49 protein-coding genes and 3 pseudogenes (1 of these 52 only partly in view) are annotated in these 56847 nt (G+C 72.2%); 32 read left to right on the plus strand and 20 right to left on the minus strand.

Annotated elements, in window-relative coordinates; genetic code table 11:
- Positions 1-325: 325 nt before the first annotated feature.
- Positions 326-547 (plus strand): annotated as a pseudogene (locus ABZ818_RS22960) (glycoside hydrolase family 15 protein); the annotation flags it as partial.
- Between the two features lie 235 nt (positions 548-782).
- Here ABZ818_RS22960 and ABZ818_RS22965 read toward each other — a convergent pair.
- Entirely contained in the window at positions 783-1214 is a 432-nt protein-coding gene (locus ABZ818_RS22965) for a hypothetical protein (protein WP_361417548.1), read from the minus strand.
- A 295-nt stretch (positions 1215-1509) separates the two neighbouring features.
- On the opposite strand from ABZ818_RS22965, the pseudogene ABZ818_RS22970 reads away from it, so the two are divergent.
- The 5 genes and pseudogenes from ABZ818_RS22970 to ABZ818_RS22990 all read left to right on the plus strand — a co-directional run.
- Positions 1510-1711 (plus strand): annotated as a pseudogene (locus ABZ818_RS22970) (IS5/IS1182 family transposase); the annotation flags it as partial.
- Positions 1712-1788: 77 nt separating this feature from the next.
- Positions 1789-1959 carry a hypothetical protein gene (locus ABZ818_RS22975; protein WP_361417551.1) on the plus strand — a complete coding sequence of 57 codons (171 nt, stop codon included), beginning with the start codon at positions 1789-1791 and terminating at the stop codon, positions 1957-1959.
- Positions 1960-2732: 773 nt separating this feature from the next.
- A complete protein-coding gene (gene panD, locus ABZ818_RS22980) occupies positions 2733-3152 on the plus strand; it encodes an aspartate 1-decarboxylase (protein ID WP_361417554.1) in 420 nt (139 codons plus the stop codon).
- An 18-nt stretch (positions 3153-3170) separates the two neighbouring features.
- Positions 3171-3515 (plus strand): GNAT family N-acetyltransferase, encoded by a 345-nt coding sequence (locus tag ABZ818_RS22985; RefSeq protein WP_361417557.1) that lies wholly within the window; start codon positions 3171-3173, stop codon positions 3513-3515.
- Positions 3516-3522: 7 nt separating this feature from the next.
- Complete coding sequence (locus ABZ818_RS22990) at positions 3523-4191, plus strand: aspartate/glutamate racemase family protein (protein ID WP_361417560.1); 669 nt, start codon at positions 3523-3525, stop codon at positions 4189-4191.
- 742 nt (positions 4192-4933) lie between these two features.
- On the opposite strand, the gene gndA is transcribed toward ABZ818_RS22990, so the two are convergent.
- Together gndA and ABZ818_RS23000 are read right to left on the minus strand one after the other, a co-directional pair.
- Positions 4934-6373 (minus strand): NADP-dependent phosphogluconate dehydrogenase, encoded by a 1440-nt coding sequence (gndA, locus tag ABZ818_RS22995; protein ID WP_361417563.1) that lies wholly within the window; start codon positions 6371-6373, stop codon positions 4934-4936.
- Positions 6370-6567, minus strand: coding sequence for a hypothetical protein (locus ABZ818_RS23000; protein WP_361417566.1), 198 nt, complete (start codon positions 6565-6567; stop codon positions 6370-6372). Before ABZ818_RS23000 ends, gndA begins: the two co-directional genes overlap by 4 nt.
- 228 nt (positions 6568-6795) lie before the next feature.
- Between ABZ818_RS23000 and ABZ818_RS23005 the strand changes: the two genes are divergently transcribed.
- Positions 6796-7965 (plus strand): transglycosylase family protein, encoded by a 1170-nt coding sequence (locus ABZ818_RS23005; RefSeq protein ID WP_361417569.1) that lies wholly within the window; start codon positions 6796-6798, stop codon positions 7963-7965.
- Positions 7966-8049: 84 nt separating this feature from the next.
- On the opposite strand, the gene ABZ818_RS23010 is transcribed toward ABZ818_RS23005, so the two are convergent.
- Positions 8050-9186: a DMT family transporter gene (locus ABZ818_RS23010; RefSeq protein ID WP_361417572.1), complete on the minus strand. Its 1137-nt coding sequence runs from the start codon at positions 9184-9186 to the stop codon at positions 8050-8052.
- 241 nt (positions 9187-9427) lie between these two features.
- Between ABZ818_RS23010 and ABZ818_RS23015 the strand changes: the two genes are divergently transcribed.
- From ABZ818_RS23015 to ABZ818_RS23040, 6 genes are all read left to right on the plus strand, one after another.
- Positions 9428-10171: a (2Fe-2S)-binding protein gene (locus tag ABZ818_RS23015; RefSeq protein ID WP_361417575.1), complete on the plus strand. Its 744-nt coding sequence runs from the start codon at positions 9428-9430 to the stop codon at positions 10169-10171.
- A 40-nt stretch (positions 10172-10211) separates the two neighbouring features.
- Positions 10212-11363 carry a glycogen synthase gene (gene glgA, locus ABZ818_RS23020; protein WP_361417579.1) on the plus strand — a complete coding sequence of 384 codons (1152 nt, stop codon included), beginning with the start codon at positions 10212-10214 and terminating at the stop codon, positions 11361-11363.
- A 57-nt stretch (positions 11364-11420) separates the two neighbouring features.
- Positions 11421-12641 (plus strand): glucose-1-phosphate adenylyltransferase, encoded by a 1221-nt coding sequence (gene glgC / locus ABZ818_RS23025; protein ID WP_361417582.1) that lies wholly within the window; start codon positions 11421-11423, stop codon positions 12639-12641.
- A 138-nt stretch (positions 12642-12779) separates the two neighbouring features.
- Positions 12780-15110 (plus strand): GH92 family glycosyl hydrolase, encoded by a 2331-nt coding sequence (locus ABZ818_RS23030; protein WP_361417585.1) that lies wholly within the window; start codon positions 12780-12782, stop codon positions 15108-15110.
- A 168-nt stretch (positions 15111-15278) separates the two neighbouring features.
- Positions 15279-16637, plus strand: a complete 1359-nt coding sequence (locus ABZ818_RS23035; RefSeq protein ID WP_361417825.1) for a wax ester/triacylglycerol synthase family O-acyltransferase — start codon at positions 15279-15281, stop codon at positions 16635-16637.
- Positions 16638-16740: 103 nt separating this feature from the next.
- Entirely contained in the window at positions 16741-18216 is a 1476-nt protein-coding gene (locus tag ABZ818_RS23040; RefSeq protein WP_361417588.1) for an SDR family NAD(P)-dependent oxidoreductase, read from the plus strand.
- Between the two features lie 43 nt (positions 18217-18259).
- Here ABZ818_RS23040 and ABZ818_RS23045 read toward each other — a convergent pair whose 3' ends face one another.
- Positions 18260-18688 carry a hypothetical protein gene (locus tag ABZ818_RS23045; RefSeq protein ID WP_361417591.1) on the minus strand — a complete coding sequence of 143 codons (429 nt, stop codon included), beginning with the start codon at positions 18686-18688 and terminating at the stop codon, positions 18260-18262.
- A 443-nt stretch (positions 18689-19131) separates the two neighbouring features.
- On the opposite strand from ABZ818_RS23045, the gene ABZ818_RS23050 reads away from it, so the two are divergent.
- A complete protein-coding gene (locus tag ABZ818_RS23050) occupies positions 19132-19305 on the plus strand; it encodes a hypothetical protein (RefSeq protein WP_141355952.1) in 174 nt (57 codons plus the stop codon).
- Between the two features lie 54 nt (positions 19306-19359).
- Positions 19360-19842, plus strand: coding sequence for a GNAT family N-acetyltransferase (locus tag ABZ818_RS23055; RefSeq protein ID WP_361417594.1), 483 nt, complete (start codon positions 19360-19362; stop codon positions 19840-19842).
- Positions 19843-19913: 71 nt separating this feature from the next.
- Here ABZ818_RS23055 and ABZ818_RS23060 read toward each other — a convergent pair whose 3' ends face one another.
- On the minus strand, positions 19914-21266 hold the full coding sequence (locus tag ABZ818_RS23060; RefSeq protein WP_361417597.1) for an amidase: 1353 nt from the start codon (positions 21264-21266) through the stop codon (positions 19914-19916).
- Positions 21267-21453: 187 nt separating this feature from the next.
- Between ABZ818_RS23060 and ABZ818_RS23065 the strand changes: the two genes are divergently transcribed.
- From ABZ818_RS23065 to ABZ818_RS23095, 7 genes and pseudogenes are all read left to right on the plus strand, one after another.
- A complete protein-coding gene (locus ABZ818_RS23065; protein ID WP_361417600.1) occupies positions 21454-21705 on the plus strand; it encodes a hypothetical protein in 252 nt (83 codons plus the stop codon).
- 33 nt (positions 21706-21738) lie between these two features.
- A complete protein-coding gene (locus ABZ818_RS23070) occupies positions 21739-22968 on the plus strand; it encodes an SPFH domain-containing protein (protein WP_361417603.1) in 1230 nt (409 codons plus the stop codon).
- A 51-nt stretch (positions 22969-23019) separates the two neighbouring features.
- A complete protein-coding gene (locus ABZ818_RS23075) occupies positions 23020-26031 on the plus strand; it encodes a glycoside hydrolase family 38 C-terminal domain-containing protein (RefSeq protein ID WP_361417606.1) in 3012 nt (1003 codons plus the stop codon).
- 81 nt (positions 26032-26112) lie between these two features.
- On the plus strand, positions 26113-26580 hold the full coding sequence (locus ABZ818_RS23080; protein WP_361417609.1) for a DUF4231 domain-containing protein: 468 nt from the start codon (positions 26113-26115) through the stop codon (positions 26578-26580).
- Positions 26581-26641: 61 nt separating this feature from the next.
- Positions 26642-26881, plus strand: a pseudogene (locus ABZ818_RS23085) (hypothetical protein); the annotation flags it as partial.
- Positions 26882-26949: 68 nt separating this feature from the next.
- The gene (locus ABZ818_RS23090; protein WP_361417612.1) at positions 26950-27741 is read left to right on the plus strand and encodes an aldo/keto reductase; all 792 of its coding nucleotides are present in this window, start codon (positions 26950-26952) and stop codon (positions 27739-27741) included.
- Positions 27738-28577 carry an amidohydrolase family protein gene (locus tag ABZ818_RS23095; protein WP_361417615.1) on the plus strand — a complete coding sequence of 280 codons (840 nt, stop codon included), beginning with the start codon at positions 27738-27740 and terminating at the stop codon, positions 28575-28577. The genes ABZ818_RS23090 and ABZ818_RS23095 overlap by 4 nt, the downstream gene beginning before the upstream one ends.
- A gap of 15 nt (positions 28578-28592) precedes the next feature.
- Here the strand turns inward: ABZ818_RS23095 and ABZ818_RS23100 are convergent, their stop codons facing one another.
- Both ABZ818_RS23100 and ABZ818_RS23105 read right to left on the minus strand, forming a co-directional pair.
- Entirely contained in the window at positions 28593-29000 is a 408-nt protein-coding gene (locus tag ABZ818_RS23100; RefSeq protein ID WP_361417618.1) for a DUF3224 domain-containing protein, read from the minus strand.
- A 40-nt stretch (positions 29001-29040) separates the two neighbouring features.
- The gene (locus ABZ818_RS23105; RefSeq protein WP_361417622.1) at positions 29041-30471 is read right to left on the minus strand and encodes a lipase maturation factor family protein; all 1431 of its coding nucleotides are present in this window, start codon (positions 30469-30471) and stop codon (positions 29041-29043) included.
- 100 nt (positions 30472-30571) lie between these two features.
- Here ABZ818_RS23105 and ABZ818_RS23110 point away from each other — a divergent pair, with 100 nt between their 5' ends.
- Both ABZ818_RS23110 and ABZ818_RS23115 read left to right on the plus strand, forming a co-directional pair.
- The gene (locus tag ABZ818_RS23110; RefSeq protein WP_361417625.1) at positions 30572-32659 is read left to right on the plus strand and encodes a SpoIIE family protein phosphatase; all 2088 of its coding nucleotides are present in this window, start codon (positions 30572-30574) and stop codon (positions 32657-32659) included.
- Between the two features lie 80 nt (positions 32660-32739).
- Positions 32740-33603, plus strand: coding sequence for a DNA-formamidopyrimidine glycosylase family protein (locus ABZ818_RS23115; protein ID WP_361417627.1), 864 nt, complete (start codon positions 32740-32742; stop codon positions 33601-33603).
- 4 nt (positions 33604-33607) lie between these two features.
- Here the strand turns inward: ABZ818_RS23115 and ABZ818_RS23120 are convergent, their stop codons facing one another.
- From ABZ818_RS23120 to ABZ818_RS23130, 3 genes are all read right to left on the minus strand, one after another.
- Positions 33608-34258, minus strand: coding sequence for a zf-HC2 domain-containing protein (locus ABZ818_RS23120; RefSeq protein ID WP_361417630.1), 651 nt, complete (start codon positions 34256-34258; stop codon positions 33608-33610).
- 165 nt (positions 34259-34423) lie between these two features.
- Positions 34424-34939 (minus strand): hypothetical protein, encoded by a 516-nt coding sequence (locus tag ABZ818_RS23125; protein WP_361417633.1) that lies wholly within the window; start codon positions 34937-34939, stop codon positions 34424-34426.
- Between the two features lie 148 nt (positions 34940-35087).
- A complete protein-coding gene (locus ABZ818_RS23130) occupies positions 35088-35636 on the minus strand; it encodes a sigma-70 family RNA polymerase sigma factor (RefSeq protein ID WP_361417636.1) in 549 nt (182 codons plus the stop codon).
- A gap of 210 nt (positions 35637-35846) precedes the next feature.
- Between ABZ818_RS23130 and ABZ818_RS23135 the strand changes: the two genes are divergently transcribed.
- A complete protein-coding gene (locus tag ABZ818_RS23135) occupies positions 35847-37010 on the plus strand; it encodes a CapA family protein (protein WP_361417638.1) in 1164 nt (387 codons plus the stop codon).
- A gap of 6 nt (positions 37011-37016) precedes the next feature.
- On the opposite strand, the gene ABZ818_RS23140 is transcribed toward ABZ818_RS23135, so the two are convergent.
- Positions 37017-37514, minus strand: coding sequence for a MarR family transcriptional regulator (locus tag ABZ818_RS23140; RefSeq protein WP_361417641.1), 498 nt, complete (start codon positions 37512-37514; stop codon positions 37017-37019).
- Between the two features lie 58 nt (positions 37515-37572).
- Here ABZ818_RS23140 and ABZ818_RS23145 point away from each other — a divergent pair, with 58 nt between their 5' ends.
- On the plus strand, positions 37573-38397 hold the full coding sequence (locus ABZ818_RS23145; RefSeq protein ID WP_361417644.1) for an alpha/beta hydrolase: 825 nt from the start codon (positions 37573-37575) through the stop codon (positions 38395-38397).
- Positions 38398-38403: 6 nt separating this feature from the next.
- Here the strand turns inward: ABZ818_RS23145 and ABZ818_RS23150 are convergent, their stop codons facing one another.
- Positions 38404-39852 carry an amino acid permease gene (locus tag ABZ818_RS23150; protein ID WP_361417647.1) on the minus strand — a complete coding sequence of 483 codons (1449 nt, stop codon included), beginning with the start codon at positions 39850-39852 and terminating at the stop codon, positions 38404-38406.
- Positions 39853-39993: 141 nt separating this feature from the next.
- Complete coding sequence (locus tag ABZ818_RS23155; protein WP_361417649.1) at positions 39994-40473, minus strand: universal stress protein; 480 nt, start codon at positions 40471-40473, stop codon at positions 39994-39996.
- 115 nt (positions 40474-40588) lie between these two features.
- Between ABZ818_RS23155 and lysX the strand changes: the two genes are divergently transcribed.
- Entirely contained in the window at positions 40589-43882 is a 3294-nt protein-coding gene (lysX, locus tag ABZ818_RS23160) for a bifunctional lysylphosphatidylglycerol synthetase/lysine--tRNA ligase LysX (RefSeq protein ID WP_361417652.1), read from the plus strand.
- Between the two features lie 97 nt (positions 43883-43979).
- Complete coding sequence (locus ABZ818_RS23165) at positions 43980-44822, plus strand: polysaccharide deacetylase family protein (protein ID WP_361417655.1); 843 nt, start codon at positions 43980-43982, stop codon at positions 44820-44822.
- Positions 44823-44867: 45 nt separating this feature from the next.
- Here ABZ818_RS23165 and ABZ818_RS23170 read toward each other — a convergent pair whose 3' ends face one another.
- Entirely contained in the window at positions 44868-45542 is a 675-nt protein-coding gene (locus ABZ818_RS23170; protein ID WP_361417658.1) for a class F sortase, read from the minus strand.
- A gap of 1056 nt (positions 45543-46598) precedes the next feature.
- On the opposite strand from ABZ818_RS23170, the gene ABZ818_RS23175 reads away from it, so the two are divergent.
- Positions 46599-47156 (plus strand): hypothetical protein, encoded by a 558-nt coding sequence (locus ABZ818_RS23175; RefSeq protein ID WP_361417661.1) that lies wholly within the window; start codon positions 46599-46601, stop codon positions 47154-47156.
- A gap of 177 nt (positions 47157-47333) precedes the next feature.
- On the opposite strand, the gene ABZ818_RS23180 is transcribed toward ABZ818_RS23175, so the two are convergent.
- From ABZ818_RS23180 to ABZ818_RS23190, 3 genes are all read right to left on the minus strand, one after another.
- Positions 47334-47807, minus strand: a complete 474-nt coding sequence (locus tag ABZ818_RS23180; protein ID WP_361417664.1) for a hypothetical protein — start codon at positions 47805-47807, stop codon at positions 47334-47336.
- Between the two features lie 162 nt (positions 47808-47969).
- A complete protein-coding gene (locus ABZ818_RS23185) occupies positions 47970-48734 on the minus strand; it encodes a hypothetical protein (protein ID WP_361417667.1) in 765 nt (254 codons plus the stop codon).
- 16 nt (positions 48735-48750) lie between these two features.
- Complete coding sequence (locus tag ABZ818_RS23190; protein ID WP_361417670.1) at positions 48751-48888, minus strand: hypothetical protein; 138 nt, start codon at positions 48886-48888, stop codon at positions 48751-48753.
- Between the two features lie 737 nt (positions 48889-49625).
- Here ABZ818_RS23190 and ABZ818_RS23195 point away from each other — a divergent pair.
- The 3 genes from ABZ818_RS23195 (at position 49626) to ABZ818_RS23205 (ending at position 53751) form a co-directional block, all read left to right on the plus strand.
- Positions 49626-50576: an SCO0930 family lipoprotein gene (locus tag ABZ818_RS23195; protein WP_361417673.1), complete on the plus strand. Its 951-nt coding sequence runs from the start codon at positions 49626-49628 to the stop codon at positions 50574-50576.
- A gap of 230 nt (positions 50577-50806) precedes the next feature.
- Positions 50807-51619: an SAM-dependent methyltransferase gene (locus ABZ818_RS23200; RefSeq protein WP_361417676.1), complete on the plus strand. Its 813-nt coding sequence runs from the start codon at positions 50807-50809 to the stop codon at positions 51617-51619.
- Positions 51616-53751: an EAL domain-containing protein gene (locus tag ABZ818_RS23205; RefSeq protein WP_361417679.1), complete on the plus strand. Its 2136-nt coding sequence runs from the start codon at positions 51616-51618 to the stop codon at positions 53749-53751. Before ABZ818_RS23200 ends, ABZ818_RS23205 begins: the two co-directional genes overlap by 4 nt.
- Before the next feature lie 78 nt (positions 53752-53829).
- On the opposite strand, the gene ABZ818_RS23210 is transcribed toward ABZ818_RS23205, so the two are convergent.
- Positions 53830-55236 (minus strand): APC family permease, encoded by a 1407-nt coding sequence (locus ABZ818_RS23210; RefSeq protein WP_361417682.1) that lies wholly within the window; start codon positions 55234-55236, stop codon positions 53830-53832.
- Between the two features lie 94 nt (positions 55237-55330).
- Positions 55331-56847, minus strand: the 3' portion of a protein-coding gene (locus ABZ818_RS23215; protein WP_361417685.1) for an amidohydrolase. The gene runs 112 nt beyond the window's last position; only the last 1517 of its 1629 coding nucleotides appear in the window; the start codon falls outside the window, past its right edge; its stop codon occupies positions 55331-55333.

Consider the following 56847-nt stretch of genomic DNA (forward strand, 5'->3'; position numbering starts at 1 on the left):
TCGGCCAGCACGTAGGAGGCGTATGGCACGAGCAGCGTCAGCCCGATCTGCAGAGTCGGGTCCCCCAGCAGGTCCAGCACCTTGTTCGTGCCCCATCGACGGTCTGTGACTGTGGTGCTGCCTCGTGTGATCGACAGGCAGGTGACCGCCAGAGCTAGTTCGATGGTGGGGAAGGGGGGTGCTGACGTGGCCGGCTGGTTCTCCCGAGAACGTGACCCAGGTGACCCGGGTGCTGGACCTGAGCGCAGGGGCACTCGTTGCGTGCGTTGAGGCTGATGTTGAGGAAGGTGAGACCGGCGCTGCGGGCGGCCCGGCTCATGTGGGCCTCGGGATGGGCTTCACCGAGGAAGCCGCTGCATTCACGGACTGGATGGGCGACCGCGTCCGGGAACAACCCGGTGTGGGAGGACATCCCCTGAAGGTCATGTATCGGGTGGACGGCTCAGGGGATCTGGGGGAGGAGACGCTGGATCATTGGGAAGGCTACCGGGCATCAGCCCCGGTACGCATTGGCAACGGCGCCGCCGACCAACTGCAACTCGACATGTCAGATCGTCCAGGCCGGCGGCCGCATGCCCCATGTCCGCCTCCTCTGCCGGCTCCGGGAACACCAGGGCGCACGGCGGGCGACAGAACCGCATCCCGAGGACACCCTCGCGCAACACCGTCGGGCAGGCCCGCACCGCTTGAGGAACTGGAGGCCGAATGGCTGAAGCTGACGCTGCCCGTCTTCGGAGGTGCGGTGCTGAGACGTCCGTAGGGCACGAAAGGCGCCGCATTCCCTACGACTTCAAGCGATAATTCGGGGGAAAGAACTGCACTGCCCACCGGCGGAAGTGGAAAATTTCGCTGCCCGCATGCGATCGGAGGATGTCGACCGTCCTCCTGACTTCGTTCTTACCCCGGACCGGAATGAAGATCAGCCATTTGCCCTGACTCAAGGCCTCACAGTGGACCGCCAGCGTTTCGCTTTCGTAGCCCCCGTGCTGCAGCCGACGCATGAGGCGGCCGAGCAGCCCATGAGACGTTCCCCTGTTGTCCAGAATCCGCCGCCCCTCCGGACCCTTGAGCACGTTCACTTCCGCCAGATTGATCCCGGCTTGTTCCAAGTCATGACAGGTAGCCGTATACCGGTCCTCGTCATCCAGAACGGCGGCCACACGCTTCATGGGATAGAGGTAGAAGCGCTCTTCGTTCATCCGCGGCTGACCCACATGACCCACCTTCCTTTCGCCTCTTATCGAGCGTGACGAACCAAACCGCATTCTTCAGGATCGCGGGAGCACGGTGAGAACCCGGACAACGTGATCCCGAATTTCCTCCGTGAAGCTCCGGAGGAAATGTTCCGTATTGCTCGTCGATGACTTCACCATCGAGCGTAATACGTTCTCCCGCTTTTTCGTATCCCGCGCCCGGACGTGCAGGGAGTTCCGCAAGGAACGAAACCATGGCCGGGCGCGGAGCGCGTCCTGGCAGATCCGTCCAGGTGACCGCCTGAGTCCACGGCGGAAAGCCGCCCGCACCCACGGCATCATCGACGTCCTCACTGAGGCGGGCCTGGCCTGCTGGGTGGACAAGGGTTACCAAGGCGCGGGCAGCGTCATTCGGGTGCCCTTTCGCGGCGTGGTGGGATCGCCTTTCGGCAGGTCAACGCGCGGTCAACGCCGTGCACGCCCGCATCCGGGCCCTCGGCGAGCAGGCCATGGCCACCCGCCCGAGCAGACCTACGTCTGCATGTGGTCGCACGGCCGCGACGCACGCAAGCACTTGCACATCGCGGTCCAGCCGGTGACCGCCGAGGTGCGAGCCCGCTACGGCGGGCTGCGCTCTGAGCAGCTCCAGGCCCGGATGCTGGCGGACGGTGAGGAGCCGGACATCACGGATGTCGAGCAGTTCTGCGAGCGGGCTCGCGAGCTGTTCCGAGCGATCACCGACAGCAGCATCGAAGACCGCAGCTGATAACCGGTGCCGGGCCGACACCACGGCGCAGTCGGGCGAGCATGCCCGAGGAAGCGCTGCAGTCTTCTACACCGCGCACCCTCAACGTGAAGCGATACGAGCCCTGCGACGGCGGCTCTCAGACGTCGTCTGCCGAGCCCTTCTCAACCACGCCCGCATCCTCACCGACCGCTCATCTCTCCAACAAGCAGCCTGATTGACATAGGAGCAAGTGGACGCAACCGCTGAGTACCGGAATCGCCTCTGGGCATACGTCGCGGAAAACGTCACCTCTGACACCACGCGAGAACTGCTTATCGCGAACGTCGAGGACTTAGGTCCTTGGCGATCACCGCACTCGCCTCACCCAGGGCGAACCGCTCCGCCGCCTGGATCCGTAACCCTTCGCGGAACTGCTGGCGTTCGGCGGTCAGCCCGCCCCCTTGTGGAAACTGCATGCCCCGGTGATACCGCAGCAGACGACCCGCCGTCAGTCCCTACGACACCACGAGTGCAATTTCGGTAGCACCTTGCTCTGGTTCCCTCGACTTACCTGATGAGTCATCAGGTAAGTCAGCATCCAATCAGCATTAGACCGGGACAGTCTTCCGTACCTGCTCCTGGCCGACGGCTCCGCGGCAGCTTGATTCGCGCAGATCGCGCAGGTGAGAAGCCTGCTCGCCACGGCGCACGATGTTGTGGAAAGTCTTCGAGTCGAAGGCACGCCGATGTACAGTGAACGACGCCCCTGACCTGCAGAAAGCTGGCAGGGAGCCGTCCTACAGGAGTCCAAAGTGCTGCGAACTTTGATCAAGTCCAAGATCCACCGCGCCACCGTCACCCAGGCCGACCTGCACTACGTGGGATCCGTGACCATTGACGCGGACCTGCTCGACGCCGCCGATCTGCTGCCCGGTGAGCTCGTCCACATCGTCGACGTCACCAATGGCGCCCGGTTGGAGACGTACGTCATCGAGGGGGAGCGCGGGTCCGGGGTCGTCGGGATCAACGGGGCAGCCGCACATCTCGTGCACCCCGGAGACCTGGTGATCATCATCAGCTACGCCCAGGTCACCGACGCCGAGGCGCGGGCCCTTCAGCCGCGGGTTGTCCACGTCGACGCGGACAACCGTATGGTGGCGCTCGGCGCCGACGCCTCCGAGCCGGTGCCGGGTTCCGACCAGGAGCGCAGCCCGCAGGCCGTATCGAGCTGACCGACCAGGAGCGTGACCGTGAGCGACATCGAGATCCGCGACGACCGGACGGCGGGACGCCTCGAGGCAGTGGAGGGCGGTGCGGTCGTCGGCCGCATCGAGTACTTCGTCCTCGAACGGCCCAGGCGCGCGATGGTAGCCGTGCACACGATCGTGGAGCCGGCCCGCGAGGGCCGGGGCATCGCGGGCTCGCTGACGCGCGAGCTGTACGCCATCGCCGGGCGCGAGGGCGCCGCCGTGACCCCGCTCTGTTCGTACGTCGTCAAGTGGGCCGAACGCCACCGCGACGAGGCCCCGGCGGCCGACCCCGAGCTGCTGGGTGCCGCGCGGGAGTGGCTCGCGGCGCATCCGGAAAGGTTCTGAGCGGCCGATGCTCGCCCTGCTGCACACCTCGCCGGTGCACGTCCCGGTCTTCGACGCGCTGCGCGACGAGACCCACCCCGGCCTCCGGCTACGGCACTTCGTCGACGAGGAGCTGCTGCGCCGGGCCCGCCGAGAAGGTCCGGCGGCGGTGACGGACGCGGTGGGGGCGGTGCTTGGCAGGGCGGTCGCCGAGGGCGCCAGGGCGGTCCTGTGCACCTGCTCGACCCTCGGGGGCGTCGCGGAGGAGGCGGGGACGGCGCAGCTCGCCGTGCCGGTGCTGCGGGTGGACCGCCCCATGGCGGCCGCCGCGGTCGCCGCCGGGCCGCGGGTGGTCCTCCTCGCGGCGCTGGCGAGCACCCTCGCGCCGACCACCGTGCTCATCGAGGAGGAGGCCCGCCGCGCCGGGCGCACCGTCACCGTCCGCCCCGTGGTCGTCGACGCCGCATGGTCCCGCTTCGAGGCCGGCGACAACGAGGGATACGTGCGGGAGGTGGTCACCGTGGCCGACCGGGTCACCGACGTCGACGCGATCGTCCTCGCCCAGGCCTCGATGGCTCCCGCCCAGCACCTCACGACGACCGCGGTCCCCGTCCTCTCCAGCCCGCGACCGGGCTTCGAGGCAGCGGCACGCGCGGCACGACATGGCCCCGCCCGACCGCTCGACACCCTCGCGTAGCCGAACAGGCCGCCCGTCACCCATGGGTCCGCCCGGATGCTCGCCGTGCCCCCGTCGGGTGACTGGTGGCGCGGGGGTCGGGTAGGTGGGGGAGTAGTCCAGAGCCGATGTCGACCGACTGGCCGGAGGACGCCATGACCGACCCGTACCCGGACCCCACCTCGCCCTCACCCATGCCGGGTCCGGACCCCCAGCATCCGCAGCCGCAACCGCACCCCGTGCCCACACCGGAGCCGCCCCCGGTCCCGGAGCCCCCTCCGGCACCAGGGCCGCCGCCGGGCCCACCACCCGGTCCTGGCCCGACCCCGCCTCCCGCGCCTCCGCCCCCGCCGCCAGGCCCCGGCCCGATCCCGCCCACGCCCCCGGGCCCGATCCCCAGCCCGCCGCCCAGTCCTCTGCCTCCGGAGCCCCCGCCGTCCCCGATCCCGCCGGGCCCGGAGCCGGTCCCGAACCCGGAGCCGGGACCACCCCTGACCTGACGCCTGACCCGGCCTCGGGATCTGACCCGGCCTCGGGACCGGACCTGGCCCCCTGACCTGACGTCCGACCTGACCCGGGACCCGGTCCGCCCCCGGTACCGACCCGACCCCGGTACCGCCCAGGCGTACCCGCCCCTCGCCCCGCCCGCGAACGAAGGAAAACGAAGGAAGACGGTGGGCGGCTCCCCAGCCGCCCACCGTCTTCTGCCTGCTACGCAGCTACTCCCGTACTCCCGGCCGAGGCGGCCGGCGAAGCGGAACCTCTACGCCGTCACCTCCGACCGGTCCCCGCCCCACAGCGTGTGGAAGGAGCCGTCCTGGTCCACCCGCCGGTACGTGTGCGCCCCGAAGAAGTCCCGCTGCCCCTGGGTGAGCGCGGCGGGCAGCCGCTCGGCGCGCAGGGCGTCGTAGTACGCGAGGGCGGCCGAGAAGCCGGGGGCCGGCACGCCCTGCCGGGTCGCGGCGACCAGGACCTCGCGCCAGTCGTCCTGGGCCGCCGCGATCTCCTGGGCGAAGGTGTCGTCGGACAGCAGGCTCGGCAGGTCCGGGCGGGCGTCGTAAGCCGCGCGGATCCGGTCCAGGAAGGCCGCGCGGATGATGCAGCCGCCGCGCCAGATGGCGGAGACCGCGCCGAGGTCGATGTCCCAGCCGTACTCCGCGCTGCCGGCGGCGATCTCGTGGAAGCCCTGGGTGTAGGACACGATCTTCGAGGCGTACAGCGCCTGTTCCACCCGGTCGGCGAAGGCGCCCGCCTCCGACTCGCTCAGCGGGGACGCCTTCGGGCCCGCCAGTCCGCGCGAGGCCTCCCGCAGGTCGGCGTGGCCCGACAGGGAACGGGCGAAGACCGCCTCCGCGATGCCCGAGACCGGCACGCCCAGGTCGAGGGCGATCTGGACCGTCCAGCGGCCGGTGCCCTTCTGCTCGGCCTGGTCCACCACCACGTCCACGAACGGCTTGCCGGTCGCCGCGTCCACGTGGGACAGGACCTCCGCCGTGATCTCGATCAGGTACGAGTCGAGCCGGCCCGTGTTCCAGGTGCGGAAGATCTCCGCGATCTGCGCGGGGGAGTATCCGGCCACGTCGCGCAGCAACTGGTACGCCTCGCCGATCAGCTGCATGTCGGCGTACTCGATGCCGTTGTGCACCATCTTCACGAAGTGCCCGGCGCCGTCGGGGCCGACGTGCGTGACGCACGGCGCGCCGTCCTTCGCCTTCGCGGAGATCTTCTCCAGCATCGGACCGAGCGACTGGTACGACTCCTTCGAGCCGCCCGGCATGATGCTCGGCCCGTGCAGCGCGCCCTCCTCGCCGCCGGAGATCCCGGTGCCCACGAAGTGGATGCCCTGCTCGCGTAGCTCGCGCTCCCGGCGCCGGGTGTCCGCGAAGTGCGCGTTGCCGCCGTCGATGATCATGTCGCCGGGCTCCAGCAGCGGGGCGAACTCCTGGATCACCGCGTCGGTCGGTTCGCCGGCCTTCACCATGATGACCAGGCGGCGCGGCCGCTCCAGGGCCGCCACGAACTCCTTCGCGGTCTCGGCCGCGACGAAGTCCCCCTCGTGCCCGAACTCCTCGACCAGGGCGTGCGTCCGGGCCACCGTCCGGTTGTGCAGTGCGACCGCGTAGCCGTTGCGCGCGAAATTGCGGGCGAGGTTGCGGCCCATGACCGCGAGTCCCGTGACGCCGATCTGGGCTGTAGTGCTCATACCGCCTGCTCCTCGAAAATCCGGTGAATCATCAAGTGGGACGCTGGGGCCCCGCCGCCGGTGCCGTCGGCCGGTCCGCCGCCAGTGCCGCCGTCGGTGCCGCTGACGGCCGGTCCGCCGCCGGTTCCGCCGTCGGTCTCGTCGTCGGCCTTCCGTCCGTCGCGCCGTCCGTGCCCGCCAGTATCGCCGTTCATACTCTTTCGACCATCCTGACGTGCCGGTACGGCGCGCGCATATCCGGACCCGGCACCCTTCCATACGCGCCGTGGGGGCCCAGTGGCTCAGCGCACGGCCCGCGGGTCCGGCCAATCAGGCGCCGCAACCGGCCAGTTGGAGTGACGAACCGGCCGATAGCCGTCTTGTCACGGCCTGTTCGCGGCGGTTACTTTCGCCCCTCCTGACGCATGTCGAAGGGGCTTGAGATGGCCGTACGCGGCCGGCACCGCCGGTACCAGCCGAACAGGATCAACCGCGCCTCGCTCACCGTCACGGCGGGCGGCGCCGGGATGGCCATTCCGCTCATCGGCGCCGGAGCCGCGCACGCCGCCGACGCCTCCACCTGGAACAAGGTGGCGGCCTGCGAGTCGAGCGGCAGTTGGCACATCAACACAGGCAACGGCTACTACGGCGGGCTCCAGTTCACCCGCTCCACCTGGGAGGCGTACGGCGGGACGCGGTACGCGCACCGCGCGGACCTGGCCACCCGGGACCAGCAGATCGCCGTCGCGGAGAAGGTGCTCGACGGGCAGGGACCCGGTGCCTGGCCGGTGTGCTCGACCCGGGCCGGTCTCGCCCGCGGCGGCGGCGCCCCCGACGTCCATCCGGACACGGCCGGGCAGCGGACCGTGCGCAGTGCGAAGAGCTCCGTCCGCGAGGTCGACGTACGGCCGCAGACCGCGCCGCAGGCGCGGGCGGGCAGCGCCGAGATGTACAAGGTGGTCCGCGGCGACACCCTCTCCGGCATCGCCGAGGAGCGTCATGTCCCCGGCGGATGGCGGCAGTTGTACGCCGCCAACCGCTCGACCGTGGGCGCCGACCCGAACCTGATCCAGCCGGGTCAGCGGCTGGCCGTGCCCAAGTCGCGTACGACGGCCGAGCCGCACCGCAAGCCGTCCACCGCCACGCGCCCCGCCAGAGAGGCCAAGCCCGCCGTCGGCACGCCCAAGTCCCGGCCCCACGCCACTCCGCACACCCTCGTCGCCCCCGTCGGCGGCAGCGTCGGCACGCCCTACCACGCGACCGGCGCCCACTGGTCGAAGGGCTACCACACGGGCGTCGACTTCGAGGTCCCCACCGGCACCTCGGTGAAGGCGGCCGCGGCCGGCCGGGTGGTCAGCGCGGGCTGGGGCGGCGCCTACGGCTACCAGGTGGTCATCCGGCACGCCGACGGCCACTACACGCAGTACGGCCACCTGTCGGCGATATCCGTGCGGGCCGGGCAGTCGGTCGCCGCCGGGCGCGGCATCGGCCGCTCGGGGGCCACGGGCAACGTCACCGGACCGCATCTGCACTTCGAGGTGCGCACGGGGCCCGGCTTCGGCACCGACGTCGACCCGCTCGCCTATCTGCGGGCCCGCGGCGTCACGATCTGACCCGCCGCAACAGGACCGGGACCCGTATCCAGAGTCGGACCCGTGTCCGCACCCGGACCCGTACCCAGGTCAGGGCGCCGGAGGTCAGGATCCGACGCGGGACTCCTGCCGGTCGGCCACGGGCACCGGGACGCAGGGGCTCGCGTAGAACTGCCCGCCGTAGCACGGGGCACCGTAGAACAGACCGAGGATGAGCGGCGGTTCGCCCTGCGCGGGGTGCTCCTGGCGCGCCGACGGTGGGACCGGGACGACGACCGCGTCCACCCGCACGCCCCGCCCGGAGGCCCCGGACGCCTCGGCGGGCAGCGCCACCTCGACAGACAACACCGCCTCGGCGGGCGACGCCTCCCCGGCGGGCATCTGGCCGGTCCCGGTCACCACGACCGGAGCCGTACGCTCGATGCGCTCGGTCGTCAGCAGGATCAGCCCGCCCGCGGCCACCACACCGCAGCCGAGGGCGAGCACGGTGCCCGTCGTGCCGTAGCGGAAGGTCTCGCCGAACAGCGTGAGCCCGGCCGCGGCCGCCATCACCGGGTTCACCACCGTCAGCGTGGCCAGCGGCGCCGCCAGGCCACCGCCCCGGTACGACGCCTGCGACAGCAGGATCCCGGCCGTGGCCAGGACGCCTATCGCGGCCAGGGACGGCAGTTCCGACGCCGCGATCCCCTCGGTGAAGTCGACCGTGACGGACTTGGTGAACACCGAGGACATGCCGAAGGCGATGCCGGAGCCGGTGGCGAGCAGCACGCTGCGCACCGCCGGATGCCGGTGCGCCGCCCGGCCCGCGACCGTGAGCGCCCCGACCACACCGGCGGTCACCACGGCCAGGCCCCCGCGCTGCGCGGTGGTCAGCGACTGGGCCTCGGAGGTGCCCACCAGGGACAGCAGACCCGCGAGCCCCACCGTCGCCATGATCGCGCCGCGCCAGGCGGCGGCGCCGGCCCGCCGGCCGACGAACAGCGCCGCCATCGGCAGCGCGAACACGATGGTCAGGGCACCCAGCGGCTGCACCAGGCTGAGCGGGCCGCAGGCCAGGGCCACCACGTGCAGCAGCCCGCCGAGACCGTTCAGCATCAGCGCCGCCCACCAGGCGGGCCGGCGCAGCGGCGCGTACCGCTCGCCGGGGGAGGACACCGCGACCCGCTCCTGGACGATCGCACCGCCGGCGTAGGCCACGGCGGACACGAAGGACAGCAGCACGGACAGCGCGAGGGCGCTCATGAGCTGCACCTCCGCGTGGGGCTGGGGCGGCGACCCCGGCGCGACGAACGGTCGGCTTCCATGGTTGACCACCCTGCCGTGCCGATCGCCTCGCGTCGTCGTCCCTGAGCAGTCAATAGGTCCTACTGCCGATGGAGTACGCCCCGCCCTCCGTCCTCCCCTGGGTGGGCGACAGAGGACGCGGAGTCCCTGCCGGAACCCCTTGCGCACCGCCCGACGGGCCTTGGTACTACTGCTTCCCGTGAACCTCGCCCCCGGCCTCGCCGCACTGAACGACCTCGGCGGCTTCTTCGTCCTGCGCACGGGCGCCCCGCCGCACCGGCCGCTGCCCACCCTCGCCCAGGCCTACGCCGCGCCCGCCGCCGACCCCGACCGGCATCCCCTAGTGGTTCGGGTCCGCCGGGTCGCCGACGGCATCGGCGCCCCCGAAGCCCGGGTCGCCGCCTCGGTCGCGCACCAGGCGCTCGCCGCCCGGCTGTGGTCGGCCGCGCTCGGCTGCGCCGTGCTGTACGGGCGGCTCCCCGACCTGGACGCCCGCCTGATCCGCTGGGACCCCGCCGGCAGCGCCCCGGACGACCTGTGGCTCACCGAGGTGCGCGCCCGCCCGGCGGACCCGGAGACGCTCGCGGACGTCGTCCTGCACGGGCACCTCGAACCCCTCGCGGCCGCCCTGCGCGCCCGGTACCGCCTCGCACCCGGGCTGCTGCGGGGCAACGTGGCCTCCGCGCTGGCGGCCGCGGCACGCCTGCTGGAGAGCCGGGCGCGCGACAGCGGCCGTACCGCGGCCGGCGACCACGCCCGGGAGCTGGCCGCCGGGCTCCTCGCCCATCCCCTCCTCGCCGGTGCCGGCACGCTGACCGGCGCCGGCACCGGCTTCCGGCGGCGCAGTTGCTGCCTCTACTACCGCGTCCCGGGCGGCGGCCTCTGCGGGGATTGCTGCTTCACCCGGGTGCCGGGCTCTTCCCCACGGGCCGCATCTGAGTGACCATGAAGGCGACCGGCCGCTTCGGACCAGGGGGTTGCGGGTGCGCGTGGGACTACTGACCCGGGAGTACCCGCCGGACGTGTACGGCGGTGCGGGCGTCCACGTCGAGTTCCTCGCGCGGGAACTCGGACCGCTGGTGGACCTGGAGGTGCACTGCTGGGGCGAGGGCCGCGCCGACGGCGTCGTACGCCACCGTCCCTGGACCGCGCTGGACGGCGCCAACGACGCGCTGCGCACCTTCTCCGTCGACCTCGCCATGGCCGCCGTGCTCCAGGACCGCGAACTCGTCCACTCCCACACCTGGTACGCCAACCTCGCCGGTCACCTCGGCAAACTGCTGTACGGCGTGCCGCATGTGATGACCGCGCACTCCCTGGAGCCCCTGCGCCCCTGGAAGGCCGAACAGCTCGGTGGGGGCTACGCCCTGTCCGGCTGGGCCGAGCGCACCGCGATCGAGTCCGCCGACGCGGTCGTCGCGGTCTCCGGCGCCATGCGCGAGGACATCCTCGGCTGCTACCCGGCGCTCGACCCGGCCCGGGTGCACGTCATCCACAACGGCATCGACACCACCCTCTACCGGCCGGACCACGGCACGGACGCCCTCGACCGCGTCGGCCTCGACCCGGACCGCCCGTACGTGCTGTTCGTCGGCCGCATCACCCGGCAGAAGGGCGTGCCCCATCTGCTGCGGGCGGTACGGGACATCGACCCGGCCGCGCAGGTGGTGCTGTGCGCGGGGGCGCCCGACACACCGGAGATCGATCAGGAGTTCCGGGACCTCTACCAGGAGCTGAGCCGGACCCGCGACGGCGTGCACTGGATTCCGCGGATGATGCCGCGCCCGGACGTGATCCAGCTCCTCACCCACGCCGCCGTCTTCGTCTGCCCCTCGGTCTACGAGCCGCTGGGCATCGTCAACCTGGAGGCGATGGCGTGCGGCACGCCCGTCGTGGCCTCCCGGGTCGGCGGGATCCCCGAGGTGGTCGACGACGGCCGGACGGGGGTACTCGTGCCGGTGGACGACGGTTTCGAGACCGGGCTCGCCCGCGCACTCGACACGGTGCTCGCGGACCGGGACGGCGCCCGCCGCATGGGTGAGGCCGGACGACGGCGCGCGGTGGAGGAGTTCGGCTGGGACGCGGTCGCCCGGCGCACCGTGCGGCTCTACGAGGAGATCCTCGGACAGGCTTAGGGCTCTATCCCTCCTGCTCAGGTGCAGGAGGGAGGCAACCTGGTGAGGGGAGCGGCCATGCGTCGTGGTGGACCTTCGGTCCTCGGGATCGTCCTCGCGGGCGGAGAGGGCAAACGGCTGATGCCGCTGACCGCGGACCGCGCGAAACCAGCGGTCACGTTCGGCGGCACCTACCGGCTCGTCGACTTCGTCCTGTCCAACCTCGTCAACGGCGACATCCTGCGCATCTGCGTGCTGACCCAGTACAAGTCGCACTCGCTGGACCGGCACATCACCACCACGTGGCGGATGTCCAGCCTGCTCGGCAACTACATCACCCCGGTCCCCGCCCAACAGCGGCTCGGACCCCGCTGGTACCTGGGCAGCGCCGACGCGATCCTTCAGTCGCTCAACCTGATCCACGACGAACAGCCCGAATACGTAGCGGTGTTCGGTGCCGACCACGTCTACCGCATGGACCCGCGGCAGATGCTCAAGGAGCACATCGAGGGCGGCGCGGGCGTGACGGTCGCGGGCATCCGGGTGCCGCGCGCCGAGTCGTCGTCGTTCGGGGTGATCACCCCCGGTTCGGACGGGCAGACCGTGCAGCGCTTCCTGGAGAAGCCCGCCGACCCTCCGGGGCTGCCCGAGGACCCGCAGAGCGTCTTCGCCTCCATGGGCAACTACGTGTTCTCCACCAAGGTGCTGATCGAGGCACTTCAGCGGGACGCGGAGGACGACCGGTCGGTGCACGACATGGGCGGCTCGATCCTGCCCCAGCTCACCGCCTGCGGCGAGGCGCAGTTGTACGACTTCGGCGCCAACCACGTGCCCGGCGAGACCAGCCGCGACCAGGGCTACTGGCGGGACGTCGGCACGCTCGACGCGTACTACGAGGCCCATATGGACCTGATCGCCGAGCGCCCCGCGTTCAACCTCTACAACCGCGACTGGCCGATCTACACCCACTCGGGTCAGCTCTCGCCGGCCCGGTTCAACGCGGGCGGGATCGCGGGCGAGTCCATCATCAGCGCCGGCTGCCTGATCCGCGGGCAGGTCACCCGCTCCGTGCTGTCGCCGGGTGTCCGGGTCGACCCGGGCGCGGTCGTCCAGGGCTCGGTGCTGCACGACAACGTCCGGGTGGGCCGGGGCGCCATCGTGCGCGGCGCGGTCCTGGACAAGAACGTCGAAGTGCCGCCCGGCGCGACGATCGGCGTCAACCCCGAGCGGGACGCCGAGCTGTACACCGTCTCCCAGGGCGGTGTGATCGCCCTCGGCAAGGGGCAGCTGGTCCCGTAGCCCGACGCGACGCGTCCGGGGCCCCGCACGGGGCGCCGATCCGCGACGCGTCGCGCGCGACACCCGCCGGTTGCCGGGCTGACCGGCCTTCAGACCGGATCATGCAGGCAGTGACGTCTCCTTCGGAGGTCTTCCTGCATGAGATGGACCCGGCGCCCGCGCCTGTGCGCGGCGGGGGCGGTGGCAGCGTTCGCGCTGACCGCCGCTCCCGTCGCCGCACCGGCCGCCGAAGCGCGCGACGACCGGCTCACCGATCTGGTCGACCCGTTCATCGGCACCGCGAACGAGGGCAACACCTTCCCCGGCGCGGCCGTGCCCTTCGGCATGGTGCAGCTCTCGCCGGACACCGGCCACAGCACCGGTTACGACCACGGCCAGGACCGCGTCCGCGGCTTCTCCCTGGTCCACCTCTCCGGCGTCGGCTGCCGCATCGGCGGCGACCTGCCGGTGCTGCCGACCACCGGTGACGTCACTCGGACGGACTACGCGAAGTACGCGGCCGCCTTCAGCCACGACACCGAGCGGGCGAGCCCCGGCTACTACCGCGTCGGCCTGTCCTCCGGTACCGGCGGTATCGGCGCCGAACTGACCGCGAGCGCGCGCACCGGGGTGCAGCGCTACACCTTCCCGGCCACCGGCAAGGCCAACATCCTGCTCAACGCGGCCCAGGCGCTGCACAAGCCGGTCGCCGCGAAGGTGGAGGTCCTGGACGACCGCACCGTGCGGACGGCGATCACGGGCCGCGGCTTCTGCCGGGACACCCGGCCCTACACGGTCTACACCGTCACCCGCTTCGACCGCCCGTTCACGGCGTACGGCACCTGGGACGGCACCAGGGTCACGGCGGGGTCCAGAATCGGACACGGCGGCGCCTACGTCCGCTTCGACACCACCGAGGACCGCACGGTGGAGGCGACGACCGCGCTGTCCTACGTCGACGCGGCCGGCGCGGCGGGCAACCTGGCGGCGGAGGGCGGCCGTTCCTTTGACGCGGTGCGCGGCGCTGCCCGGCGGTCCTGGGAGAGGCGGCTGGCCGACGTACGCGTCCGGGGCGGCGACGCGGTCCTGCGCCGCACGTTCTACTCGGCGCTGTACCACTCGTTCCTGGCGCCGAACACCGGCAGCGACGCCGACGGCCGCTACACCGGCTGGGACGGGCGGATCCACCGCGCGCGGGGTTTCACCTACTACCAGAACTGGTCGCTGTGGGACACCTACCGCACCCAGGCCCCGTTGCTGGCCCTGCTCGCGCCGCGCGAGTCCCGGGACATGGCGATCTCGGTGATCAGAGTCGCCGAGGAGAGCGGCTGGCTGCCCAAGTGGGGCTACGGCACCGTCGAGACGAACGTCATGACCGGCGACCCGGTCACCCCGTTCCTGACCAACGCCTACCAGCAGGGCCTGCTGAAGGGCTATGAGGAGCGGGCCTACCGGGCGCTGAGGCGGAACGCCGACGGGGTGCCGCCCGCCGACTCCCCGGCCGTGGGCCGCGACGCCAACCGCGACTACCTCGCCCGCGGCTACGTCCCGTACCGCAAGGGCCACGAGCCCGCGAAGCCCGGCCACTCCGACTACGCGTTCGGCGCGTCGGCGACCCTGGAGTACGCCCTCTCGGACGCGATGCTCGCCCGGATGGCCCGCGCCCTCGGCCACCACGGGGACGCCGCGCGGTACGCCGCCCGCTCCCGCGCCTACCGCGAGCTGTTCGACCCCGCCACCGGCTTCTTCCGCGCCCGTGACGTCTCCGGCGCCTTCATCGGACCGGCGGACCCGGCCCGTGGCGTCGGCTTCCACGAGGGCACGTCCTGGCAGTACCAGTGGCTGGTGCCGCACGACCTGCCCGGCCTGGTGCGCCTGATCGGCGGCCGGCGCGCCGCCAACGCGCGGCTCGACGCGTTCTTCGCCTACCCCGACCTGCTGAAGGACCTGGAGAGCACCGTCCGCGAGACCTGGGTCAGCGGGCCGTACGCCTACTACGACGCCGACAAGTACAACCCGATGAACGAGCCGGACCTCGCCGCGCCGTACACCTACCTGTCGACGGGGCAGCCGTGGAAGACCACCGACGTGGTGCACGCCGCGCTGACCCTGTTCACCGACGAGCCGGCCGGGCTGAGCGGGAACGACGACCTGGGCACCATGTCCGCCTGGAAGGTGCTGGCCTCCATCGGCCTGTTCCCCGTCCAGCCCGGCTGTCCCACCTGGGGCCTGTCCACGCCCGTCTTCGAACGTGTCGACCTGCGCCTGGACCGCGGCTACTACCCGCGCGGCGGCCTCACCATCACGGCGCCGGGCACCTCGCGCAAGGACCGGTACATCCAGTCGGTCCGGGCCGGCGGAGCACCGTACGACCGGACGTATCTGACCACCCGCGCCCTGCGGTCGCTCGGCACCCTGAGCTACACCGTGGGACCCCGGCCCTCGGCGTGGGGCACGTCCGCGCAGGCCGCGCCACCCGCCCTGCGGTGACACCTGCGGCGGCCCCGAAGTGACCTCAAAGGCCCCATGTGTCCCACCCCTTTCTTCAGGGGTCCGACTTAATCTGTTGTTAACTGAGAGTAGCTTGATCGTACTTGACTGTAATCAGTCGAGGGCGGTTGACTGCGTACCCACCCACCGCCGATGCGAGGCAAGCCATTGACTCCCGACCTGCTCGCTCCCCTCGACCTGGCGTTCTGGAACATCGAGTCCGCCGACCACCCCATGCACCTCGGCGCCCTCGGCGTCTTCTCCGCCCACTCGCCGACCGCCGGCGCGCACGCGGCCGACCTGCTCGCCGCCCGCGCGGCCGCCGTGCCCGGCCTGCGCATGCGGATCCGGGACGTGTGGCGGCCGCTCGACCTGCGCCGGCCCCTTGCCCAGGCGCTGCGCCCGCTCGGCTTCGGCGGCGCCGCCCGTGAACCCGACCCCGGCTTCGACCCGCTCCACCACGTCCGGCTGCACGCCCCGGCCACGGACTTCCACGCCGAGGCCGGCCGGCTCATGCAGCGCCCGCTGGCACGCAACCGCCCGCCCTGGGAGGCGCACGTGCTGCCGGGCGAGGACGGCGTCTCCTTCGCCGTGCTGTTCAAGTTCCACCACGCCCTCGCCGACGGCCTGCGCGCCCTGACCCTCGCCGCGGCCGTTCTGGACCCCATGGACGTGCCCACCTCGCGGCCCCGTCCGGCCGCGCCCGCACGCGGTCCGCTGCCCGACGTCCGCAAGCTGCCCGAGGCGCTGCGCGGCGCCCTGTCCGACGTGGGCCGCGCCCTGGACATCGGTGCCTCGGTCGCCCGCTCGTCCCTCGCCACCCGGTCCACCCCGGCGCTCACCGCCGAGCCCACCGGAACCCGCCGCACCGCCGGCGCGGTCGTCGACATCGACGATGTGCACCTGGTCCGCAAGGCCGTCGGCGGCACCGTCAACGACGTGCTGATCGCGGTCGTCGCCGGCGCCCTGCGGCGCTGGCTCGACGAGCGCGGCGAGGGCACCGAGGGGATCGCGCCCCGCGCCCTGATCCCGGTCTCCAGGCGCCGCCCGCGCACCGCCCACCCGCAGGGCAACCGGCTCTCCGGCTACCTGATGGAACTCCCCGTCGGCGACCCGGACCCGCTGCGCCGGCTCGGCGCCGTCCGCACCGCCATGGACCGCAACAAGGACGCCGGGCCCAACCGGGGCGCGGGCGCCGTCGCGCTGCTCGCCGACCACGTGCCCGCCCTCGGCCACCGGCTCGGCGGACCGCTGGTCGCCCAGGCCGCCCGGCTGTGGTTCGACATCCTGGTCACCAGCGTGCCGCTGCCCGGCATCGGCCTGAAACTGGGCGGCCATCCGCTGGCCGAGGTCTACCCCTTCGCGCCGCTGGCCCGCGGCCAGTCCCTGGCCGTCGCGATCTCCACCTACCGCGGCCAGGTCCACTACGGGCTCGTCGCCGACGCGCGGGCCGTGCCCGACCTGAACCGGCTCGCCCGGGCCGTGACCGAGGAGGTGGAGACCCTGATCACGGTCTGTGGACCCTGATCACCGCGGTTTGGCCCGGGGGCCCGGCGCTGCCGTAAAATCCCCTGTTCGAAAGCGGACGCGAGTCGGAGCGCCGCACGGGTGATCAGGGAACGGCAGCGCGATGACGGTGACAGACGAAGGCTCGACGGCCACGGACGAAGTGGTGTACGGGCCCGGTATCGACCCCGAACGCCTCGCCGTGTGCCTCGGCGTGCTCAAGGAACTCGACGGGATCGAGGTGGACCACCCGGACGCCGTCGCTGTGCGCCGGGCCACCTCGCACATCTACCGCACGGTGAAGCAGCGCCGCCGCCAGGAGCGCCGGGCCGCCAAGACCGCGAACGACAAGGCGGTCACGGAGGCCACGGCCACCGGCTCCGCCCAGCGCATCGACGACGAGACCGAGGGCATCCTGCCCTCGTCCGCGACGCGGGAGGGGCAGATCGCGGGCATACTCCAGCGCCCGCGCTCCTGCTACGTCTGCAAGACCCGCTATGTCGAGGTCGACTACTTCTACCACCAACTCTGCCCGCGGTGCGCCGACGAGAACCGCAACCGCAGGGACGCCCGCGCCGACCTCACGGGCAAGCGCGCCCTGCTCACCGGCGGCCGCGCCAAGATCGGCATGTACATCGCGCTGCGGCTGCTGCGCGACGGCGCGCACACCACGATCACGACCCGCTTCCCCAACGACGCCATCCGCCGCTTCAAGGCCCAGCCCGACAGCGGCGAGTGGATCCACCGGCTGAAGATCGTCGGCATCGACCTGCGCGACCCGGCCCAGGTGGTGGCCCTGGCCGACTCGGTCGCCGCCGAGGGACCGCTGGACATCCTGATCAACAACGCCGCCCAGACCGTACGGCGCTCCCCGCAGGCCTACAGCGAGCTGGTCGCCGCCGAGTCGGCCCCGCTGCCGGCCGGTGAGCTGCCCGCGGCCGAGGTGATCGGCACGTTCGGCTCGGGGGCGGTCGCGGAGCTGCCGGTGGCGGGTGGCGGCGCGCTCACCGCCCAGGACGTCACCGACCTGGCACTGGTCTCCGGCTCGGCGTCCCTGGAGCGGATCGCGGCGGGCACGGCCATCGACGCCGGCGGTCTCGTGCCCGACCTGCACGACACCAACAGCTGGATCCAGGCGGTGGAGGACGTCACGCCGGTGGAGCTGCTGGAGGTCCAGCTGTGCAACTCGACGGCACCCTTCATCCTGATCAGCCGGCTGCGCCCGGCGATGGCGGCCGCCGCGGCCCGCCGCACCTACATCGTGAACGTCTCCGCCATGGAGGGTGTGTTCAACCGCGGCTACAAGGGCGCGGGCCACCCGCACACCAACATGGCCAAGGCCGCCCTGAACATGCTCACGCGCACCAGCGCCGAGGAGATGTTCCAGAAGGACCGCATCCTGATGACGGCCGTCGACACCGGCTGGATCACGGACGAGCGTCCGCACCCCGACAAGGTCCGCCTCGCGGAGGCCGGCTTCCACGCCCCGCTCGACCTGGTGGACGGCGCCGCCCGCGTCTACGACCCGATCGTCCGCGGCGAGGAGGGTGAGGACCTGTACGGCGTCTTCCTCAAGGACTACGCGCCGGGCAAGTGGTGAACCGCTGGGGCGGCTCTCCGGCCGGCCCCGTTCCGACGTCGTGTCAGTCCACGGTCCGCAGCCGGTAGTTGCCTGCCGCGAGCAGCTCCAGGACCGTGCGCCAGTCCTCCAGGACGCCGGCGTCGAAACCGGTGGCGCCGGCCTCCTCGGCCGCCTGGCGCAGCGACAGCGCGTCCTCGTCGGACTCGTCGGGCAGACGGCCGTCGGTGGACGCCGCGTGCCGCCGTACGAGGCGGGAGACGCGCTCGCCGAGCAGCGCGTGCACCGCGTCCGCAGCCGGGTCGGACGCACCGGTTCCGCCACCCGGCCGCAACAGTCGGCCGATGCCGTGGACCAGGCCCGCCACCTGGAGCTCCTTGTCGGCCGGATGATGCCGGCGCAGCAGGGCGGCGGTGCGCAGGGCGTGGGCGCGGGCATCGGGCGGGCAGGCGTACAGCAGGTCCATGAGTTCCTCGGCGCTGCGCAGCTCCATGCGTCGGTCCTCCCGCGAGAAAGCCGTCGTGGTGGGTCAGCAGATCATGGCGAGCTTGCGGCGCGGCCAACGGAACCTGAACGGTCCCACGGGTGTGCCGGGTAGCCCTCAGGGATGAATCCCACCCGGCACATGATGCGACAAATCGCCCTGTAAGTGGTCCAATCAACACGCGCGACGTCAGATAGTTACCTGCTCTTTGCAGCCCCATCGAGCAGGGGGCCGCTCATTTGGTTAATCTGGGGTGGACGGACAGCGACTAGGGGTTCCATCCACACCCATGGTCCGTCCCGGGGCAAGCCGGTGCACCACGGCCTGCTCGCACCTCAGTTGCCGACGCCACCGCGTCCGAGATGCATACCAACCAGACCCGAGCGGGCTTGGGCGGCGCGGTGCGTACCGGCCGCATGCCCCGAGGGTGACCGACACATAAGGAGTGCGCGGTGACACCGGAGAAGACGAATCGCGAGCAGCGCCCCAACGAACGCACGGAGCGCGCGGGCCGACGGCCCGCGGACCTGGGCAGCCTCGACGTGTGGGCCCGCTCGGCCCCGATCCGCCTGGCGGGCTACGAGGACGACCTGGCCGAGCCGCACATCCTGCCCAGCGTGGACTGACCGGCGGGAACCCGTCGCGATCGCCGACCGCATGGGCGTGCCAGACTCACGCCCATGCTGATCAGAGAAGCCGCGGCCGAGGACTGGCCGCGGATCTGGCCCTTCTGGCACCGGATCGTCGCCGCGGCCGAGACCTACGCCTGGGGCCCGGACACCTCCGAGGAGGATGCCCGGGCCCTGTGGATGAGCCCCGCCAAACGCGTGTACGTCGCCGAGGACGACACCGGGGCGGTCGTCGGCTCCGCCTACGTCACCCCCAACTACGGCGGTCCCGCGGCCGGCGTCGCCAACGCGGGCTTCATGGTCGACCCCGACCAGGCCGGACGCGGCATCGGCCGCGCCCTGGCCGAACACGTCCTCGAGGCCGCGACGGCCGCCGGTTACCGGGCGATGGTCTTCAACGCCGTAGTGGAGACCAACCCCGCCGTCGGGCTGTGGACCTCGCTCGGCTTCCGGATCCTCGGCACGGTGCCGGAGGCGTTCGAGCACCCCCGGCACGGCCTGGTGGGCCTGCACATCATGTACCGGGCCCTCTAGAACGGGCTTCTCTGGAGCGGCCCCTCTGGAACGGGCCCCTCTGGACCGGGCCCCGCGAGTCCGGGTCGGCCCTACGCGTCCGGCGGCAGGTCCGCCGTCCGGGTCCACGGGCGCAGCCGCTCGATCTCCTCCGCCAGGTTCAGCAGGTCCGCCTCCGAGCCCGGACGGCCCACCAGTTGAACGGCGCACGGGGCGCCCGAGGGCAGCGTGCCGAACGGCACCGCCATCGCGGGCCATCCGGTCAGGTTCCACGGCGGGGTCATCGGCGAGTAGGAAGTGTCGGCCAGTACATTGCTCAGCCAGCCCCGCTCGTGCCAGGGCCCGGCCTGCGGGGAGCGGCGGGCCAGCGCGGGGGTGAGCAGCACGTCGTACTCGGCGAAGAACGGCTCCATCCGCCGCCGCAGCGCCTCCCGTCGCGTATCCGCGCGCACCCCCTTCAGGAACCGCCGCCCCACGGCGGCATGCACCCGGGTGCGCCGGGACAGCCGCCGCGGGTCCAGACCCGCGGCGTCCACGGCCGTGCCCGCGGTCCAGTGCCGCAGAGCCGTCACGCCCAGCGACATCGGATACGGCGGCTCGGCCCGGCGCACCCGGTGACCGGCCCCCGCCAGCAACCGCGCCGCGTCCCGGGTGGCAACGGCGTAGGGCCTGCTCACGCCCACCCCGGCGAGCGGGCTGCGCACGGACACGGCGACCGTGCGCGGGGCCGCCTCCCGACCGCGTACGGCCTCCGTGCCGGCCAGCACGGAGAGCATCAGCCGCGCGTCCTCGACGGTCGTGGCGAGCGGCCCGTTCTCGGCCATGCCGAACCAGTCGCCTTCGCCGATGCCGGCGGGCACCACCCCGTGGCCCGGCTTGACGGTGACCAGGCCGCAGTTGGCGGCCGGGATGCGCAGCGAGCCCATGCCGTCGTTGCCGAGGGCGATCGGGACCATGCCGGCGGCGACCGCCGCCGCGCTGCCGCCCGAGGAGCCGCCCGCGTTCCGGGTGGTGTCCCACGGGTTGCGGGTGGTGCCGTGGACGCTCTCCGTGGTGCCGAAGACGCACAGCTCGGGCACGTTCGTCAACCCGACGACCACCGCGCCCGCCGCCCGCAGCCGGGCCACCGTGACATGGTCGTCGACGGCCGGCGTGTCCGAGGTCGCCGCCGAACCCACGCGGCTGGACTCGCCCCGCACCACCAGGTTGTCCTTGACGGCCACCGGCACACCCGCGAGCGGCAGTCCGGCCAGATCGCCGCGGGCGGCCACCTCGTCGGCCTCCTCGAGCGCGGGCTCGGCACGGACGGTGCGGAAGGCGCCGACGCGGCCGTCGAGCCGCTCGATGCGGGCGAGGTGCTCGGCCACCACCTCGCGGGGTGTGACCCGCCTCTCTCGTACGGCGGCGGCGATCTCGGCGGCACTGCGGCCGGCCCAGCTGGTCACGGGCGCTCCTCGGATGGGGGACGGGCGGTTTCGTACTCGCGGGTACGCAGGGAGAACTGTGCCCGGCGACGGGTGCCGCGTCGAGAGGCCGCCCGCCGCGGAAAGGCCGGTGCAGCGGCGTATGCGGCCCGTCCGAGTGGGTCTAAGGTCGAAGGCAGAGGACGCGTACGAGGGGAACCGGTCGGCGATGGCACAGGACGAGGCCGTGATCGGCTGCACGGGGGAGCTTCTCATCGGAACGCGCGGTTCCGCCGGTCCGGGCGAGATCCTGGTACGGGTCAGAGGCGGTTCCGAGACCTTTCTCGCCTGGTCGCAGGAACCGCTGCCGATCGGTGCGACGGTGCTCGTGGTCGAATCACGCGGATGCCGTGAGGTCGACGTCATCGCGTGGGGCGACCCCTTGGAGAGATTGCGGGACGATCCTGTGGATCGGGGCTGATCCGGGCTGATCCGGACTAAGGAGAACAAGACCATGTTCGGTTACCGCGTTCCCGCCCCCGACGAGGCGATGCTGATCTCCGGAGGCAGGCGGGGACTGGGGGGCGCGCCGTTCCGGGTGGTGACGGGCCACGGCAAGTTCGTGCTCCCCGTCTTCCGCAAGGTCCGCTTCCTCACCCTGTCGATGTGCGAGTCCGAGGTCGTCGAGACCTGCGTCACCAGGCAGGGCATCGCGCTGCACGTGCGCGCCGTCATCGCCTTCAAGGTCGGCAACGACACCGAGAGCATCATCAACGCGGGCCAGCGGTTCCTCTCCGACCAGGACCAGATGTCGGTCCTGACCGGCCGGATCTTCGCCGGCCATCTGCGGGCCATCATCGGCTCGATGACGGTCGAGGAGATCGTCACCGAACGGCAGAAGCTCGCCGCCGAGGTGCTGGACACCTCGAAGACCGAGATGGCGAAGATCGGCCTGATCGTGGACTCGCTGCAGATCCAGTCGATCGACGACGGGGACACCGGCTACATCGACGCGATGTCCGCGCCGCACAAGGCGGCCATCCGGCGGCAGGCCCAGATCGCCCAGGCCCAGGCCAACCAGGCCGCCGCCCAGGCGGAGCAGGAGGCGGCGCGCAAGCAGGCCGAGTACGCCCGGCAGACCGCGGTGGTGAAGGCGGAGTACTCGGCCGAGGTGGACCGGGCCCAGGCGCGGTCGGCCCAGGCCGGCCCGCTGGCGCAGGCACACGCCCGGCAGGAGGTGCTCGACGCCCAGACCGAACTGGCTCAGCGGCAGGCCAAGTTGCGTCAGCAGGAGCTGGTGGCCGAGATCGTGAAGCCCGCCGAGGCCGAGGCCGAACGCGTCAGGGTCCTCGCCGCCGCCGAGGCGCAGCGGATGAAGATCCAGGCCGAGGCCGCGGCGTCGTACGACCGTGTCGCCCTGGACCGGATGCTGATCGACCAACTGCCGCTGATCGTGAAGGAGGCCGCGGGAGGCCTCTCCGGGGCCAACGTCAACGTCCTGAACGGCGCCGACGGGCTCGGCGAGATCGCGGCCGGCCTGGTCGCCCAGGGCCTGACGATCCTGGACTCGGTCCGGCAGAACCTGAACGGCCACGGCGACCGGAACTCCGGCGGAGCCCGCCCCGAAGAGGGCGACGGCCGGCTCGCGCTGCGGGGCCCGAGCGCACCGCGGCCGGACACCGAGGGAGCCGAGCCGCGCGAGGGCACGGCCGACGGGGAACGGCCGGACCCCCGAACCCGCTGATGCCCGCCCCGGGCCCGGACCGCCGCCCGCCCACCCCACGGAGCGTCCCTCATGCATGACGACCGCGGCCTGGTCGAGGCCCGCCTCCGGCGGGTGCTCGGCGAGCGCATCCGTCCCGCCGTGTATCCCGAGTCCGTCCCGCTGGAGGTGGCGGTGTGGCACGCGCCCGGCGAGCCCGTACCGGTCGCCGAAGGCCTGGCCGCCGAGCCCGAGCCGATCGAGGTCGGCACCCGGTGGGGTGCGCCGTGGGGGACCAGCTGGTTCCGGGTGACCGGCACCGTGCCCGAGGCGTGGGCCGGGAGAACCGTCGAAGCCCTGCTCGACCTCGGCTTCGACGAGAACATGCCCGGCTTCCAGTGCGAGGGCCTGGTCCTCCGGCCGGACGGCACCCCGGTGAAAGGGCTCAACCCGCGCAACCAGTGGGTCCGCGTCGGCGCCCCCGCCCTGGGCGGCGAGGAGGTGCGCCTGCACATCGAGGCCGCCTCCAACCCCGTCATCCCCGGCTTCCTGCCCACTCCGCTCGGCGACCGCGAGACGGCGGGCGACGAGCCGCAGTACACGCTCACACGCATGGACCTCGCAGTGTTCGACGAGAACGTGTGGCAGCTCGTCATCGACCTGGAGGTGCTGGGCGAGCTGATGGCCGAGCTGCCGGCGGACTCGCAGCGCCGCTGGGAGATCCGGCGCGCGGTGGACGGGGCGCTGGACGCGGTCGACCTCCAGGACGTGAACGGCACGGCGGAGCGGGCCCGCGCCCGGCTCACCGAGGTGCTGGCCGCGCCCGCCGCCGCCTCCGCGCACCGGATCAGCGCGGTCGGGCACGCCCACATCGACTCGGCGTGGCTGTGGCCGCTGCGCGAGACGGTGCGCAAGGTGGCCCGCACCGCGTCCAACATGACCGCGCTGCTCGAGGACGAGCCGGAGTTCGTCTTCGCCATGTCCCAGGCCCAGCAGTGGGCGTGGCTCAAGGAGCGGCGGCCCGAGGTGTGGGCGCGGGTGAAGAAGGCCGTGGCGGACGGCCGGTTCGTGCCGGCCGGCGGCATGTGGGTGGAGTCCGACACCAACATGCCCGGCTCGGAGGCGATGGCCCGGCAGTTCGTGCACGGCAAGCGGTTCTTCCTCGACGAGTTCGGCGTCGAGAACGACGAGGCATGGCTGCCCGACACGTTCGGCTTCGCCGCCGGACTGCCGCAGATCATCAGGGCGGCGGGTTCCACCCGGCTGCTCACGCAGAAGATCTCCTGGTCACGCACGAACGCGTTCCCGCACCACACCTTCTGGTGGGAGGGCATCGACGGCACCCGGATCTTCACCCACTTCCCGCCCGTCGACACCTACAACTGCTCCATGACGGGCGGCGAGATCGCCCACGCGGCACGCACCTTCAAGGACAAGGGCGCCGCCCGGCACTCCCTCGCACCTACCGGCTGGGGCGACGGAGGCGGCGGCACCACCCGGGAGATGGTCGCCAAGGCGGCCCGGCTGCGCGATCTGGAGGGCTCGGCGCGGGTGGTGTGGGAGACACCGCGGGCCTTCTTCGACCGGGCCGAGGCCGAGTACCCGCAAGCCCCCGTCTGGGTCGGTGAGTTGTACCTGGAGCTGCACCGCGCCACCCTCACCAGCCAGGCCGGGACCAAGCAGGGCAACCGGCGCAGCGAACACCTGCTGCGGGAGGCCGAGCTGTGGGCGGCGACGGCGGCCGTACGCATCGGATTCGCCTACCCCTACGAGGAGTTGGACCGGATCTGGAAGACGGTGCTGCTGCACCAGTTCCACGACATCCTGCCCGGCTCCTCCATCGCCTGGGTGCACCGCGAGGCGCGGGACACGTACGAGCGGATCGCCCGGGAGCTGAACCGGATCGTCGAGTCCGCGCAGCGCGCGCTGGCGGGTGAGGGCGCCACACCGCTGGTCTTCAACGCGGCCCCGCACGCGCGGGCGGGTGTCCCGGCCGGCGGCGCCGCCACCCCGGCCACCGGGGGAAGCACGGAGCTGAGGCCCCGCGCGGGCGGCGGACACGTACTGGACAACGGTCTGCTGCGGATCGGGATCGACGACCGGGGCCTGGTCGTCTCGGTGTACGACATCGAGGCCGGCCGGGAGACGATCGCTCCGGGCCGGGCCGCGAACCTCCTCCAACTGCACCCGGACCTCCCGAACATGTGGGACGCCTGGGACGTGGACGAGTTCTACCGCAACACGGTCACCGACCTCACGGACGCCGAGTCCGTCACGGCCGGCGAGGACGGCGCCTCGGTTCGGGTCGTACGGGCCTTCGGGGACTCCCGGGTCACCCAGGTGCTGTCGCTTCCGGCGGGGGAGCGGCGGCTGGTGCTGGACACGGAGGTGGACTGGTACGAGACGGAGAAGTTCCTCAAGCTGGCCTTCCCGCTCGACGTGCACGCCGAACGGTACGCGTCGGAGACGCAGTTCGGGCACTTCTACCGGCCCACCCACACCAACACCTCCTGGGACGCGGCCAAGTTCGAGGCCTGCAACCACCGTTTCGTGCACGTGGCCGAGCCCGGCTGGGGCGTCGCCGTCGTCAACGACTCGACGTACGGCCACGATGTGACCCGCACGGTCCGCACCGACGGCGACCGGGGCACCACCACCACGGTCCGGATGTCCCTGCTGCGCGCCCCGCGCTTCCCCGACCCCGAGACCGACCAGGGCGCGCACCGCTTCCGGCACGCCCTGGTGCCGGGCGCGGACATCGGGGACGCGGTCCGCGAGGGCTGGCGGATCAACGTGCCCGAGCGGCGGCTGACCGGCGGCGGGGAGGTGGCTCCCCTGGTGACGGTGGACGAGGACGCGGTGGTCGTGACGGCGGTGAAACTGGCCGACGACGGCAGCGGCGACGTGGTGGTCCGGTTCCACGAGGCCCACGGTGGCCGGGCCAGGGCGACCTTGACGGCCGGGTTCGAGGTCGCGGACGTGACGGTGACGGATCTGCTGGAGCGGGCCCTGCCCGAGGCGGACGAACCGGAGCGGGACGGCGGCCGGATCGCCGTGCGGCTGCGCCCGTTCGAGCTGATGACGCTGCGGCTGCGGCGCGCGTGAGGCCCTGAACCGGGGGCGGCGCGGCGGGATCGGGCCGTGCCGCTCTTTTCCGGTGGGGTGCGGGGCCACGATGATGTGGCGATGACACGAAGAGCGGTGCCCGACCACTCCTGGGCCGCCCAGCCGGATCCCCTGCTGGCCCTGGCCGAACGGGAGTTGATGTTCTACACCCGGTCCTGCGACCGGGCCAGGCGGCTGCACCGCGGCACGGAGCTGGGCGCCCTCGCCACCACCTCGGTGACGGTCGTCGCCGCCGGTCTGCACGCACCGGCCTGGCTGACCGCGGTGATCGCGGGCGGTGCCGTGTTCTTCACCGGCATGCGGCAGTTGTACGATCCCGGCTCCCGCTGGGTGCTCACCGCGCGGGCACGCGAGACCCTGCGCCGGGCCGTCGACCGGTATCTGCTCCTGCCCGAACCGGAACGCGACGCCGCGGCCCGCCAGACCCTGCGGACGGTGATCGAGGAGGTCGGCGCCGACGAACTGCGCGAATGGTCCGAGTCCCGGACCCGCAGCCCGGAACCGCCACTGCCGGCCCCCGGCCCCTGAGCACGACCGGAATCCAGGCTCGTCCGCGCGAGTTCCCCCGCCACCGACCGAAAGGCCATCCGTGTCCGCGACGCCCGCCCGCATCACCGCGGCCGACACCTACGACATCCGCCTCCCCAGCTCGCGCGAACTCGACGGCTCCGACGCGATGAACCTTTCCCGGCCCGGGCACGAGAAGGACGTGATGCACATGGCGGTCGGCGCGGTCGCCAACGCGGTGTGGGACTTCGCCGTCAAACGCGCCGGCGCGCCCCTGCGGCGGCTGCTCGCCGGGGCCCACCCCGAGTGGCTGGTGACCCAGACGATCCGCCGGACCAGGGCGCTCGCCGAGTGGGACCCGTACTGGATCGGGTCGCGACAGGAGGCCCGATGAGGACGCTGGGCGGGAGCGGGGTCGAGGCCGGCGCCCTCGGTTTCGGTGCCGCCGCCATCGGCAACCTCCACACCGAAGTGGACGAGGAGCAGGCGCGAGCGGCCGTGCCCGCCAGCCACCGCCGGGTGTGGGACCTCAGCGCCGACGGGGTACGGCGAAGTCTGGAGGCCGGCCTCGAACGGCTCGGCCTGGACCGCGTCGACGTCGTCCACCTTCACGACCCCGACGACCACGCCGAGCAGGCCTTGCGCGAGGGCTACCCGGCGCTGAAGGAACTGCGTGCCCAGGGGGTGGTCGGGGCCATCGGGGCGGGCATGAACCAGTCGGAGATGCTGACCCGCTTCGTCCGCGACACGGACGTGGACGTGGTGCTGTGCGCCGGCCGATACACCCTGCTGGACCAGCGCGCCCGGACGGAGCTGCTGCCCGCGGCCGCCGAGCGGGGCGTGTCCGTCGTCATCGGTGGCGCCTTCAACTCCGGCCTGCTTGCGGACCCCAGGCCCGGAGCCACGTACAACTACGTCAGCGCACCACCGGAGTTGGTGGATCATGCCCAGTGCATGAAGGCGGTGGCCGACCGTCACGGCCTCACCCTGCGGGGCGCGGCCCTGAGATTCTGCGCCGACCACCCGGCCGTGGCCTCCGTCCTGGTCGGTACCCGCTCGGCCGATGAAGTCCGCGACTGTGCCGAGCAGTTCGCCGCACCCGTGCCCGCCCGCTTCTGGCAGGAGCTGCGAGACACCGGACTGCTGCCCCGGGAGGAACCGTCACGAGAGGCGATGCCATGACCGTCGACGCCCACCACCACGTCTGGGACCTGACGGTACGCGACCAGGACTGGATCACGGGAGAGGAACTGCGGCCGCTGCGTCGGGACTTCACCGTCGAAGACCTTCAGCCGCAGGCCCGTGCCGCCGGAGTCGACCGCACGGTCCTCGTCCAGACGGTCACCGTGCCCGAGGAGACCCCCGAGCTGCTGGCCCTGGCGGACGCGCACGACCTGATCGCGGGCGTGGTCGGCTGGGTGGACCTCACCCGGCCCGACATCGCGGCCGAACTGGCCCGGCTGCGGGACCTGCCCGGCGGCCGGCACCTCAAGGGCGTCCGCCACCAGGTCCAGGCCGAGCCCGACCCGCGGTGGCTGCTCCGTCCCGATGTCCGCCGGGGGCTGGCGGCGGTCTCCGACGCCGGCCTGGTCCACGACCTGGTCGTCGTCCCCCACCAGCTCCCGGCCTGCGTCGAGTCCGCCGCCGGCCATCCCGGTCTGACCTTCGTCCTCGACCACCTGGGCAAGCCGCCGATCGCCTCGGGCGAACGCGAGCCCTGGGCCACGGCCGTCCGGGCGCTCGCCGCCCTGCCCAACACCGTCTGCAAACTGTCCGGCCTGGTCACCGAAGCCGACCCCGCCACCTGGACCACCGCCGATCTGCGCCCCTACGCCGACGTGGTCCTGGACGCCTTCGGCCCGGACCGCCTGATGTACGGCTCGGACTGGCCGGTGTGCACCCTGGCCGCGGGATACGCCGAGGTCCTCGCCGCGGCCCGGGAGCTGACCTCGGAGCTCAGCGCCGCCGAACGCGCGGCCGTCTTCGAGGGGACGGCCACTCGCGTGTACGGACTGTGACCGGACGGGCGCGCCTCAGCCGAGTGCGTAGTCGAACCAGATCCGGTGCGTGCCGTCCGCGTCGATCCGCAGACCGCCGGTGCCGGTGATCCCGGCCAGCTCGCCGGTGCCGCTGGCCGGGACGACGGTGAAGAACTCGGCCGTGCGGTCGGTGCCGGTCGTCGTGGCCGAGTGGACGAAGTTGAAGGCGCCCCGCCGCTCGTGCAGCGTGCCCTCGAACGACTCCATCGCCACATACGTGCCGACGCCGGACTCCTGGTCGTACGCGGCGGTGAACAGGGTCGCCGCGCGGCCGGTGATCTCGCCCTCGAAGTACTTCTCCAGTGTCGCGACGCCGACCGGGAGGCCGGTGGAGACGTCCGGGTCCGGCTTGAGACCGGTGGGGTTGAACGACTTCACGGTGAAGGTGCCCGTAGCTCTCATGCCCGCGACCGTACCGGCCGGGTCCGACAACGGGGGCCGGTCACGGCTCCCGGGTGCCTGCCGCCAGCCGGGTCGGCGGCAGGAAGTCCCGCACATAGGCGCGGTCCCAGCAGGCGCCGGTCGCCCGCAGCTGCCGCCACGTCGTGTAGTGGTAGCGGAAGAGCCGGGCGCGGACGTAGCGCGGGGGCTCGTCGGGCGGGAAGGGGGAGCGGCGCAGCAGCCGGAGGGTGTCGCGGTCGTTCTCCAGGAGACGCTCCACCAGCGCGCCGAACCAGACGCCCGCGTAGGCCGGGGACAGCGCGGCGAACCACATCATCCAGTCCAGGCGCAGATGGTAGGGCGCGAACTGGCGCGGCCAGTGCCGGGGATCACCGGGCTTGCCCCGGAACTCGTACTCCCGCCAGTCCGCTTCCTCGTGGTCCTCGTCCCGCACCTCGTCCAGCGTGCCCTCCACCACCACCTCGTAGCGGACGCGGCTGACGCTGCCGAAGGCGCCGTAGGTGTTGACCAGGTGCAGCGGGTCGAAGGAGCGGTTCATGACCTGACGGCGGGAGACCATGTTCACCACCGGGCGGTAGCTGAGGAACACCACCAGCGCGGCCACGGCGAGAACCACGACCTCGTACCACAGCGGCGCGGCCGGCACGGACGGCGTGTTCCCCGGGAAGCGGACCGCGGACAGCGCCAGCACGATCGTGATCCAGTTCAGCCAGGAGAAGTTCCCGGACAGCACCAGCCACAACTGGGTGACGATCATCAGCGTGGCGCCGGCCGTGGCGATGGGCTGCGGAGTGAACAGCAGGAACGGCACGATCAGCTGCGTGACGTGGTTGGCGGCCACCTCCGCCTTGTGCACCGGCCCTGGCAGATGGTGGAAGAACCAGCTCAGCGGGCCCGGCATCGGCTGCGTCTCGTGGTGGTAGTGCAGACAGGTCAGCTTCCGCCAGCAGGCGTCGCCGCGCAGCTTGATCAGCCCGGCGCCGAACTCGACGCGGAAGAGGATCCAGCGCAGCAGGAACAGCACGACGACGGGCGAGGCCACCTCGTCGTTGCCGAGGAAGACCGCGAGGAACCCGGTCTCCAGCAGCAGTGACTCCCATCCGAAGCCGTACCAGGTCTGCCCGACGTTGACGATCGACAGATACAGCGCCCAGGGGACGAGCCACAGCAGCATGCCCGCCCACAGCGGCACCAGTGAGTCCGCGCCCGCGACCAGCGCCGCCGACACCGCGCACCCGGCCCAGGCGACCGCCGCGAAGAGCCGGTCGGAGTAGCGCAGGTGGAACAGGCTCGGCGCCCGGGTGAACGGCACCCGCTCGAGGAAACGGGGGATCGGCAGCATGCCCCGCTCGCCGAGCAGCGCGCGGAACTGGAGGGCCGCCGTCAGGAACGCGACGAGATACACCGCGGCCAGCGCCCGCTGGAAGACCAGCCGGCTCAGCCAGTACTCGGGTGCGGTGAACCAACCCACGGTCGAGCGCTCCTCTCCTCGCGTCCTCCGGGAAAGTCACGGGCCCCGGCTACCCCACCCCCGGCTCGAAGAATCAGTCAATCCCTGGCAAGGTGTCCCCATGGCTGATCAGGGAGCGCCTGCCCTGTCACTCCCGGAGGACTGGCCCGCCCACCCGGAACCCATTCTGGCGCTCAACGGCATGGGCACCTTCGACTGGGACCTGGACGCCGGGCTCGTGCACTTGGACGCCCAGGCCCACCGAATCTTCGACATCACCCCTGAGGAGAACGACGGCCGGCCGGACACCCTGGGCGAGCGGCTGCTGCGGTCCGAGCGCGAGCGCCTGGATTCGCTGGTGGCCCAGGCGATGAAGGAGGGCCGCGAGAACTACGGCACCTACGTCCGTCTCCGCCGCCGCGACGGCGGTCTGCGCTGGGCCCACATCCAGGGCTGCATCCGCCGCGACCAGACGAGCCGGCCGCGCAGGATCATCGGGATCATCCGGGACGCCTCCGAGGAGCTCAACGACATCGCCGCCCGCCGGGAGCGGGCCGCCCAGGCCGCGGCCCGGCGCAAGCAGACCAACGTCGTGGAGACCGCCACCGCCGCCCTCGCCCACGCGCGCACCGTGCAGGACGTCATCGACGTCGTCAAGGACTCCCACGGGCTGGCCCTCCTCGGCTCCAAGAGCCTGGTCCTCGGCCTGGTCGAGGCCGGCCGCATCCGCCTCGTCGCCGAAGGCCCCGAGGGCTCCTCCGTGCCCGGCACTCGCGTCACCCGGATCGACGAGCCGTACCCGATGAGCGAGGCCGTGCGCACCCTCAGCCCCCGCTTCATCGAGTCCCCGGAGGACTTCGCCGAGCGCTACCCCATCCTGTGGCCGCACATCACGGGACTGGACATCACCTCGGCCGCCTATCTGCCGCTGATAGCCCAGGCCCGCCCGATCGGCGGCATGGGCCTGCTCTACAGCGACCGGCGGGGCTTCACCTCGGAGGAGCGCAACGTCCTGATCGCCCTCGGCAGCAGCATCGCGCAGAGCCTCCAGCGGGCCATGCTCTACGAGCAGGAGAAGGACCTCGCCCAGGGCCTGCAACAGGCCATGCTGCCGCGCACCATCCCCAGCGTGCCCGGCGCCGACGTCGCCGTCCGCTACCGCTCCGGCTACGCGGGCGGCTCCCTGGGCCGGGACATCGGCGGCGACTGGTACGACCTGATCCCGTTGCCCGGCGGCCGGGTCGGCGCCGTCATCGGCGACGTCCAGGGCCACGACACGCACGCCGCCGCCGTCATGGGCCAGCTCCGCATCGTGCTGCGCGCCTACGCCGCCGAGGGCCACGCTCCGGCCACCGTGATGGCCCGCGCCTCGGTCTTCCTGCACGAACTCGACACGGACCGCTTCGCCACCTGTCTGTACGCGGAGGCCGACCTGTCCACCGGCGTGGTCCAGCTGGTGCGGGCCGGGCACATCGACCCGCTGGTCCGGCACAACGACGGAAGCTGCCACCGGGTCGCCGTCGACGGGGGGCTGCCGCTCGGCCTGTCCGCCGAGTTCGGCAGCCTGGAGTACCCGGTCGGCACCATGGAGCTCGATCCCGGGCAGTCCCTGGTGCTGTGCACCGACGGCCTGGTCGAACAGCCCGGCGCCGACCTCGACGACGGCATACGGGCCCTGGCGCGGTCCGTCGCCGCCGGACCCGGCGACGTACGGGACCTCGCCGACCGGCTGATCGCGATGGCCGAGGCGCGAGGCGGCGACGACGACGTGGCCCTGCTGGTGCTGCGCCGCCGGGTGCCGGCCGAGCGGCAGCCCGTCGGCCGGCTCCAGCAGTACGTGGCCCCCGGCGACCCCGAGGCCCTGACCCGGGCCCGGCACATGATCCGCACGGCGGTGCGGGACTGGGGCGCCGGGGAGGACTCGTACGAGATCGAACTCGTGGCCGACGAGCTGATCACCAACGCCCTGATGCACACCGAGGGCGCCGCGATCGTCACCCTTCGGGTCCTCAGCGGCCCGGCCCGGCGGCTGCGGATCGAGGTCGAGGACTCCTCCAGCGCCCTGCCGCGCCGCCGCGAACCGGGAGAGGACGGCGTCTCCGGCCGGGGACTGCTGCTCGTGGACCGGCTCACCGACGTGTGGGGCGTGGAGGCGCGCGGCGGCGGCAAGTGCGTGTGGTGCGAGTTCGCGGTCCCTGACCAGAGCTGAGAGCCGAGAACCGGGAGCCGAGAGCCCAGGCGTCCGGCGCACCGCATGGCGTCCCGGGCCTCCGGTGGCACTCTGGACCTATGCCGGAACTGCCCGAGGTCGAAGCGCTCAAGGACTTCCTGACCGACCATCTGGTCGGCCACGAGATCGTGCGCGTACTGCCCGTCGCGATCAGCGTGCTGAAGACGTACGACCCCCCGGTCACCGCCCTCGAAGGCCACGAGGTCACCGCGGTGCACCGGCACGGCAAGTTCCTGGACCTGAGCACGGACGGCGGCCCCCACCTCGTCACCCACCTGGCCCGCGGGGGCTGGCTCCAGTGGAAGGACCGGCTGCCCGACGGCGCGCCCCGCCCCGGCAAGGGCCCGCTCGCCCTGCGCGTCGCCCTGGAGAACGGCGCGGGGTTCGACCTCACCGAGGCCGGCACCCAGAAGCGGCTCGCGGTCCACGTCGTACGGGATCCGCAGGAGGTGCCCGGAGTGGCCCGCCTCGGACCCGATCCGCTGGCCGACGACTTCGACGAGGAGCGGTTCGCCCGGCTGCTCGCGGGGGAGCGGCGGCAGATCAAGGGCGCCCTGCGCGACCAGGGCCTGATCGCGGGTGTCGGCAACGCCTACAGCGACGAGATCCTGCACGCGGCGAAGATGTCCCCGTTCAAGCTGGCCGCCTCCCTGACGCCGCGGGAGACACGAACCCTGTACGAGGCTTTGCGCACCACCCTGACGGAGGCGGTCGCGCGCTCCAGGGGCCTCGCGGCTGGACGGCTGAAGGCGGAGAAGAAGGGCGGCCTGCGCGTGCACGGCCGGACCGGCGAACCCTGCCCGGTGTGCGGGGACACCATCCGCGAGGTGTCCTTCAGCGACTCCTCGCTCCAGTACTGCCCGACCTGCCAGACGGGCGGGAAGCCGCTGGCCGACCGGCGCCTGTCCCGGCTGCTCAAGTGACGGCTCAGCGCGCGTCGAGGGTCACCAGGGGCCGCCCGTCCGCGGTGCGCACCTCGAAGCGGTCGATCTGGCCCGGATGCATCGTCGTGCCGCCCGCGACCGTGCTGGGCCGCGCGTCGTGCGGGGCGACGTTCCAGGTGGTCACGATCTGCTCCGAGCCGTCCCGGCCGACCACGACGAGCCGGCAGGAATAGGGGCCCGCGCCGTCCTTGACCCGCACCTCCACATCGCTGCCCCAGTTCCGGTCGGCGGCCCTGACCTCGGCCCACACGCCCGTGGTCGCGTCGGTCGCCGAGTACCGGGCGGGCCCGTCGTGGTGCCCGGCGACGGCGGCGACCGCGGGTCCGCCCACGGCGAGCACCACCGAGGCGGCCAGCCCGTAGAGGACGCGCCGGCGTCCGGCCCGGCGCCGCCGTGCCACCTCGCCGAGCAGCCGGTCCAGCAGGGCGGGGCCGGGCCGGGTCATGGGGTGCACGAAGCTCGGCGTGGCCCGGCGGTACAGCATCAGCTGCCGTGCCGTGGGTCCGAACTCGGTGACGTGCGCCGCGCAGCGAGCGCACTCCATGAGGTGGTCCTCGAAGCGGAAGGCGTCCGCCTCGTCCAGCATGCCGAGCGCGTACGCGCCGACGTCGCGATGCCGTTCCAGGGACCTCATGCCGAATCCTCGTGCCTGTGAGTGCGAGTGGGGTTACTCCTTGCTCCCACCCGTACGCACCCGGCACTGGAATCACTCAGCCGCGTTCCGAATCGTAATCAAGACGTTCGGAGCGGCCGGCCTCGCGGATTGGTCGGATTCCAAGAAAGATCTAGAAGAAAAGATCTAGAAGAGGTGGATGGCCAGATGCCCGAGGGGCAGTCCGAGCCGCCAGGCGGGCGTCCACACCTTGGGTCCTTCGTCCTCGCCGACCACGCCCGCGCCGCCCGGCACCGCGTCCAGATCGGGCGCGAGCAGTTCGGTCTCCTCCAGCCAGCGCCAGGCCGCCTCGGCCAGCGCCAGGTCCGGCGAGGGCACCCCGCGGGCGTCCGCCTCGGCCGCGAGGCAGGCCATCCGCTGGCACACCCAGTCCTGCCACGGCTGGTCGTACGCGGTCAGCGACAGCCAGGTCTCCAGCTGGGAGACCACCCGGACACGGGACAGCTCGCCGCCGGTGTCGGAGAGGAAGATGGTGAGCGCCAGCGCGTCCCGCCCGGCGCGGAACTCGAACGACGTCGGCGGCATCAGGTCGCCGGTACGCAGCAGTTCGTCGGCGATGTACTCGGCGTACAACCAGGCCATGGGGACGGCCAGTTCGCCGCCGCCCTGGCCGTCCGTGCTCTCGTGACCTCTGTGCAGCATCCCTTCCTGCCTTCCTCCGGTACGCGCTCCTCACCCGACCCCGGGTCCCGGGGTCCCGCCCCCTGTCGGAAAACGGATGAGGACAGCCGATTACTCAACGGCGGTCCACGGCAAGGCGCTTTACGGAGGTTTGACTCGGCAGTCGGTTTCACCGCAGGTCGGCCGCGTATCCCGGAAGCATCCTGCGCAGGGCGCGCAGCGCGTAGTACGCGCGGGACTTCACGGTACCGGGTGGGATCCCCAGGGTCCGGGCGGCCTCCGCCACACTGGCCCCCCGGAAGTACACCAGCACCAGGACTTCACGGTGCTCGGGAGTGAGTGTCTTCACAGCCTCCCGGACGTCGAGCGTCGCGGCGGACCGCTCGGCGTGGTCGGCGATGACCCGCGCGTTCTCCAGCTCCGCGTCCCCGACCTCGCGCGGGCGGGCCTGCCGGGCGCGGCGCGCGTCGATGGCGAGCCGGCGCGCCACGGTCAGCAGCCACGGCCGCACCGAGTCGAAGGCGTCGGCGCGCAGCGCCTCGGGGTGCTGCCAGGCGCGTACGAGCGTCTCCTGGAGCAGGTCCTCGGCGCGCTGGCGGTCACCGTCGCACAGGCGCAGCAGCAGTGCGAAGAGCGGTCGGCCGTGCTCGCGTTGCAGTGCGGCGAGCTCGTGCTCGGCGGTCGTCGTCCCGTGCGGGAGGGTGGTTCCGGCCGTCATGGCCGTATGGCATCGCAGGGGGCCGCACGGGGACAGGGCGCGCACACCGCTGTGCGACGGACGGTCGATCGCGTCGGCGAACGGTACGACGAACGGTCCGTCAGGCCCCTTGTCACACACGAACGGGCTAACGAAGCCCCGATACCGTTTGCGAAAGCCGTCAGATTCGTACTCATTTGTCTGTCCATACGACCGCCCTGGGGTGAACTGATGATCGCACGCAGACAGCAGGTGTCCCTGGTCGTGACGGCCCTCCTCACCGCGGCCGCCGCCTGCCAGGCCCACCAAAGGGAAGAGCAGCACCCTCCGCCCGGCCGAGCCGCCCCGGCCCCGGACTCCGCGACCGCGCCCCGCGCGTTCACGCTCGTCGCCTCCGGCGGCATCCTGCCCGAGACCCCGGTGCTGGAGCGGGCCGCCTTCGACGCGGGCGGCTCGGGCCACGACTTCCGCCCGATGCTCGACGGCGTCAAGGACATCGTCTCCCGTGCCGATCTGGCGCTGTGTCACCTGGGCACCGTCTTCGGCGCGAACGCGTCCTACGCCGGCGCCCCGCGCTACAACTCCCCGCCCGAGCTGGCGCCGTCCCTCGCCGCGGCGGGCTACGACAGCTGCGCCACCGCCTCCGACCACGCCCTGGACGACGGCGCCGACGGCGTCCGGCGCACCCTGGACGCCCTCGACCAAGCCGGGCTGCGGCACGCCGGTACGGCGCGTGCCGAGAGTGAGTCACGCGGCACGCTCCTCCAGGCCGGGCGGGCCGTGGTCGCCCACCTCGCCTACACCTACGGGACGAACGAGGACCTTCCTCCCGATCAGCCGTGGGCCGTGCGCGTGATCGACGAGAAGCGGATCATCGAGGACGCCAGGGCCGCCCGCCAGGCGGGTGCCGAGGTCGTCGTCGTGTCCCTGAACTGGGGCCAGGCATGGCAGGACGCGCCCGACGCGCAGCAAGTGACCCTCGCCCGGAAGCTGACCGCCTCGCGTTCCGGCGGCCGGCCCGACGTCGACCTGATCCTCGGCAGCCACGCCCATGTCCCGCAGGCCTACGAGAAGGTCAACGGCACCTGGGTGGTCTACGGCCTCGGTGACCAGATCACCGGCGCCACGACCGACGACAGCGGCGCGCGGAACCCGCGCGCCAACCAGAGCACCCTCGCCCGTTTCACCTTCTCCCCGCCCGCCCGGCCCGGCGGGCGCTGGGAGGTGGCCCGGGCCGAGTTCGTCCCCGAGGTGTTCGACCTCGACGCCGGCCGGGTGCTGAACCTGAGCAGGGTCATCGCCCAGGGCGCCGACCTCCGGGGCGTGCGTGACCGGATCCGCACCGCGGTGCTCAGCCGGGGCGCGGCGAAGGACGGGCTCGTCATGGGGGAGTGAGGCCGGTCAGTCGACGTCCACGTGCTCGAAGAGGTCGAGCATCTCCCCGAGCACGCGCAGGCAGGCCCGTACCTCGGACTCCGTCAGATCGCCCCCGACCCTGCGCAGCAGCAGGTGCTCACGGGCCAGCACCGCGGTGATCGCCGCCCGGCCCGCGTCCGTGAGCCGGATCAGCGACGAGCGCTGGTGCGCAGGGTTCGGGACGCTGCGCACCAGGCCGCGGGCCGCCGCGTCGTTCACCATGCGCTGAACGAACTGGCGGCTGATCGCCTGCGCGCGCCCCATCTGCGGAACGGTCATCGGGCCGTGCTTGTGCAGCAGGTCGAGCACGGCCCGTACGCCGACGGACAGCCCCTCGACGGCCTCGCCCTGCTCGACCTTGCGCTGCACCCGCCGGTACAGCGGGCCCACCAGGTCGAACACCTCGGTGAGGCGGCGGCCGAGTTCGTCCGGTGGGAGGGGGGCCTCGGGATCGTCGTCGATGTCGCTGTCGATGTCACTCATCGCACCATCATGACACCTTGGTTGCCAAACCCGTCCATGAAATGACACCCTGGTTGTCATGACTGCTGCTGCGAATCTGCGTTTCCTCCCTTCCTCCGACGGCGACCTCGCCTACCTCGACACCGGCAGCGGGGACCCCGTGGTCCTGCTGCACTCCGGCTGGGTCGACCACCGCGTCCTCGACGCCCAGATCACGGCCCTCGCCGCCGAGTTCCGGGTCATCGCCCCGGACGTACGCGGCCACGGCTTCTCCGCCAACGCGACCGGGCCGTTCCGCTGGGCCGACGACCTCGCCGTGCTGCTGCGCCACCTCGACGCCGGCCCGGCGGTGCTCGTCGGCGTCTCGATGGGCGGCGCCATCGCCACCGACACCGTGCTGGAGTACCCGGAACTGGTCCGCGGGGTCGTGGCCTGCGGCGCCACCACCAGCGAGTTCCAGTACACCGACTCGTGGGCGCGGCAGACGCAGGCCGAGTCGGCCCGCGCCCTGGGCGCCGGCGACATCGAGGGCTGGCTCGCGTCCTTCCTGCGCTTCGCGCCCGGCCCGCACCGCACCCCGGACGACATGGACCAGGACATCCTGCGCCGGCTGCGCGACATGGCCCTGCACACCCTGTCCAAGCACACCGCCGACGAGACGAACTGGCACGTGCCCCTGACCGGCACCTGGGACCGCGTGCCGAAGATCGGCGTCCCCGTGCTCACCGTCAACGGCGCCCTCGAGACACCCGACCTCATCGCCGAGGCCGAACGCCTCGCCCGCACGGTCCCCGACGGCCGCTCCGTGACGATCGAGGGCACCGCCCACTACCCGAACCTGGAGAAGCCGGAGGAGTTCAACGAGATCGTCGCCGACTTCGTCCGCGCCCTCCCGGCCCGCTGAACGCCGTCACGGCCCCCGGCCCGGCAGGTCCTCCGGCAGGCCCTGACGCCGGGCCAGCTCCGAGCGCTTGTACGAGTACCCGAAGTAGACCACGCACCCGATCAGGAACCACACGGCGAACCGCACCCAGGTCTCCCACTTCAGGAACGTGATCAGCCAGAGCGAGAAGACCACACCCAGCGCCGGCACGAACGGCATCCACGGCGTACGGAAGCCGCGCGGCAGGTCCGGCTGCCGGTAGCGCAGCACGATCACCGCCGTGCACACCACCACGAACGCCAGCAGGATGCCGATGTTGGTCAGTTCGGCCGCCTCCGCGATCGGCAGGAACCCCGCGATGACGGCCGACGCCACCCCGACGATCCACGTCACCCGCGTCGGCACGTGCCGCGTGGGGTGCGTCTTCGCGAACCACTTGGGCAGCAGCCCGTCCCGGGACATGGCGAACCACACCCGGGTCACGCCCAGCATGAACGTGAACATCACGGTGAGGATGCCGATGATCGCGCCCACCGCGATCACGTCCGCCAGCCGGCTCAGCCCCACCGACTTGAACGCGGTGGAGAAGCCGCTCTCCTTGTTGATGTCCTTGTAGTTCTGCATGCCGGTCAGCACCAGACAGGCCGCCACGTACAGCACCATCGCGATCGCCAGCGAGTAGATGATCGCCTTCGGCATGTGCCGCTGCGCGTCCTTGGACTCCTCGGCCGCCGTCGACATGGCGTCGTAGCCGAAGACCGCGAAGAACACCGTCGCCGCACCGGTGAACGCCCCGCCGACCCCGTAGGGGAAGAACGGGTGGTAGTTGGCGGTGTTGACGTGGAAGACGCCGACCACGATCACCACCAGCACGACCAGCACCTTCAGCCCCACCACGATCGTCTCGAAGCGGGCCGCGCTGCGGATGCCGAGGTTCAGCAGCCAGGCGATCAGCAGACACAGGATCGCCGCGAACAGGTCGACCTTGTGCCCGGCGCCGGTGCCGGGCGCGCCCAGCATCCAGGCGGGCAGATGCGCGCCCATGTCCTGGACCAGGAAGCTGAAGTAACCGGAGATGCCGATCGCGACCACCGCCACGATCGCCGTGTACTCCAGGAGCAGGTCCCAGCCGATGAACCAGCCGGCGAACTCGCCGAGCACCGCGTAGCCGTAGGTGTAGGCCGAGCCCGCCTTCGGGATCAGGCCCGCGAACTCGGCGTACGACAGGGCCGCCGCCGCGCTGGCGACACCGGCGACGAGGAAGGACACCAGCACCGCGGGACCCGCCGTACCGTTGGCCACCGTGCCTGCGAGGGTGAAGATGCCCGCCCCGATGATGCCGCCCACGCCGATCGCGGTCAGCTGCCACAATCCGAGGGTTCTTTCCAGCCGTGGTCCCTCGGCGGCTTCCGTCTCCTCGATGTGTTCGATGGGTTTGCGGCGGAGAATGCCCTCACCCATCCGGAGCCCGGCCATGCGTCTCACCTCTTCACAGACGGCAAACGGCTGACGGCGGATCATGATGGCCCAGCACCGCCGGGTACGGAAGACACCGCGCACGGTCCGGGCGGCGGCCCCCGGCCGCCCGCCGCGCAGTCCGAACGCCGGGAACGGGCCCTACGGAACCACCGTCACCGGCCAGCGTCCCGCCTTCACCAGGCGGATCGCGACCGAGCCGATGATCCGGTGGCCGGCCTGTTCGGAGGCGCCCACCACCACCGCGTCCGCCCGCAGCTCGTCGGCGGCCTTCACCAGACCGTTGTACGGGTCGCCGGGGAAGGTGTGGAACTCCCAGCGGATCTCGAATATGCCCTTCAGCCGCTCCGTGGACTCCCGGATGTACTGCACGAGGTCCTCGGCGATCTCGTCGGTCGTCTCCGCCACCGGCGCCCCGAGCGCCGCCCCCGCCGTCATCACCGGCTGCACGTACACGAGGGCCAGCAGCGCGCCCTGCCGGCGGGCGAGACCGGCGGCGTACGCGGCGGCCCGCATCGAGGAGTCGGAGCCGTCCACGCCGGCGACGATGACCTTCGGCCCGTCCGTGCCCCGCTCGAACCGGTGAGCGTGCCGCTCGTGCTGCTCGTGCTGTTCCGTCACATGTGCGAGGCTATCGGAATCCCCGGTTCCCAACGCCGTGCGGGTCACCTCTCGACGGGCGCCCCGCGCGCCCAGTTCCTACAGTCGGAACCATGAGCGCCACCACACCAGAGCCATGACCGCCGCCACCGGTGCCGCCCCCTCCCGGGGCGCCACCGACCCCGCCCCGCCGCCGCGGAGGAACGGACTCCTCAGCAGGGTGCCGCAAGGCTTCGCCGCCTTCTTCGGCGCTCTGGCCCTGCTGTGCGCGCTGCTGGACCTCATCGCCCCGCTGCGGGTCCTGCTCCACCCCGTCGTCCGCGTCCTGGACCTGCTCCTCGTCCCGGTCAGCGTCAACCTCGCCTACGCCGTCTTCCTCGTCCTGCTGGCCGGCGCGACCGCCGCCCGCAAGAAGGTCGCCTGGTGGCTGGTCGTCGGCTACCTGGGCCTGGTGATCCTCGGCGACGTACTCGGCCTCGCGGCCGGCGACTACGCCGAGTCCGCGCCGTCCCTCGTGCTCTGCGGTCTGGCACTGGTGCTGCTGATCACGGCCAGAGGCGAGTTCTACGCCGCCTCCCGCCGCGGCTCCTGGTGGCGGGCGCTGGCCGTGCTGGTCGCCGGACTCGCTGTGGCCGTCCTGGCCGGCTGGGGCCTGGTCGCGCTCTTCCCCGGCACCCTGCCCCCCGGCCTGCACCTGGCGTGGTCCGCCAACCGGGTCATGGGCGGACTGGTCTCCGCCCGCGACTTCGACGGCCGCCCGCCGCGCCCGGTGACCTTCCTGCTCGGCCTGTTCGGAGCGCTCGCCCTGCTCAACGCCGCCGCCACACTGTTCCGTTCGCAGCGCCTGGAGGCGGCCCTGCACGGCGACGAGGAACCCCGCATCCGCGCCCTGCTCAAGGCCTACGGCGAGGACGACTCCCTCGGCTACTTCGCCACCCGCCGCGACAAGGCCGTCGTCTTCTCGCCCAGCGGCAAGGCCGCCGTCACCTACCGCGTCGAGGCCGGCGTGTGCCTGGCCAGCGGCGACCCCGTCGGCGACCGCGAGGCCTGGCCGCACGCCATCGCCGGCTGGCTGGACGCGGCCCGCCGCTACGCCTGGGCGCCCGCCGTCATGGGCGCCTCCGAGGAGGGCGCCCGGGCCTACGCCCGTGCCGGACTCGGCGCCCTCCAACTCGGCGACGAGGCGATCGTGCACGTCGCCGGCTTCGACCTCGACGGCCGGGACATGCGCGTGACCCGGCAGGCGGTGCGCCGCGTCCGCCGCACCGGCGCCACCTGCCGCGTCCGCCGGCACGCCACCCTCTCCGACGCCGAGATGGAGGAGATCGTCGACAAGGCCGACGCCTGGCGCGACACCGAGACCGAGCGCGGCTTCTCGATGGCGCTGGACCGCCTGGGCGACCCGGCCGACGGCGACTGCCTCCTGGTCGAGGCCCTCGACACGGAGGGCCGGCTGCTCGCCCTGCTGTCCTTCGTGCCCTGGGGCCGCGACGGTGCATCCCTGGACCTGATGCGCCGGGACCGCGCCGCACCCAACGGCGTCATGGAGTACATGGTCGCCGAACTCTGCGCCGCCGCCCCGAAGCTCGGCGTACGCCGCATCTCGCTGAACTTCGCGGTGTTCCGCTCGGTGATCGAGGAGGGCGCCCGCATCGGAGCCGGACCCGTGCTGCGGCTGTGGCGCGGCCTGCTGCTGTTCTTCTCCCGCTGGTGGCAACTGGAGGCCCTGTACCGGTCCAACGCCAAGTACCACCCCGAGTGGTACCCGCGTTTCATCTGCTACGGCGAGACCGCCTCCCTCGCCCGTATCGGCCTGGCCTCCGGCATCGCCGAGGGATTCGTCGCCGTACCCTCGCTGCGCAAGCTCTGGGGCAAGGGCCATCCGGCCCACCCGGCCACCGGACCGCGCCCGGCCACCACCGAGGGCCTGCCCCCGCTGACGGCGCTCGGACGCGACGAGGAGGCCCGGGCCGAAACCGGCGGTCCCCTCGCCGGCCTGCCCGAACAGGTCCGCGTCCGGCACGCCAGGCTCGACCGGCTGCGCGCGGCCGGCACCGACCCCTACCCGGTGGGGGCGAAGGCCCGCACCCGCGCCCTCGCCGAGGTCCGCGAAGGGGAGCAGCTCACCGTGGCCGGCCGGATCCTGCTCGTCCGGGACTTGGGCGGCATCGTCTTCGTCGTGCTGCGCGACTGGTCCGGCGACCACCAACTCGCCCTCACCCGCGACCGGACCGGGCCTGCCGCGCTGAAGCGCTTCACCGCCGACACCGACATCGGCGACCACATCACCGCCACCGGCCGGGCGGGACGGAGCGACACGGGCGAGCCGACCGTCTTCGTCACCTCCTGGCGGCTGCTCGGCAAGTGCCTGCGCCCGCTGCCCGACAAACGCCGGGGCCTGGCCGACCCCGAGACCAAGGTGCGCCTGCGCTACCTCGACCTGGTCACCAGCCCCGAGGCCCGCGAGGTCGTCCGCATCCGCTCCACCGCCGTACAGGCCCTGCGCCAGGGGCTGCTGGACCGCGGCTTCCTCGAGGTAGAGACGCCGATGCTCCAGCAGATCCACGGCGGCGCCAACGCCCGACCGTTCACCACCCACATCAACGCCTACGACCTCGACATGTACCTGCGCATCGCACCCGAGCTGTACCTGAAGCGCCTGTGCGTCGGCGGTCTGGAGAAGGTCTTCGAGATGGGCCGCACCTTCCGCAACGAGGGCGTCTCCCACAAGCACAACCCCGAGTTCACGATGCTGGAGGCCTACCAGGCCTACGCCGACTACGACGTCATGCTCGACCTCGCCCGCGAGCTGATCCAGGGCGCGGCCACCGCCGCCTTCGGCCGACCGGTCGCCCACCAGGACGGCATCGGGTACGACATCTCCGGGCCCTGGCCGGTCAAGACCGTGCACGGCGCGATCTCCGAGGCGCTCGGGGAGGAGATCGGCCCCGGCACCGGCCCGGAGGCACTGCGCCGGCACTGCGACCGCGCCGGCGTGCCGTACACCGCGGACGACACCCCCGGCGAGATCGTCCTGGAGATGTACGAGCGGCTGGTGGAGGAGCGGACCGGGCCGCCCGTCTTCTACAAGGACTTCCCGACCGAGGTCTCCCCGCTCACCCGGCAGCACCGCACCGACCCGCGGCTCGCCGAACGCTGGGACCTCGTGGCCTTCGGCACCGAACTGGGCACCGCCTACTCCGAGCTCACCGACCCCGTCGAACAGCGCCGCCGGCTGACCGCCCAGTCCCTGCTCGCCGCCGGGGGAGACCCCGAGGCGATGGAACTGGACGAGGACTTCCTCGACGCCCTCGAGTACGCCATGCCGCCCACCGGCGGCCTCGGCCTCGGCGTCGACCGGCTGATCATGTTCCTCACCGGCCTGACGATCCGTGAGACGCTGCCGTTCCCGCTCGTACGCCGCCGCTGAGGCACCCGCGCACAACTGCCGCCGGGCGCTGGGCCGGGCGGGTGCTTTCGTGGCGCCGTGCCGGTGGAGAGGCGGAAGGTCCGGACACTGATGAGTCATGCAGAAGGATCAGTTGCTCACGCGGCGCCGGGCGTTGTTCGCCGGGGCCGTCGCTCTCGGAGCGGCGGGAGCGGCCGGCACGGCCGGTCTGCTGCTCTCCGGTTCCTCCGACACTCCGGTACCGCCCGCCCCCGCAGCGGGCCCCGAGGCGCGCAGCGTCCTCAAGCCCTCCGCCTACCGTCTGACGCCCCTGGCCGGTGATGTCCCGCAGCGGGCCGCGCCGCTGCCCGCCAGGGTGCGGACCACGCCGATCCTGCGTTTCTCCGGCCGCGGCGACACCATCATGCTGTCGTTCGACGACGGACCCCACCCCGAGTTCACCCCGCACGTCCTGGACACCCTGGCCAAGTACGACGTCCGGGCGACGTTCATGGTCTGCGGGGAGATGGCCGACTGGAACCGGGACCTGCTGGCCCGGATGGCCGACGAGGGACACGTCGTCGGCAACCACACCTGGAGCCACCCTCTGCTCACCCAGCTCGGCCGCCGCGGCATCCGCCACGAGATCGAGCGCACCAGCGACATCATCGAAAAGGCCTACGGCGAGCGGCCGTTGTGGTTCCGTGCCCCCTACGGTGCCTGGAACCGCGACGTTTTCAAGATCAACGCTGAGCTGGGCATGGAACCGCTGGCCTGGAGCGTCGACAGCCTCGACTGGACCACCCCCGGCACCGGCGCCATCGTGCGCCGGATCGAGCACGGCGCCGCCCCCGGGGTCGTGGTGCTCTCCCACGATGCCGGGGGCGACCGCTCGCAGACCGTCCGCGCGCTGCGCGACTACCTCCCCAAGCTCCTCGACGACGGCCACCACTTCACCGTGCCGCGCCGGCAGTACACCTGAGCCGGGCCGCGCGCACGGTCCGGCGCCCGCCCGGCCGGGGTCCTATTAGCGGACCTCGACCAGGCGGGCGAACACGACGACGTTCCCCTGATATCCGTTCTGTTTCGTGTAGCCGCCGCCGCAGGTGATGACCCGCAGTTCCGGCGTGCCCTTCGAGCCGTACACACGGTCTCCGGGGAAATCGTTCTTCGCGAACACCTCGACGCCGTACACCTCGAATACGGCCGTCTTCCCGTCCTGGCGGTTGATTTCGACGCGGTTTCCCTTCTGCATGGCGCCGAGTCCGTAGAACACGGCGGGTCCCGCAGCGTTGTCCACATGGCCGACGACGACCGAAGTGCCCTTTTCCCCGGGCGTGACCGCGCCGTTGAACCAGCCGGCCAGATTCGGGTCCGCGGGCGGCGGCGCGGCGACCCAGCCGTCGGCGTCCACACCGACCGGTGTGATGGGCGCGTTGATCTGGAGGACGGGGATTTTGATCCGGTCCGGCACCGAGCGCGACAGAGGCTGCAGGACCCCGCCCGAGGGGTGTGGCGTGTGCCTGAGGTCCGGTGCCGCCGCCGTCGCGGGCTGGGGCGGGCCGACGTCGAACTCCCCGGAGCCGTTGCGGATCAGGGCGAGTCCGGTCAGCAGGGCGAGCGCTATCACGCCCCACGGTGCCCGCTTCCTCGGTGCCTCCCGCTCCTCCTCGACGAATCCGGTCAGCTCTCTCGCAGGCATTCGGCATCCCCTCTCGACGCGGCCGTCGCCGCGTCAATCGCGCATGCGAGAAACGCTAAGTCCGGCGCGCGCAACCGGCGACGGGACGCACGCGAACGGGTGGCGGCGTCGTTTTGCCGTGCGCCATCCGAGGCGATCCGGAAGGGTCATTTCTGACGGTCCGTGACCTGCGTCGATATTCAATGGGGTGAAGGTCCTGGTGCATTTGCTCACCGAGACGGACCAGCCCCGAAATGCGCCCGCGTGGAGTGCGTCCGAGGGTCGGTGGCGGGAGGTGCTTTCTCACCGATCGACCGGGTACGGGTCCCCGGGGCGCCTTCCGCGGAGGATCACATGCGTACTACTCGTACCCTTATGGCCCGCACGGCCCCCTCGGTCTCCTTGGTGGTGCTGGCCGCGGCGGTCGCCGCGGTCGGGCTCGCCTCCCCTGGGGCCGTGGCGAAGGGCGCCGAAGTCCTCGGCATCACACGGGACGGCGGCGTGGGTGGGGGCACGGGGGTTGCCCCCGGTGGAGGTCTAGGAGTGAGTCCCGGATTCGGGACGGGAGTGGGGCCGGGATTCGGGCCGGGAGTGGGGCCGGGAGTGGGGCCGGGGTTCGGGCCGGGAGTGGGGCCGGGGTTCGGGCCGGGAGTGGGGCCGGGGTTCGGGTTCGGCCCCGGTTTCGGGCCCGGTTTCGGGCCCGGCATTGGAGGGGGCGGCGGCTTCGGTGAGTTCCGTGGCTTCGGTGAGTTCCGCGGTGGCCGGGGGGAACGGTTCGGTGAGTTCCGTGGCTTCGGTGAGTTCCGCGGTCGCCCGGGGGACCGGTTCGGTGAGTTCCGCGGGTTCGGTGAGTTCCGTGGTGGCGGCCGGGGGGACAGGGGCAGGGACAGGGACAGGGACAGGGACAGGGACAGGGACAGGGACAGGGACAGGGACAGGGACAGGGATAGGGACAGGGATAGGGGCAGGTTCGGCGAGTTCCCCGGTGGTGGCCCCGGCGTTGGCGGCTTCGGCGGGAACTTCGGCGGGAACCTCGGCGGGGACTTCGGCCTCGTCGGCCCCGGTGGCCTGGGGGGCTTGGTTGACAAGGGAGGCGAGGGGGCGGGTGTCGGCGGTCTCGGGGGCTTGGTCGACAAGGGAGGTGAGGGGGCGGCGCCCGGCGTCGGAACGGGTGGCGGTTCCGGGGTCGGTCCGGGTGCCGGTCTCGGCGGCGCGCCCGGCCGTGGCCCGGGCGGCGTCCAGAGCATCGTGCCCTCGCCCGGTGTGATCGCCCGCGGCGGTCAGCTGGTGGTCACGATCGACGGCTGCCGCAACGGCGGGACCATGTCGTCGACCGTGTTCTCCCAGTCGACGCTGCGGCCGTTCGACGGCGCCGGCGAGCGCGCGAGGGGTGTCGTGACGATCCGCGACGACGCCCGTCCCGGGACGTACGACATCACGGTCGACTGCAACGGCCGACGGCTGACCCGGCCCGAGGCCTTCACCGTGGTCGGCGGTGTCCGCGGCGGAGTGGGCGGCGGCACCATCACCGGAGCCACCCCGGCCGACATGGCCATCGGCGGCGGGCTGATGGCGGCGGGCGCCGTCGGCGGCGGCGTGCTCTGGATGCGGCGCCGGTCCGACAAGCGCTCCTGACGGCTCCGTACGCCGGATCCGGCCCCGCTCCCGTGTGCGGGGCCGGATCTCCTCCTGTCGGCGGAGCCCTCGCCCTTCCTGTCGGCGGGGCTTTCGCCCCTGGTCCGCGTACGCCGAAAGGCCTTCGCCCCGGACCTGGAAGGTCTGGGGCGAAGGCCTGTCCCGAGGAGGACGCGGTCAGGCGGTGCCCTCCTCGCCCGTGCGCCGGCGGGAGAGGCAGTAAGCCGTGCCGACCGAGCCGCCGATGAGCGCGGTACCCAGGCCGATCTGCTTGAGGTCGAAGCCGGCGACGGTCCCGCCCACGCCCGCGCGGACGCCGTGCCGGAAGTGCTCCGAACCGCCGCCTCCGCGACCGCCGAAGCTGCCCTCGTCGTCACCGCCGTAACCGGAGCGGCCGTTGCCGCCGTAGGAGTTGCCGCGCTCGCCGCCGCCCCCGCTGCCGTAGGAGTTGCCGCCCCCGCCGCCCCCGCCCCCGAAGCGGTCCTCGTTACCGCCTCCTCCGCCGCCGCCTCCGCCTCCGTAGGAACGGCTGTCGCCGCCCCCGTTGCCGTAGGAGCGGCCGTCACCGCCGCTGGCGACGGCGGCCGGCGCGCAGAAGGTGAGGGCGCCGACGCCCAGCAGTGCGGCCGATACGACACCTATTACGCGCATGGTGGGTCCTCCCGGTCCCCGAGGAGCAGCAGCGGACCTTTTCCGCTTGTGCCGGGTATGCGCCTCGCTGACCAAAACGCTAGGGAGGTGTGCACTCCGGCGCGATTGCACCCGGGCGAACGGGGCAACGGTTGGGCCGCACAGGGGATTCACACGGGGCCGTCAGTGTGTCAGATGGGGGAACAAGTCCAGGAACGGCCCGGCGGTGGCCGAGACCCCGCGGCTGTAGGGGGCGTCGAAGTCCCAGATCAGGAAGAGGAGGAAGGCGATCAGCGCGGAGAACAGCCCCGCGAGGATCAGCTCCCGTTTCGTGCGCCGGATCTGGAGCGCGAACACCATGCCGATGGTGACGACGCCCCCCGCGATCAGACCGAACCACACCACGCCCGGCATCGTCGCCCCCATGGAGCCGGCGCGTGCGGTGCGTGCCTGGGCGGCGGCGGCCACCTGGTCCACCAGCGGCTGGTAGGCCTGCGCCTCGAAGTCCGACTTGGGCTGGTAGTCGGTGACGTCGGCGCGGACGCGGCCGAGCAGCTCGTCGCCCCGCTTGGTGACATGGCCGTGGTCGGCCATGGTCTTCCACTCGGTGGTCACGACGTGTCCGGCGTAGGCGTCGACATCGGCGCGGATGCGGTCGCGGACGTCGGGCGGATAGACGCGGACGCGCTCGGAGACCTCGTGCAGCGCCTGGGCCTCCGCCTGCACGTGGTCCTGGGCGGCGACGCGCGCCTCCCAGACACCGGCGATGGCCAGCCCCAGCACGATGGCGTAGACCACGCCGATCCACATGGTCATGTACTCGATGACGTCCGGGGTCTCGGTGGGATCGTCGTCCACGGCCTTCGTGCGGTGCCGCAGGAGGGTGATGACCACGACCACCGCACATGCGGCCAGCATCGCGAGAACGAGAACAAGCCATTCCGACAACGGGTTCCTCCAGGGGTCAGCGCGGGCGGAGCGCGGCCACGGCGGCCAGTGCGGGTACCGCGATGAGCAGGACGTAGGTGAGGGGTGAGGGGCTGCGCCGGGGTGTCGGCCGGTGCGGCTGGGTGTGGTGGCGCGGGTAGGTAACCGGGGCCACGGACGGGCGCGGACGGGGCCTGGGGTCCGGCTTCGGGGCCGGCGGCGCGGGTGGCGGTGGCGGTGCGGGCGGTGGGGGAGTGGCCCGGGGCTGCGGGGCGACCGGGGGCGGCGGGGGTGTGGGTGTAGGTGTGGGGGTGGGGGTGGGCCTCGGCTTCGGTGGCGGTGCCGGCTTGGGCGGCGGAGGCGGGGTGGGCGTCGGTGTGGGTTCGGGTGTCGGCGTCGGAGTGGGGCTCGGGCTGGGCGGTGGCGTCGGCCGCGGGCACGGCGGCGGAACGGGCGGAAAAGAGGGCCAGGGGCCGCTGCCGGCCACCGCCACCGCCTCTGTGCCGTCCGGGCCCGTGGAGGCGTACGCGCAGGCGTCGGCCGCCGCCGGGGCGGCCCCGCCCACACACGTCCACGCCAGCAGTGCCGGCGCCAACACCCGCAGCACCAGGGCGGATCGCGTCGGTTCGGGTCGTTGCACGAGCAAGATCATGAGCTGTCGTGGACCATGGCACGCCGCGGTGGGCGCGGATTGCCCCGAAGGTGGGATGTGGCAGGTCGGAGGGTTTGATCGGCGGGCCGGTGCGGCGCCGCCGATGGGTACGCGCGTACGGGGTGGCGCGAAACGTGTCACGGATTCCGGAAAGAAATCTTCGCCGCGGTTGAACACAACCACCGGTGCCGTGCGTACCCAGTGTCGTGCGGCGGCGCAGCAGGGCGCTGCAACACCCTTTTTATTATGAGGAGTTGACGATGAACACCTCCTGGCGGAGCGCCTCACTCGTGGCGGCGGCCGCGGCCGTGCTGGCGCTGACGACGGCGTGCGGTCAGGAAAGCGCCCCTTCGGCGGGCAGCCAGAACGTGGGCGCGACCGCCGCGGCCGGCGGATTCGGCAGCGCCGGGACGAGCGTCGGCACCGGTGCCGACAGCGCCCTCGGCAACGGTTACGGCGCCGACGGCCAGCAGGGTGCCGCCAAGGCCGCCGGGGAACTCGCGGTCTCCACCAACGCGGAGCTGGGCAAGGTGGTCACCGACAGCGCCGGGATGACCCTGTACCGCTTCGACGCGGACACGGCCAAGCCCCCCAAGTCCACCTGCGACGCCGACTGCGCCACGGCCTGGCCGCCGGTTCCCGCCGACGACGCCACGGCCGGCGCCGGTGTCGACAAGGCCCTGCTCGGCGAGGTCACCCGCGCCGACGGCACCAAGCAGCTGACCATCGCCGGGTGGCCCGCCTACCGCTACGCGAAGGACACCAAGGCCGGTGAGACCAGCGGCCAGGGCGTGAACGGCAAGTGGTTCGCGCTGGCGCCCGACGGCAAGAAGGCCTCGTTGGTGAACCTGCCGGGCCTGTCCGTGAAGAAGACCGAACTGGGCGACGTCGTCGTCGACAAGAACGGCATGACGGTCTACCGCTTCTCGAAGGACCAGGCGTGGCCGAAGTCGGTCTCCGCCTGCACCGGTTCCTGCCTGGAGAAGTGGCCGGCCGTGGCGCCCGTCGCCGTCAGCGACACCAAGGGCGTGCTGAAGAAGGGCATGATGCCCTTCACCCGGCCCGACGGCGTCAAGCAGATGACCATCAACTGCTGGCCCATCTACACCTTCTCCGGGGACGAGGCGCCCGGCGACGTCAACGGCCAGGGCGTCGGCGGCACATGGTTCGCCGTCTCCCCCGACGGAAAGGCGATCGGCGCGCCGCAGTAGGGACCACCTTCCTCCCCCACGCCGGACCGCCCCCTCCGTAGCGCACGGAGGGGGCGGTCCGGCGTGTGCTCGGATCGTGGCAATTCACCGCGATGCGGGTGCGAGGAGCGGGCCGGGAGCGCAGGTGGTGACCGGGAACGGATGGTCAATTTCCGTTTCGGCTCGCCCGTTCGGCGGGCGATCAGTAGCCTCAGCTCGAACACCGGATCGCCTACGCAGTGGAGAGATGGATGGAGCGTCCCGCCTGGGCTCCGCGAAGCATCGACATCTCGGTGCCGAGCGTCGCTCGCATCTACGACTTCTACTTGGGCGGTTCGCACAACTTCGAGGTCGACCGGGAAGCGGCCCGCAGGGCCATGGAGTTCATGCCGGGGCTGCCCAAGATCATGCAGGCCAACCGGGCGTTCATGCGCCGGGCCGTGGACTTCGCCCTGGAGGAGGGCGTCACCCAGTTCCTGGACATCGGGTCGGGCATCCCCACCTTCGGCAACGTCCACGAGGTCGCCCAGGCCGCCCGCCCCGGCGCGCGGGTGGTGTACGTCGACCACGACCCGGTGGCCGTCAGCCACAGCAAGGCCGTTCTGGCGGGCAACGAGGACGCCGACGTGGTCGCGGCCGACCTGCGCAAGCCCGGGGAAATCCTCGCGAGCCCCGAGTTGGGGCGGCTGATCGACCTGAATCAGCCAGTCGCGCTGCTTCTCGTTGCCATACTGCACTTCGTGGAAGACGCGGACGACCCCTACGGTGCGGTGGCCGAGCTGCGCGACGCGCTCGCGCCGGGCAGCCTGCTGGTCCTCACCCATGCCGCGTACGAGGGAATCCCGCTCCCCGCGAAGCGGAGCCGGTCCCTGGTGGACGTGTACAAGGACATTCGCAACCCGCTGATCATGCGTTCGCGCGAGGAGATCGCGCGGTTCTTCAAGGGGTACGACATGGTGGAACCCGGGCTGGTGCCGATGCCGAACTGGCGGCCGCGTACGGCGCTGGAGGACGAAAACCCGTACGCCTACTCCGGATTCGCGGGCGTGGGGCGTACGGCGTGAGCGCGGAACCGGACGGGCCGGAAGGCAGACTGCGCCGGCTGACGACGATCTGGAGCCGGGCCGTCTTCCCGGTGACCTCGACGTCGCTGACCCGCCCGGAGTTCGAGGAGCAACTCCTGCCACTCGCCCGCCGGTTGAGTACGGCGCTACGGGACCGGGCCTTCGCCGCGGAGGAGGGCGAGGCGGTCGGCGCGGCCTTGGTCGACGCGCACTGCACCGCACCCGAGGCCCTCAGCCGCTCCCTGGACTGCCTCGACGCCTACCTCGTGCTGTACTGCGGCGAGGACGGCGACCAGGAGGATCTGCGGGCCCGCTCCGCGCGGTTGCAGCACTCGATGGCGGCCGGGTTCGCGCGGGCGCTGCGCGAACGCACGCTGGCCGAGCAGGAGGCGATAGCCCAGGCGGCGCTGCGCGCCCAGGGTGTGGTCGCCCAGGCCCTGCACGCCAGCGAGGCCCGCTTCCGCGCCGTGTTCGAAGGCGCGGCGATAGGCATCGCCATCGCCGACCTGGAGGGCCACGTCCTCCAGGTCAACAGCGCGCTGCTGCGCATGTTCGGCGGCTCCGAGCAGACCGTGCGCGGCCGCAACGTACGCGAGTGGACCCACGCCGACGACGCCCCGCAGATGTGGCGGCTGTACGAGGAACTGGTGCGCGGCGAGCGCGAGCACTACCACGTGGAGAAGGCCTTCTACCGGCCGGACGGAACGGTTCTGTGGACCAATCTGACCGTCTCCCTGCTCCGCGACGCCGACGGCTACCCGCAGTACCAGCTCGCCCTCATGGAGGACACCACCGAGCGGCGGCTGCTCAACCTGAGACTGCGGTACGAGGCCACGCACGACGCGCTCACCGGCCTGCCCAACCGCACGCTGTTCTTCGAACGCCTGGAGAAGGCGCTGAACGCGGGCGAGGGCCAGCGCTTCGGCCTGTGCTACCTCGACCTGGACGGCTTCAAGACCATCAACGACAGCCTCGGCCACGCGGCCGGCGACCGGCTGCTCGTCGAGGTCGCCGACCGGCTCCAGGCGTGCGCGACCGCGCCCGGCGAGATGGTCGCCCGGCTCGGCGGTGACGAGTTCGTCGCGCTGACCACCGGCCCCGGCACCCGGCACGAGGTCGACGAGCTCGCCGCCCGGATCATGAACGCGCTGGTCGCCCCGATCCGTATCGACGGCCGGGAACTGGCCGTACGCGGCAGCATCGGCATCGTCGAGGGACCGGCGGGCGAGCGCAGCGCGGCCGAGGTGCTGCGCAGCGCGGACATCACCATGTACCGGGCCAAGTCGGCCGGCGGCAACCGCTTCGAGCTCGCCGACCCGGAGGCCGACGCCCGCGCCATCACCCGGCACGGACTGACCACGGCGCTGCCGGCCGCGCTGGACCGGGGCGAGTTCTTCATCGAGTACCAGCCGCTGGTGCACCTCGGCGACGGCAGCGTGCGCGGCGCCGAGGCGCTGGTGCGCTGGCTGCATCCGCAGCACGGCGTCCTCGGCCCCGACCGGTTCATCCCGCTCGCCGAGCACACCGGGCTGATCGTCCCGCTGGGCCGCTGGGTCATGGAGCAGTCGGTGCGCCAGGCGCGCCGGTGGCGGGAGACGCACGGCGCCGAGGGCCCGCTGCGTATCAACGTCAACCTCTCGCCGTGCCAGCTCACCCACCCCGGGCTCGTCCAGGACACCGTCGACATCCTGGAGCGCGCGGGCGTGCAGCCGGACGCGCTGTGCCTGGAGGTCACCGAGTCGGCGCTCATCGGCGCCGACGACGACCTGCTCAAGCCGCTGCGCCGGCTGGCCGAGATGGGCATAGACATCGCCCTGGACGACTTCGGCACCGGCTACTCGAACCTGGCCAACCTGCGCCGGCTGCCGGTGAGCGTGCTCAAGCTGGACCGTTCCTTCACTCAGGGCATGCAGCGGTTCCCGGCCGACCCCGTCGACCTGAAGATCGTCGAGGGCATCGTCGCGCTCGCCCACAGCCTGGACCTCGCGGTCACCGTGGAGGGCGTGGAGACCGGCGCCCAGGCCGAGCAACTGCGTGTCCTGGGCTGCGACACCGCCCAGGGCTGGTACTACGCCCGCCCGGGGCCACCGGAACGCCTGCACGAACTGGCCCTGGCGGACGCGACGGGCTGAACGGGAAGCGGGGCGCGGATCCGAGAACGGCCGAGGGGCCTGCCGACACACCGTCGGCAGGCCCCTCGGCCGTCGCTCTCAGACGCGCGGCACCGCCGCCGCGCCCACTCCCGGCTCGTCGCGGGGAGCGGCCTCCGCCTCCGCCCGCTCCTCGCTGAAGCTCATCACCGGAGGCTTCCGCCGGAACGCGCGGGTCAGGAACAGCAGGTACAGGAACCCGGCCAGCATCCAGCAGAGCCCCACCTCGAAAGTGGTGCCCTCCAGGCTGGTCCACAGCCAGACGGTCAGGGCGAATCCGACGATCGGCAGCAGCCCGTAGGAGAGCAGATCGCGCCCGCTCCGGCGGCCCCGGTCGATCAGATAGTGCTTGACCACGCTCAGGTTGACCATCGAGAAGGCGATCAGGGCACCGAAGTTGATCATCACCACGGCGTTGTCGAGGCTGATGAACAGGGCGACCAGCGAGACCGCGGACACCAGGCAGGTCGCGATCACCGGGGTGCGGAAGCGGGGGTGGAGTTGGCCGAACACCCGCTTGGGCAGCACCCCGTCGCGTCCCATCGAGTACAGGATCCGGGACACGCTCGCCTGCGTGGTGACCCCGGAGCCGAAGGAGCCCGCGACGTAGACGGCCACGAAGAACGAGGTGAAGGCCGAGCCGCCCAGCGTCCGCATGATGTCCAGGCCCGCGCTGTCGGGGTCGCTGAACGTGGAGCCCGGGTGCACCAGCGCGCCCATCCAGGACACCACGATGAACAGCACGCCGCCGATGGCCGTGGTCAGCACGATGGCGCGGGGGATGGTGCGCCGCGGGTCCTTGGCCTCCTCCGACATGGTGGAGACCGCGTCGAACCCGAGGAAGCTCAGCGCGAGGATCGCGGCCCCGGAGAACGCCGCCGAGGTCCCGGAGCCGCCCGGCAGGAACGAGGCGAACGGCTTGGAAGTGCCGTGGCCGAGCGTGTGGTGGACCGACAGGGCGACGAAGAGCACCACGAGCACCCCGGCCAGGCCCACCACCAGGACGCTGAGCCGGCTGATGGAGCCCACGCCGAGCACGTTGACGAGCAGCGCGAGCAGCAGCGCGGCGAGCACGAACACCCGCGCGGGAACCGACGGGAACTGGCTGTGCAGATAGATGCCGATCAGCAGGAAGTTGATCATCGGCAGGAAGAGGTAGTCCAGCAGCAGCGTCCAGCCGACCATGAAGCCGACATGCCCGCCGAAGGACTGCTGGGTGTAGGTGTACGCCGACCCCGCGGTGGGGAACGCCCGCACCATCCGCCCGTAGCTGACGGCGGTGAAGAGCATCACCACGAGGGCGATCACATAGGCGGCCGGCAGATGGCCGTTGGTCACGCCGGTGACCGCCCCGTAGGTGGTGAACACGGTCACCGGGGCGAGATACGTGAGTCCGAAGAGGGTGAGCCCCGGCAGCCCGAGGACTCGCTTGAGTCCTTTTTCCGCGGGGATGTCGGTATCCGTCATGAAGCGTTCCTTCCGCAGAAGAATGAGGCATTGCCGGGTGATCCGGCAAGGGCGGCGGCTGGGGCGGGGCGTGCGGCGGCGCCCCGCCGTGGGGTCACCCCTGGGTGCCGTGGGTGCGCTCGCCGGCCAGCCAGGTGCCGAGCACGGTGATGGCGGGCACGTCGTGCGGGTCGCAGTCGCGGGGGTCCCGGTCGAGCCAGACCAGGTCGGCGACCCGTCCCGGGGCCAGGACACCCCGGTCGTCGGACATCGCCTGGTGGGCGACGCCGGCCGTGTAGCAGGACATCGAGGTCTCGATGTCGATCCGCTCCCGCGGCAGCCAGCCGCCCTCGGGGCGGCGCTCCGGCGTCTGCCGGGTCACCGGGACCGGAAGGCCGGTCAGCGGCCGGTGGTCGGTGACCGGCCAGTCGCTGCCGAACGAGACCCGGGCGCCGCTGCGCAGCAGCGAGCCCAGCGGGTACTGCTGCCGGGACCGGAGCTCGCCCAGACGGGGCATGGTGAGGTCGGTCATCGCCGGGTCGGGCTGAAGCCACAGCGGCTCGATGTTGGCGATCACGCCCAGTTCGGCGAAGCGGGGCAGGTCCTCGGGGTCGACCATCTGCACATGGGCGATCACCGGACGGCGGTCCCGGGGGCCGCGCGCCTCGGTGAGGTGGGCGAGGGCGTCCAGGGCGGTGCGGATGCCGGCGTCGCCGATCGCGTGCAGATGCGGCTGGAGGCCCAGCCGGTCGATCTCCACCAGGGCCTCGCGCAGCTCGGCGGCGGCCCAGACCGGCATGCCCCGGGTGCAGGGGTCGTCGGCGTACGGTTCGAGCAGCGCCGCGGTGCGGTTCTCGATGATGCCGTCGACGAAGAACTTGACGGTCTGCACGGTCAGCCGGTCGAGCCCCTCCGCCCGGATCCGGTCGCGGTCGGCCGCGAACTCGGCGAGCTGCTCGCGCCACCGCGACGGGTCGGCGCGCAGGGCGAGGTTCACCCGCGTGGCCAGGACGCCCTGCCGGGCAGCCGTCAGGTAGGCGTCGACGGCCTCGTGGTCCACCCAGGCGTCCTGGATCCAGGTGACCCCGGCCGCGGCGTAGGTGCGGGTGGCGTGGGCCAGGGCCCGTACACGTTCGTCCAGGGTGCGCGCGGGTGCGGCGCCGAGGACCGCGTCGACCGCGTCCCACTCGACCATGGTGCCCATCAGGCTGCCGTCGGGGCGGCGTACGAACCGGCCGCGCTCGCTGTCCTCGGTGGAGCCGTCGAGGCCGGCCCGGCGCATGGCCTCGGTGTTGCACCACAGCGTGTGGTAGTCCCAGGCCCGCAGGGCGACCGGGCGGTCGGGTACGACGGCGTCCAGCCAGCGGGCGTCGAAGAGGCCGTCGGGAGCGAGCGTGGAGTCGTAGCTCCCGCCGAGGATCCAGTCCGCCTCCGGGTGCTCGGCGGCGTACCGGCCGACCTCCGCGACCAGCTCGTCCACGCTGGTACAGGGTCTGATCCGCGGTCCGAGCGCTTCGAATCCGCCCTGGTCGGGGTGGCAGTGACCGTCTCCGAACGCGGGCATGAGCAGACCTCCGCCGAGGTCCAGCAGCTCGTCGGCGTCGCCGGCGAGCGCCTCGGCCGCGGCGCCGA

This window comes from Streptomyces sp. NPDC047453, from assembly GCF_040643155.1.
Classification (GTDB): Bacteria; Actinomycetota; Actinomycetes; order Streptomycetales; family Streptomycetaceae; genus Streptomyces.

Bases quoted from the DNA above. Each gene is read 5' to 3' on its own strand.
- ABZ818_RS22990 (WP_361417560.1), top strand. From the start codon at position 3,523: ATGCTCGCCCTGCTGCACACCTCGCCGGTGCACGTCCCGGTCTTCGAC.
- gndA (WP_361417563.1), bottom strand. From the start codon at position 6,373: ATGAGCACTACAGCCCAGATCGGCGTCACGGGACTCGCGGTCATGGGC.
- ABZ818_RS23000 (WP_361417566.1), bottom strand. From the start codon at position 6,567: ATGAACGGCGATACTGGCGGGCACGGACGGCGCGACGGACGGAAGGCC.
- ABZ818_RS23005 (WP_361417569.1), top strand. From the start codon at position 6,796: ATGGCCGTACGCGGCCGGCACCGCCGGTACCAGCCGAACAGGATCAAC.
- ABZ818_RS23010 (WP_361417572.1), bottom strand. From the start codon at position 9,186: ATGAGCGCCCTCGCGCTGTCCGTGCTGCTGTCCTTCGTGTCCGCCGTG.
- glgC (WP_361417582.1), top strand. From the start codon at position 11,421: ATGCGTCGTGGTGGACCTTCGGTCCTCGGGATCGTCCTCGCGGGCGGA.
- ABZ818_RS23030 (WP_361417585.1), top strand. From the start codon at position 12,780: ATGAGATGGACCCGGCGCCCGCGCCTGTGCGCGGCGGGGGCGGTGGCA.
- ABZ818_RS23040 (WP_361417588.1), top strand. From the start codon at position 16,741: ATGACGGTGACAGACGAAGGCTCGACGGCCACGGACGAAGTGGTGTAC.
- ABZ818_RS23045 (WP_361417591.1), bottom strand. From the start codon at position 18,688: ATGGAGCTGCGCAGCGCCGAGGAACTCATGGACCTGCTGTACGCCTGC.
- ABZ818_RS23055 (WP_361417594.1), top strand. From the start codon at position 19,360: ATGCTGATCAGAGAAGCCGCGGCCGAGGACTGGCCGCGGATCTGGCCC.
- ABZ818_RS23065 (WP_361417600.1), top strand. From the start codon at position 21,454: ATGGCACAGGACGAGGCCGTGATCGGCTGCACGGGGGAGCTTCTCATC.
- ABZ818_RS23070 (WP_361417603.1), top strand. From the start codon at position 21,739: ATGTTCGGTTACCGCGTTCCCGCCCCCGACGAGGCGATGCTGATCTCC.
- ABZ818_RS23075 (WP_361417606.1), top strand. From the start codon at position 23,020: ATGCATGACGACCGCGGCCTGGTCGAGGCCCGCCTCCGGCGGGTGCTC.
- ABZ818_RS23080 (WP_361417609.1), top strand. From the start codon at position 26,113: ATGACACGAAGAGCGGTGCCCGACCACTCCTGGGCCGCCCAGCCGGAT.
- ABZ818_RS23090 (WP_361417612.1), top strand. From the start codon at position 26,950: ATGAGGACGCTGGGCGGGAGCGGGGTCGAGGCCGGCGCCCTCGGTTTC.
- ABZ818_RS23095 (WP_361417615.1), top strand. From the start codon at position 27,738: ATGACCGTCGACGCCCACCACCACGTCTGGGACCTGACGGTACGCGAC.
- ABZ818_RS23100 (WP_361417618.1), bottom strand. From the start codon at position 29,000: ATGAGAGCTACGGGCACCTTCACCGTGAAGTCGTTCAACCCCACCGGT.
- ABZ818_RS23110 (WP_361417625.1), top strand. From the start codon at position 30,572: ATGGCTGATCAGGGAGCGCCTGCCCTGTCACTCCCGGAGGACTGGCCC.
- ABZ818_RS23115 (WP_361417627.1), top strand. From the start codon at position 32,740: ATGCCGGAACTGCCCGAGGTCGAAGCGCTCAAGGACTTCCTGACCGAC.
- ABZ818_RS23120 (WP_361417630.1), bottom strand. From the start codon at position 34,258: ATGAGGTCCCTGGAACGGCATCGCGACGTCGGCGCGTACGCGCTCGGC.
- ABZ818_RS23125 (WP_361417633.1), bottom strand. From the start codon at position 34,939: ATGCTGCACAGAGGTCACGAGAGCACGGACGGCCAGGGCGGCGGCGAA.
- ABZ818_RS23130 (WP_361417636.1), bottom strand. From the start codon at position 35,636: ATGACGGCCGGAACCACCCTCCCGCACGGGACGACGACCGCCGAGCAC.
- ABZ818_RS23135 (WP_361417638.1), top strand. From the start codon at position 35,847: ATGATCGCACGCAGACAGCAGGTGTCCCTGGTCGTGACGGCCCTCCTC.
- ABZ818_RS23140 (WP_361417641.1), bottom strand. From the start codon at position 37,514: ATGAGTGACATCGACAGCGACATCGACGACGATCCCGAGGCCCCCCTC.
- ABZ818_RS23145 (WP_361417644.1), top strand. From the start codon at position 37,573: ATGACTGCTGCTGCGAATCTGCGTTTCCTCCCTTCCTCCGACGGCGAC.
- ABZ818_RS23150 (WP_361417647.1), bottom strand. From the start codon at position 39,852: ATGGCCGGGCTCCGGATGGGTGAGGGCATTCTCCGCCGCAAACCCATC.
- lysX (WP_361417652.1), top strand. From the start codon at position 40,589: ATGACCGCCGCCACCGGTGCCGCCCCCTCCCGGGGCGCCACCGACCCC.
- ABZ818_RS23165 (WP_361417655.1), top strand. From the start codon at position 43,980: ATGCAGAAGGATCAGTTGCTCACGCGGCGCCGGGCGTTGTTCGCCGGG.
- ABZ818_RS23170 (WP_361417658.1), bottom strand. From the start codon at position 45,542: ATGCCTGCGAGAGAGCTGACCGGATTCGTCGAGGAGGAGCGGGAGGCA.
- ABZ818_RS23180 (WP_361417664.1), bottom strand. From the start codon at position 47,807: ATGCGCGTAATAGGTGTCGTATCGGCCGCACTGCTGGGCGTCGGCGCC.
- ABZ818_RS23195 (WP_361417673.1), top strand. From the start codon at position 49,626: ATGAACACCTCCTGGCGGAGCGCCTCACTCGTGGCGGCGGCCGCGGCC.
- ABZ818_RS23200 (WP_361417676.1), top strand. From the start codon at position 50,807: ATGGAGCGTCCCGCCTGGGCTCCGCGAAGCATCGACATCTCGGTGCCG.
- ABZ818_RS23210 (WP_361417682.1), bottom strand. From the start codon at position 55,236: ATGACGGATACCGACATCCCCGCGGAAAAAGGACTCAAGCGAGTCCTC.